At 62.7% G+C, this 53,868-nt stretch carries 41 protein-coding genes; 16 read left to right on the top strand and 25 right to left on the bottom strand.

The window, feature by feature from the left end; genetic code table 11:
• Nucleotides 1-85 precede the first annotated feature (85 nt).
• From AC07OV_RS17765 to AC07OV_RS17725, 9 genes are all read right to left on the bottom strand, one after another.
• Nucleotides 86-1,615 carry a DHA2 family efflux MFS transporter permease subunit gene (locus tag AC07OV_RS17765; protein ID WP_494996445.1) on the bottom strand — a complete coding sequence of 510 codons (1,530 nt, stop codon included), beginning with the start codon at nt 1,613-1,615 and terminating at the stop codon, nt 86-88.
• The gene (locus AC07OV_RS17760; protein WP_494996444.1) at nt 1,615-2,808 is read right to left on the bottom strand and encodes an HlyD family secretion protein; all 1,194 of its coding nucleotides are present in this window, start codon (nt 2,806-2,808) and stop codon (nt 1,615-1,617) included. The genes AC07OV_RS17765 and AC07OV_RS17760 overlap by 1 nt, the downstream gene beginning before the upstream one ends.
• A 15-nt stretch (nt 2,809-2,823) precedes the next feature.
• On the bottom strand, nt 2,824-4,275 hold the full coding sequence (locus AC07OV_RS17755; protein WP_495092675.1) for an efflux transporter outer membrane subunit: 1,452 nt from the start codon (nt 4,273-4,275) through the stop codon (nt 2,824-2,826).
• A complete protein-coding gene (locus tag AC07OV_RS17750) occupies nt 4,272-4,745 on the bottom strand; it encodes a MarR family winged helix-turn-helix transcriptional regulator (RefSeq protein ID WP_176998847.1) in 474 nt (157 codons plus the stop codon). Before AC07OV_RS17750 ends, AC07OV_RS17755 begins: the two co-directional genes overlap by 4 nt.
• A 128-nt stretch (nt 4,746-4,873) precedes the next feature.
• Complete coding sequence (gene fhuB, locus AC07OV_RS17745; RefSeq protein WP_495092674.1) at nt 4,874-6,868, bottom strand: Fe(3+)-hydroxamate ABC transporter permease FhuB; 1,995 nt, start codon at nt 6,866-6,868, stop codon at nt 4,874-4,876.
• A complete protein-coding gene (locus AC07OV_RS17740; protein WP_495092673.1) occupies nt 6,861-7,757 on the bottom strand; it encodes an ABC transporter substrate-binding protein in 897 nt (298 codons plus the stop codon). Before AC07OV_RS17740 ends, fhuB begins: the two co-directional genes overlap by 8 nt.
• A complete protein-coding gene (locus tag AC07OV_RS17735; protein ID WP_495092700.1) occupies nt 7,754-8,521 on the bottom strand; it encodes an ATP-binding cassette domain-containing protein in 768 nt (255 codons plus the stop codon). The genes AC07OV_RS17740 and AC07OV_RS17735 overlap by 4 nt, the downstream gene beginning before the upstream one ends.
• A 25-nt stretch (nt 8,522-8,546) precedes the next feature.
• On the bottom strand, nt 8,547-10,223 hold the full coding sequence (locus tag AC07OV_RS17730; protein WP_495092672.1) for a cyclic peptide export ABC transporter: 1,677 nt from the start codon (nt 10,221-10,223) through the stop codon (nt 8,547-8,549).
• 6 nt (nt 10,224-10,229) lie between these two features.
• The gene (locus AC07OV_RS17725; RefSeq protein ID WP_495092671.1) at nt 10,230-12,386 is read right to left on the bottom strand and encodes a TonB-dependent siderophore receptor; all 2,157 of its coding nucleotides are present in this window, start codon (nt 12,384-12,386) and stop codon (nt 10,230-10,232) included.
• Between the two features lie 90 nt (nt 12,387-12,476).
• On the opposite strand from AC07OV_RS17725, the gene AC07OV_RS17720 reads away from it, so the two are divergent.
• The gene (locus AC07OV_RS17720) at nt 12,477-13,343 is read left to right on the top strand and encodes an AraC family transcriptional regulator (RefSeq protein ID WP_495092670.1); all 867 of its coding nucleotides are present in this window, start codon (nt 12,477-12,479) and stop codon (nt 13,341-13,343) included.
• On the opposite strand, the gene AC07OV_RS17715 is transcribed toward AC07OV_RS17720, so the two are convergent.
• From AC07OV_RS17715 to AC07OV_RS17705, 3 genes are all read right to left on the bottom strand, one after another.
• Nucleotides 13,311-16,982 carry a translocation/assembly module TamB domain-containing protein gene (locus tag AC07OV_RS17715; protein WP_495092669.1) on the bottom strand — a complete coding sequence of 1,224 codons (3,672 nt, stop codon included), beginning with the start codon at nt 16,980-16,982 and terminating at the stop codon, nt 13,311-13,313. The genes AC07OV_RS17720 and AC07OV_RS17715 overlap by 33 nt on opposite strands.
• Nucleotides 16,982-18,709, bottom strand: a complete 1,728-nt coding sequence (locus AC07OV_RS17710) for an autotransporter assembly complex protein TamA (RefSeq protein ID WP_176998856.1) — start codon at nt 18,707-18,709, stop codon at nt 16,982-16,984. Before AC07OV_RS17710 ends, AC07OV_RS17715 begins: the two co-directional genes overlap by 1 nt.
• A gap of 64 nt (nt 18,710-18,773) precedes the next feature.
• Nucleotides 18,774-19,424 carry a GNAT family N-acetyltransferase gene (locus tag AC07OV_RS17705; RefSeq protein ID WP_494996434.1) on the bottom strand — a complete coding sequence of 217 codons (651 nt, stop codon included), beginning with the start codon at nt 19,422-19,424 and terminating at the stop codon, nt 18,774-18,776.
• Nucleotides 19,425-19,593: 169 nt separating this feature from the next.
• On the opposite strand from AC07OV_RS17705, the gene xthA reads away from it, so the two are divergent.
• Entirely contained in the window at nt 19,594-20,406 is an 813-nt protein-coding gene (gene xthA, locus AC07OV_RS17700; RefSeq protein ID WP_176998858.1) for an exodeoxyribonuclease III, read from the top strand.
• A 170-nt stretch (nt 20,407-20,576) separates the two neighbouring features.
• Complete coding sequence (locus AC07OV_RS17695; protein WP_495092668.1) at nt 20,577-21,908, top strand: substrate-binding domain-containing protein; 1,332 nt, start codon at nt 20,577-20,579, stop codon at nt 21,906-21,908.
• 104 nt (nt 21,909-22,012) lie between these two features.
• Here AC07OV_RS17695 and AC07OV_RS17690 read toward each other — a convergent pair whose 3' ends face one another.
• The gene (locus AC07OV_RS17690) at nt 22,013-23,242 is read right to left on the bottom strand and encodes an acyl-CoA dehydrogenase (RefSeq protein WP_028616890.1); all 1,230 of its coding nucleotides are present in this window, start codon (nt 23,240-23,242) and stop codon (nt 22,013-22,015) included.
• Between the two features lie 151 nt (nt 23,243-23,393).
• On the opposite strand from AC07OV_RS17690, the gene AC07OV_RS17685 reads away from it, so the two are divergent.
• The 3 genes from AC07OV_RS17685 to AC07OV_RS17675 all read left to right on the top strand — a co-directional run bounded on the left by AC07OV_RS17685 (nt 23,394) and on the right by AC07OV_RS17675 (nt 25,821).
• Nucleotides 23,394-24,329, top strand: a complete 936-nt coding sequence (locus AC07OV_RS17685) for a LysR family transcriptional regulator (protein WP_176998860.1) — start codon at nt 23,394-23,396, stop codon at nt 24,327-24,329.
• A 183-nt stretch (nt 24,330-24,512) separates the two neighbouring features.
• Complete coding sequence (locus tag AC07OV_RS17680) at nt 24,513-24,905, top strand: MerR family transcriptional regulator (protein WP_176998861.1); 393 nt, start codon at nt 24,513-24,515, stop codon at nt 24,903-24,905.
• A gap of 16 nt (nt 24,906-24,921) precedes the next feature.
• The gene (locus AC07OV_RS17675) at nt 24,922-25,821 is read left to right on the top strand and encodes a hydroxymethylglutaryl-CoA lyase (protein ID WP_495092667.1); all 900 of its coding nucleotides are present in this window, start codon (nt 24,922-24,924) and stop codon (nt 25,819-25,821) included.
• Between the two features lie 549 nt (nt 25,822-26,370).
• Here AC07OV_RS17675 and AC07OV_RS17670 read toward each other — a convergent pair.
• Nucleotides 26,371-31,527 carry an NEL-type E3 ubiquitin ligase domain-containing protein gene (locus AC07OV_RS17670; RefSeq protein ID WP_495092666.1) on the bottom strand — a complete coding sequence of 1,719 codons (5,157 nt, stop codon included), beginning with the start codon at nt 31,525-31,527 and terminating at the stop codon, nt 26,371-26,373.
• Between the two features lie 81 nt (nt 31,528-31,608).
• A complete protein-coding gene (locus AC07OV_RS17665) occupies nt 31,609-33,243 on the bottom strand; it encodes an AMP-binding protein (protein WP_495092665.1) in 1,635 nt (544 codons plus the stop codon).
• A gap of 150 nt (nt 33,244-33,393) precedes the next feature.
• Between AC07OV_RS17665 and AC07OV_RS17660 the strand changes: the two genes are divergently transcribed.
• Genes AC07OV_RS17660 through AC07OV_RS17645 form a run of 4 tightly spaced genes read left to right on the top strand, consistent with a single transcriptional unit; the run spans nt 33,394 to nt 38,920 of the window.
• Nucleotides 33,394-34,557, top strand: a complete 1,164-nt coding sequence (locus AC07OV_RS17660; RefSeq protein ID WP_495092664.1) for an isovaleryl-CoA dehydrogenase — start codon at nt 33,394-33,396, stop codon at nt 34,555-34,557.
• A gap of 11 nt (nt 34,558-34,568) precedes the next feature.
• The gene (locus tag AC07OV_RS17655; RefSeq protein WP_495092663.1) at nt 34,569-36,176 is read left to right on the top strand and encodes a carboxyl transferase domain-containing protein; all 1,608 of its coding nucleotides are present in this window, start codon (nt 34,569-34,571) and stop codon (nt 36,174-36,176) included.
• A gap of 15 nt (nt 36,177-36,191) precedes the next feature.
• Complete coding sequence (locus tag AC07OV_RS17650) at nt 36,192-36,998, top strand: gamma-carboxygeranoyl-CoA hydratase (protein WP_176998867.1); 807 nt, start codon at nt 36,192-36,194, stop codon at nt 36,996-36,998.
• Nucleotides 36,995-38,920, top strand: a complete 1,926-nt coding sequence (locus AC07OV_RS17645; RefSeq protein ID WP_495092662.1) for an acetyl/propionyl/methylcrotonyl-CoA carboxylase subunit alpha — start codon at nt 36,995-36,997, stop codon at nt 38,918-38,920. Before AC07OV_RS17650 ends, AC07OV_RS17645 begins: the two co-directional genes overlap by 4 nt.
• On the opposite strand, the gene AC07OV_RS17640 is transcribed toward AC07OV_RS17645, so the two are convergent.
• Nucleotides 38,917-39,555: a LexA family protein gene (locus AC07OV_RS17640; RefSeq protein ID WP_495092661.1), complete on the bottom strand. Its 639-nt coding sequence runs from the start codon at nt 39,553-39,555 to the stop codon at nt 38,917-38,919. The two genes, AC07OV_RS17645 and AC07OV_RS17640, sit on opposite strands and share 4 nt — an antisense overlap.
• Before the next feature lie 131 nt (nt 39,556-39,686).
• On the opposite strand from AC07OV_RS17640, the gene AC07OV_RS17635 reads away from it, so the two are divergent.
• Both AC07OV_RS17635 and AC07OV_RS17630 read left to right on the top strand, forming a co-directional pair.
• Entirely contained in the window at nt 39,687-40,037 is a 351-nt protein-coding gene (locus AC07OV_RS17635) for a DUF6124 family protein (protein ID WP_176998870.1), read from the top strand.
• Between the two features lie 464 nt (nt 40,038-40,501).
• On the top strand, nt 40,502-41,653 hold the full coding sequence (locus tag AC07OV_RS17630) for a M14 family metallopeptidase (protein WP_494996425.1): 1,152 nt from the start codon (nt 40,502-40,504) through the stop codon (nt 41,651-41,653).
• 92 nt (nt 41,654-41,745) lie between these two features.
• On the opposite strand, the gene AC07OV_RS17625 is transcribed toward AC07OV_RS17630, so the two are convergent.
• A complete protein-coding gene (locus AC07OV_RS17625) occupies nt 41,746-42,285 on the bottom strand; it encodes a cytochrome b (RefSeq protein WP_495092660.1) in 540 nt (179 codons plus the stop codon).
• Nucleotides 42,282-43,364: a catalase family peroxidase gene (locus AC07OV_RS17620; RefSeq protein WP_495092659.1), complete on the bottom strand. Its 1,083-nt coding sequence runs from the start codon at nt 43,362-43,364 to the stop codon at nt 42,282-42,284. The genes AC07OV_RS17625 and AC07OV_RS17620 overlap by 4 nt, the downstream gene beginning before the upstream one ends.
• Nucleotides 43,365-43,532: 168 nt before the next feature.
• Between AC07OV_RS17620 and AC07OV_RS17615 the strand changes: the two genes are divergently transcribed.
• Nucleotides 43,533-44,039 carry a sigma-70 family RNA polymerase sigma factor gene (locus AC07OV_RS17615; protein ID WP_494996422.1) on the top strand — a complete coding sequence of 169 codons (507 nt, stop codon included), beginning with the start codon at nt 43,533-43,535 and terminating at the stop codon, nt 44,037-44,039.
• Nucleotides 44,036-44,785 (top strand): anti-sigma factor family protein, encoded by a 750-nt coding sequence (locus AC07OV_RS17610; RefSeq protein WP_494996421.1) that lies wholly within the window; start codon nt 44,036-44,038, stop codon nt 44,783-44,785. The genes AC07OV_RS17615 and AC07OV_RS17610 overlap by 4 nt, the downstream gene beginning before the upstream one ends.
• Here AC07OV_RS17610 and AC07OV_RS17605 read toward each other — a convergent pair.
• The 7 genes from AC07OV_RS17605 to AC07OV_RS17575 form a co-directional block, all read right to left on the bottom strand.
• Complete coding sequence (locus AC07OV_RS17605; RefSeq protein ID WP_494996420.1) at nt 44,782-45,768, bottom strand: Csu type fimbrial protein; 987 nt, start codon at nt 45,766-45,768, stop codon at nt 44,782-44,784. The genes AC07OV_RS17610 and AC07OV_RS17605 overlap by 4 nt on opposite strands.
• Before the next feature lie 23 nt (nt 45,769-45,791).
• Nucleotides 45,792-48,128 carry a fimbria/pilus outer membrane usher protein gene (locus AC07OV_RS17600; protein ID WP_494996419.1) on the bottom strand — a complete coding sequence of 779 codons (2,337 nt, stop codon included), beginning with the start codon at nt 48,126-48,128 and terminating at the stop codon, nt 45,792-45,794.
• Between the two features lie 100 nt (nt 48,129-48,228).
• Nucleotides 48,229-49,023, bottom strand: a complete 795-nt coding sequence (locus tag AC07OV_RS17595) for a fimbrial biogenesis chaperone (protein ID WP_494996418.1) — start codon at nt 49,021-49,023, stop codon at nt 48,229-48,231.
• A 25-nt stretch (nt 49,024-49,048) separates the two neighbouring features.
• Complete coding sequence (locus AC07OV_RS17590; protein WP_494996417.1) at nt 49,049-49,549, bottom strand: Csu type fimbrial protein; 501 nt, start codon at nt 49,547-49,549, stop codon at nt 49,049-49,051.
• A 4-nt stretch (nt 49,550-49,553) separates the two neighbouring features.
• Complete coding sequence (locus tag AC07OV_RS17585) at nt 49,554-50,096, bottom strand: Csu type fimbrial protein (RefSeq protein WP_178918842.1); 543 nt, start codon at nt 50,094-50,096, stop codon at nt 49,554-49,556.
• Between the two features lie 18 nt (nt 50,097-50,114).
• A complete protein-coding gene (locus AC07OV_RS17580; RefSeq protein WP_259175307.1) occupies nt 50,115-50,657 on the bottom strand; it encodes a Csu type fimbrial protein in 543 nt (180 codons plus the stop codon).
• The gene (locus AC07OV_RS17575; protein WP_494996476.1) at nt 50,651-51,151 is read right to left on the bottom strand and encodes a Csu type fimbrial protein; all 501 of its coding nucleotides are present in this window, start codon (nt 51,149-51,151) and stop codon (nt 50,651-50,653) included. Before AC07OV_RS17575 ends, AC07OV_RS17580 begins: the two co-directional genes overlap by 7 nt.
• A gap of 215 nt (nt 51,152-51,366) precedes the next feature.
• Between AC07OV_RS17575 and zapE the strand changes: the two genes are divergently transcribed.
• Both zapE and AC07OV_RS17565 read left to right on the top strand, forming a co-directional pair.
• Nucleotides 51,367-52,461 carry a cell division protein ZapE gene (gene zapE / locus AC07OV_RS17570; protein ID WP_494996416.1) on the top strand — a complete coding sequence of 365 codons (1,095 nt, stop codon included), beginning with the start codon at nt 51,367-51,369 and terminating at the stop codon, nt 52,459-52,461.
• 39 nt (nt 52,462-52,500) lie between these two features.
• Nucleotides 52,501-53,796: a protein kinase gene (locus tag AC07OV_RS17565; protein WP_495092658.1), complete on the top strand. Its 1,296-nt coding sequence runs from the start codon at nt 52,501-52,503 to the stop codon at nt 53,794-53,796.
• Nucleotides 53,797-53,868 lie beyond the last annotated feature (72 nt).

The raw sequence follows: 53,868 nt of genomic DNA, 5'->3' as shown, positions 1-53,868 counted from the left end.
TTCTCCCCCCCCCCCCCCCCCCCCCCCCCCCCCCCCCCCCCCCCCCCCCCCCGGCTCCTACAGGTTGTGCATAGGGCGGCCAGGATCAGTGGCCCGAAGCCTCTGGCCCAGCCTTCGCACCAAACGGCGGCTTGGCCAGCCACACCAGCAACATCAACCCCATGAACATCCACCCCAGCAACGTGAAGTAATCCACGGTGGACATCATGTACGCCTGGCTGGTGAGGATCTGGTCCAGCTGCGCATACGCCTTGTGCCCTGCCCCGCCCAGCGCCTGCAACGCATCGCGGGTCGCCGAGTCGTAGGTGGTCATGTTTTCGCTCATGTACGCATGGTGCTGGTCCGCCCGGCGAATCCAGATCCAGGTGGTCAGCGATGCCGCAAAGCTGCCGCCCAGGGTCCGCAGGAACGTCGCCAGGCCGGCGCCGTCGGCGATCTGGTGTGGCGGCAAGTCGGACATCAGGATGCTCAGGGTCGGCATGAAGAACAGCGCCACGCCAATGCCCATGAACAGCTGCACCAGGGCGATGTGCTGGAAGTCCACCTCATTGGTGAAGCCCGCCCGCATGAAGCAGCTCAAGCCAATCGCCAGGAACGCCAGGCCCGCCAGCAGGCGCAGGTCGAACTTGTGCGCGTACTTGCCCACGAACGGCGACATCAACACCGGCAAGATACCGATCGGCGCCACCGCCAGGCCCGCCCAGGTGGCGGTGTAGCCCATCTGGGTTTGCAACCATTGCGGCAGGATCAGGTTGATGCCGAAGAAGCCCGCATAGCCCAGGATCAACACAATGGTGCCGATACGGAAGTTACGGTAGGCGAACAAGCGCAGGTTGACCACCGGGTGCTTGTCGGTGAGTTCCCAGATCACGAACACCGCCAGGGCAATCACCGAAATCGCCGCGCCAATGATGATGAAGTTGGACTCGAACCAGTCCAGGTCATTGCCCTTGTCGAGGATGATCTGCAACGCACCCACCCCGACGATCAAGCTGAGCAGGCCCACATAGTCCATCGGCTGGTAGCTGGTTTCCACTGGGCGTTTCTTCAGCTGCGAACGCACCACCATCACCGCAAAGATGCCGATGGGCACGTTGATAAAGAAGATCCACGGCCAGCTGTAGCTGTCGGTGATCCAGCCGCCGAGGATCGGCCCGGCAATCGGCGCTACCACCGTGACCATCGCCAATAACGCCAGGGCCATGCCGCGCCTGGCCGGGGGGTAGACCGCAATCAGCAGCGTCTGGGTCATCGGGTACAGCGGCCCCGCCACCAAGCCTTGCAGCACCCGGAAGGCGATCAGCTCGGGCATGGAGGTGGAAATGCCGCAAAGAAATGAGGCCAGCACAAACAGGATGGTCGCCCACAGGAACAGCTTCACCTCGCCGAAGCGGCGGCTCAGCCAACCGGTGAGCGGCAAGGCAATGGCGTTGCTCACCGCAAACGAGGTGATCACCCAGGTGCCCTGCTCCGAACTCACGCCCAGGTTGCCGGAAATGGTCGGCAACGCCACGTTGGCGATGGTGGTGTCGAGCACCTGCATAAAGGTCGCCAGCGACAGGCCAATAGTGGCCATCAACAGGCTGGGTGGCGTGAAGGAGGCGTTATTGCTCATTAGCGTTGCACAGCCTTGGGAGCAGCGAGGCTGTTGTCATGGATCAGCTGGGTGATCATGGCGTCGGCTTCGGCCAGTTGGCGGTCGTACACGTTGGTGGTGAACGAGGCTTTTTGCGGCGCTTGTTGCGCCAGTACCGGGCCGCTCTGGTCGTGCAGGTCAACGTTGACCACTGTCGACAAGCCTACGCGCAGCGGGTGCTTGGCCAGTTCGTCGGCGTTGATGTGGATGCGCACCGGCACCCGTTGCACGATCTTGATCCAGTTACCGGTGGCGTTCTGCGCAGGCAGCAGGGCAAACGCGCTGCCGGTGCCGGCGCCGAGGCTGTCGACGGTGCCGCTGAACTTCACGTCGCTGCCGTAGATGTCCGACTCGATATCCACTGGCTGGCCAATGCGCATGTTGCGCAGCTGGGTTTCCTTGAAGTTGGCGTCGATCCACAGCTGGTCCAGCGGGATCACGGCCATCAAGGCAGTGCCTGGCTGTACGCGTTGGCCCAGTTGCACGGTGCGTTTGGCCACATAGCCGGTCACCGGCGCGATCAAGGTGCTGCGCGCATTGGTCAGGTAGGCCTGGCGCAACTGGGCAGCGGCGGCTTGTACGTCCGGGTGGGACGAGATCACGGTGTCATCCACCAGCGCGCTGCTGGTCTTGAACTGTTGCTGCACGTTGGCCAGGGCGTTTTGCGCCGAGGTCAGGTCGTCGCGGGCGTGGGACAGTTCTTCCTGGGAAATCGCGCCGCCGGCAGCAAGGTTCTTACGACGGTTGTAGTTGTCCTGAGCCTTTTGCACGTTGGCTTGTTGCGCCAGTACCTGGGCCTTCATGCCGTCGACATTGCTGTACAAGCCGCGCACTTGGCGCACGGTGCGGGCCAGGTTGGCTTGGGCACTTTGCAGGGCGACGGCAGCGTCGTTGGGGTCGAAGTTGATCAGCACCTGGCCTTCGTGCACCAGGTCGCCATCGTCGGCGCCGATGCTGACCACGGTGCCGGTGACAAGCGGGGTGATCTCCACCACGTTGCCGTTCACATACGCGTCATCGGTGCTTTCATTGAAGCGGCCGTAGAGTTCATACCAGCCCCAAACGCCCACGACACCGAGGATGACGATCAGCGCCAGGCCGATCAGCATCACTTTGCGCTTGCGTGGGTTGGTGTCTTTTTCTGTTGCGGCGTTGCTGTCGGCAGTGGCCATGACTAATACCTCAGATTATTCCGTACGCGTTGCTGGGGTGGCTGCTGCCACGTTTGCGGCGTTGTATCCGCCACCCAGGGCCTGCATCAATTGAATCGACAGATCGATCTGCGCAGCGTTCAGGGTCGCCAGCTGACGCTGGGCCTGCAGCAATTGCTGCTCGATGCTGAGCACATCCAGGTAGTTACCGATGCCCGAGCTGTAGCGCTGCACGCCGGTGTCGTAGGACTGCTGGGCAATGTCCGCGGCATGTTGCTGGGCCTGGATCTGCCGGCCGGTTTCGCGTAATTGCACCAGGCTGTTACCGATATCGCCCAGGGCCTGCACCAGGGTTTTGTTGTACTGCGCCACCGCCAGGTCGTAATCGGCGTCGCGGGCATCGAGGTCGGCGCGCAGGCGACCGCCGTCGAAGATCGGCAGCGAGATAGTCGGCGCAATGCTGAAGAAGCGGCTGGCCGAACCGAACATCGCATCCCCCAGCAACGACTCGGCCCCGGCGCTCGCGCTCAGGTTGAGGTTGGGGTAGAAGCGGGTCTTGCTCGCGGCCACGTTCTTGCTCGCGGCCTCTACGCGCCAACGAGCGGCGATCAGGTCGGGACGGCGGCCCAGCAGTTCGGCCGGCAACACCGAAGGCACGGCGACGGCGCTGGGCTTGAGCACGTTGGGGCGGGTCAACTCGCCGCCCCGGTCCGGGCCTTTGCCCAGCAGCACCGCCAGGGCGATCTTGGCGCTCTGCAGTTGTTTTTCCGCGTCGATCAGTTGCGACTCGGAGCTGGCTTCCAGGCTTTCGGTCTGCTGGTACTGGTACTGGCTGTCGATGCCTGAATTCAGGCGACGCTTGCCCAGGTCGAGCATCTGGCGGGTGCGCTTGAGGTCGTCGTTGGCCAGGTCACGCACGATGTGCGCCTGCCCCAGGTCGCTGTAGGCCTTGGCCACGTTGGCAGCCAGGGTCAGGCGTGCGGCCTGTTGGTCGACTTCGGCGGCACGCGCCTGCCCCAACGCAGCTTCCCAGGCGGCGCGTTGGCCACCCCACAGGTCGAAGTTGTAATTGAAGCTGGCGCCGATGTTACGCACGGTAGCGTAGGCATCGCCTTCACCGCGCGGGTCTTGGTCCTTGGCCAGGCGCGAACGGCTGACGCCGGCGCTGGCGTCCAGGGTCGGCATGCGCGCGGCGTCGGCAGCAAAGGCGGCGGCTTCGGCCTGGTGGGCACGGGCGCTGGCCACTTGCATGTCGGGGCTGTTTTGCAGGGCTTCCTGGATCAGGCCGTCGAGTTGTGGGTCGCCGAGGCTTTTCCACCAGTCGGCAGTGGGCCAGGCGGCGGGCGACAGGGTCGCGCCGCTCAGGGATTTACCGGTTTGCAGGGTGTTGGCGTCGAGGCGTTGGCCCTGGGTGTCGAGGCCGCTGAAGTTGGCACAACCGGCCATGCTCATCGCCACCAGCACCAGGCTCAGTGCACGCGTTTTCATTCTTTACCTACCCGCAGCAGGGTGATGGAGTCACCTGCGGCTATCAGAATTTTCTTGAGAATCCGCTCCAGCGCTTCCAGCTCGCCGGGCTCCAGGGAGCCCGCCAACTGGTTCAGGGCGTCGGTGCCGACATGGGGCAAGGTGTCCGCCAATTTCTGGCCTTCGGCCGTCAACACCAGCTGAACCTGGCGACGATCCTGGGCGCTGCGCTGGCGTTCGAGCAGGCCCTTTTGCTCCAGGCGATCGAGCATGCGGGTCATCGAGCCACTGTCCAGCGACAGGTGGCGGCACAGCTCGGCCGGGGTGTCGATGCCATAGAGCGCCATGATCACCAACACCTTGAACTGCGCGGCAGTGATGCCGTACGGCTCCATGTGGGTGTCGATGATGCGGTCTTTGAGCAGTGCGGCGCGGCCGAGCAACAAGCCGAGGTGGCAGTTGTGGAAGTTGTCGGGGGTGAAGTGTTTCATTGGGAAGTCACCTTATTACTGCCTAGGCAGTGAATGTATGACCAGATGTTACTGCTTAGGCAGCGAATGTCAAATGGAATAATTAGCTTGCTTGCTAATTGACCGATAAGCGGTGGCTCACGGCGCAATCAGCGTGCGCCGCGACGCACCATCAACAGCACCAGCCAGGGCCCGCCCACCAAAGTGGCGACCAGCCCAGCAGGCATTTGCTCGGGGAACACCAACTGCCGGCCCAGCCATTCGGCCAGCACCATCAACGTGGCGCCGAACAACGCCGACAGCCACAGTTGCTGCATCGGGCGACGGGCGCCGGCCAGGCGGGCAATGGGAGGTGCCAGCAAGCCAACGAACGACAGCGGGCCCACTAGCAGGGTCGCAGTGGTGGTCAAGACGCCGGCGAACAACAGGATCAACAAGCGTGCTCGGCTGACCGGCACGCCGACACTGGCCGCCGTGCCCTCCCCCAACGAAAACGCCAGCAGCCAGCGGCTGAACAGCGGCACCAGACACAGGCCGATGACAAACACCGCCGCACTGGCCCAGGCCATCGACGCCGGCAGGTAATACAGCGAGCCCATCATCATCTGCAGCATCAACCCGGCGCGCGGGTCACCACTGGCCAGGCTGGCGCTGACCATCGCCTGGGCCCAGGCACTCACCGACACCCCCACCAACAACAGGCGCTGCGCGGTGAACGCTCCCCTGCCAAACCAGAGCAACGCGCCCAGCGCCGTCAGTGCACCGGCCAGGCAGGCAACGAACAGCACCGCAGCCGAAGGCTGTGCCACCAGCAACACCACTGCAATCACCCCCAGCGCACCACCGGAACTCACCCCCAGCAAGTCCGGGCTGGCCATCGGGTTGGCGGTGAGCCGTTGCAGCAAGGTCCCGGCCAATGCCAGTAAACCTCCCGCCGCCGCGGCAGCGACGGTGTGAGGCACCTGCCAGAACAACAGCGCGCTGAGCTGTGACAGGCTGGCGACCTGCCAGCCGTGCAGGCTGCGCGACACTGCCAACGACAGGAACAGGCTGAGCAGCAGCAACCCCAGCGTGCGTCCGAGGGCAAATCGCGCCTCGCCGTGCGTGTTCAAGCGCCAGCCACTCGACGGCCCCTGACGCAAGCGCGGCAGCAGGAACACCAGCAACGGCACGCCCAACAACGACGTGACCGTGCCCGTAGGAATCAAGTGGGCCGCAAACGGGCCGGCACTCGACACCTGCAACACAATCTGGTCAGTGGCCCACAACAGGCCTGCGCCAATGCACGCCGCCCACACCAGGCGCTGGTACAGCGTGCGCGCGCCCAACTGCCGTGCCAGCGCCGGCGCCGCCAACCCGACAAAGCCGATCACCCCCACTTGGGCCACCACCAGGGCCGTCAGCACCACAGCCAGCAACACCGCCAGCAGGCGTGTCGTGCCGACCTTCGCGCCCAGGCTGCGGGCCGTGCTTTCGCCGCTGTCGAGCAGGGCCAAGGGGCGCCGGCTGAACCACACGACGACGCTACACCCCACCAGGCCCAGGGCGAGATGGGCACTGGGCGTCCAGCCGGACTGCTCCAGCGCACCTCCGCCCCAGATCTGCAAACCGCGCAGTAAATCGAAATTGCCCAGGGCAATCGCCAGGCTGATCGCGCCGCAATAGAGGTTGACCACCATGCCCGACAGAATCACCGCCACGGGCGACAACCGCTGCGGCCATGCCAACAGCAACACCACCAGCACGGCCGCGCCGCCACCGGCCAAGGCGACAGCCTCGCGACTCAGGGCCACCTCGCCCGGCCAATACAACGCAGACAGCGACAGCGCCAGGTAGGCCCCCGGAAAAATCCCCAGCGTCATGGGCTCTGCCAACGGGTTGCGCAACACCTGTTGCACCAGCGCACCCGCCAACCCCAGCGCGGCCCCGCACAACAGCGCCATCGCCACCCGGGGCAGCAGTGAGGCATGCAGCAGCACCTGGGGCAGCACGTCAGGGTCCGGGGCAAACCAGGCCTGCCACCCGCCACCGCTGCCCAGCAGGTCCTGCACCTGAATCAAGGCCAACGCGCTCGCCACCGAAAGCAAGACCAACAGCAGCCCCAGGCATCCACGCGGGAACGCCTGGCGCAAAGCGTTAACCATGGGCGGCCTCCGGGTTCTCGATCTGAGCCAATGCCGCACGCAGTGCACCGGCAAAGCGTTGCAACGACACCAGCCCGCCGTAGGGCGCGATCACCGGCAGTTCCGCCACCCGGTGCTGGCGCACACAGGGCAACGCCTGCCAGACCGGGCTGGCCTGCAAGGCTGCTCGTACATCGGCGGTCACCGGCCCCACCAGCAGCAGGTTGGCCAGCGGCGCCGAGGCCAGGCGTTGCAGCGGCACCAGGGCATTGCCCGCACGGTTGCTCGACCAACCGGCAGCCTGCGCACCATTGCTGACGCCGAGCGACTGCATCACCGCATCGAACAGGCTGCCCTGGCCGTACACCCGCAAGAAATGCCCATCGACCGCGTCAGCCACAATCGTCGGCAGCGCCGTCAGCCGTGGCGCGAGGGGTACAGCGAAACAGCGCCGGGCCTCGTCGATCAATGCTTCGGCGCGGGCCGACTCACTCAACGCACGGGCCAGGGTGCGGGTGTCGTCGAGCAATGCCGGGTAGGGTCGCGGGCTGTCCATATAACCGCCCAGGGTCAGCGTCGGGCACAGGCGTTCCAGGGCCGGCTTCAAGTTGGAATGCCCGGGCGTGAGGATCAACAGGTCTGGCTTCAGGTCGCGCAGCACATCGAAGTTGGGCTGGTACAGCAGGCCGACATTGACCACCCCTTGGGCCAGCGGCGGTTCGACAATCGTGCGCCGGTACCAGTCGGGCAGCGCCATGGCGATGGGCGTGTGGCCCAGGGCCAACAGGGTTTCGGTCAGCTCCCAGCTGAGCGAGACGATTCGCCTCGGCTCGTCGGCCGCCGACGCGCGGGCCAGCCAAACAGCAGGTGCGGCGCACACCAAGGCTTGCAGCAGTTGACGACGGTTCATCGTGGGAAACTGACCAGGCGGCCACTCACGGGGTCGCGCAACACCCCCATCGGCGTGCCATAGATCCGTTGCAAATGATCATCCTGCAACACTTCGGCGGCCGGCACCTGCATCAGCAACCGACCCTCGCCCAGGGCAATGACTTCATCGCAGAAGCGCGCCGCCATGTTGATGTCGTGCAGGATGATCACCGCGCCCATGCCACGCTGGGTGCACAGGTTGCGCACCTGTTGCAGCACGGCGACCTGGTGGCCGATGTCCAGCGCCGAAGTGGGTTCGTCGAGCAGCATGCAGCGGCAGTTCTGCGCCACCAGCATGGCGATCCAGGCACGCTGGCGCTCGCCACCCGACAGGCTGTCCACGGTACGCTCGGCGTACTGCGCGACCTCCGTGGCGCACATCGCCTCCTCCACCCACTGACGATCCTGGGCACTGAAGCGACCGAGCGCGCCGTGCCAGGGGTGACGTCCCAACGCCACCAGCTCACGCACCCGCATGCCGTCGACCTCTGGCGGTTGTTGCGCCAGGTAGGCGATCTGCCGTGCAAAGGCCCGTGAAGACCACTGCGGCAATGGCTGGCCAGCCAGCGTCAGCCTACCCGCCGTGGGGATCGACTGGCGCGCCAGCAGCTTGAGCAAGGTCGACTTGCCCGAGCCGTTGTGCCCGACCAGGCCGTACACTCGCCCGCTGTGCAGTTGCAAATCGAGGGGGTGCAGCAAGGTTCGCGCGCCCATGCGCACGCTGACACCCTCCAGGCGAAACAGGACCTCGGCCTGGGCCAGCGGCGGTTCAAACCGGCTCATCAATCGAGTCGCTCCTGTGGCTGTGCGCAACGATCTTGCCCATGTCCAGCTTGATATGGCGGTCGGCCAAGTTGAAATAGCGGTCATCGTGGGTGATCACCAGCACCGCCTTGCCGCGCGCCTTGAGGTCGGGTAGCAGGCGTTTATAAAACACTTCCTTGAATTCCGGATCCTGGTCGGCCGCCCACTCGTCGAACACGTAGAAGGGCCGGTCTTCCAGCAAGGCCACCAACAACGCCAGGCGCTTGCGCTGGCCCTGGGACAGGTCGAGGGTGGTGAAGCCACCATCTTCGATGCTGACCTTGTGCTCCAGTTGCAGCTCGCGCAAGAGCAGGCGCGCCTGCGATTCAAGGTGCGGCGCCAGCACGCCGAGCAGGCTGTCGAACAGGTAGAAATCACTGAACACCGTGGAGAAGCACTGGCGGTAGGCATCGCGGCCCCTGGCATCGACGGGCGAACCATCCAGCAGCAGCGTACCCGCCTCGCTTTCGTACAACCCCACCAGCAATTTGGCCAGGGTGGTCTTGCCACTGCCGTTGCCGCCGATCAGGTAGGTGATTTCGTCGGGGGTGAACACCAGGTCAACCGGACCGAGCTGGAACAGGCTGTTTTCCTTTTCACGAAAGTACTGGTGGGTCATGCCCCGCAATTCAATGCGCTCAAACCCCTGATCAGGCTCGGCCGTGCCGATCGGTTCCAGCGGCAGGTCGCTGTCGAGCCGGGCGATGCGTTCCAGCGCGACACGCGCCGAGCCGATCACCGGGATCGCTCCCAGCAGGCTTTCAATGGGCAGGATGATGTAAAGGAAGGTGATCGCGTAGCCGGAAACCACATGCCCGTCGACGGCAAACACCCGGGCCAGTACGAACAGGGTCAGCCCGATAAACCCGAACAGCACCAGGCTGCCCCAGCTGGATGCGGCGCTAAACAGCACATAACCGAGGGTTCGCTGGCGACGCACCGATTCGATCGGGCGCGCGAGGGTTTCCTCGACAAAGACTTGTCGCCGTCGTCGGTGCAGCTTGAGTTCCTTGGCACCGTCGAACAAGGCACGGAACTGCTGGATCAAGTCGTCCTCTCGCTGGCGCGAGCGCCGCAGCAGGTCGAGGGCGCGACCATTGACAGAGAGGAAACCCAGCGCCCCCAGGGCCACCGCCACCAGCGCGAACACCAGCAACTGCCACGACAGCCAGCCCAGGTACACCAGGCAGCCGAGGATCACGGTGCCTTGGGTCAGCAGCGTCGGCAGGTTGAGGAAAAACACCACCAGGGTGTCCAGGTCACCGGTCAGGATCGCCAGGGGCCGGGCCGACCCGTAGCGCTCAAGATGCGCGTAGGACGCCTGTGCCATGTGCCCGATGGCACGCAAGCGCACCTGCGCCTTGGCGCGTTGACCCAAGTACATGAACAGCGCCTGGGAGAGCAGACGCAACAGCAGCACACCGCCCACCACCCCGGCAAATTGCAGGCCGAGGTGACTGAGCTGGTCATCCCCGGCGCCCAGGGCCTGGTTGATCAGCGCGACCATGGCGGTGGCGCCAAGGCCACCGACCAGGCTGGCTAATGTGGCCAGGAGCAACAGCCCGCGGGCGCCCTGCAGCAGTGACAGCAACAGGGCGAACGGAGTGCCGGGCAACCCGGCAGCAGGTTTGAGTGAAGGCATAAGCGGTCAGAATTTCACGTTCAGCGTCAGAGTGGCATTGCGTGGGTCACCGTACAGGCCGTAGTAGCTGGAGGGCACGCGGGCGTAATAGGTGCGGTCGAGCAGGTTGTTGACGTTCAGCGCCAGGTCGTAGTGCGGGTTGAATTGATAGCCGATCAGGCCGTCGATCACCGCGTAGCCACCTTGGTAGCTGGTGTTGTTGCGCGTGGTACGGCTTTGCGCGCGCACCCCGCCGCCGACACGCCAGTTGTTCAGTGGCTCGGCCTGGAAGCGATAGGTGTTCCACAGTTTGAGCAGGTGCTTGGGTTCCTCGGCGTCCTGGGCCGTGCCAGCGACGGCAGCCTGACCACGCAGTTCACTTTGCAGGTAGGTGTAGCCGGCCTGCACATCCCAGTTCGGCAGGAGCTTGCCGGTCAGCTCGGTCTCGACACCCCGGGTGCGGGCCTGGCCCTGGGCGACCCAGTACGTCGGGTGGGCGTCGTCGGCAATCGGACGGTTCTTGTCGTCGATCTGGAACACCGCCACGGATGCCCCCAGGCGGCCGTCCAGCCAGTCCCCCTTGAGGCCGACCTCGGCCTGTTTGCCGGTGCGCGGCTTGAGCACGCTGCCGTTGAAGGTGCTCTGGAAGGCCTGGGACGGGGTGAAGATGTCCGAATAGCTGGCGTAGGCGGACAGGCCATACCCCAGGTTCTGGACGATGCCGGCATACGGGGTGAATTTATTCTGGGTCGGGTCGTCCACGGTGGGTTGCACGCTGGGCAGCCGGGTTTGGCGCGAACTCTCGTAGTGGTTCTGGCGCCCGCCGATGATCAGCGAAAGATCGTCGGTGGGCTTGAAGGTGACCTGGCCGTAGACACCGACCTGGGAGGTGTCCGAGGTGGTGCCGAAGGTGTAGGGAATATCCACGTTCGGCTGGTTGATGTTGAACACATCCACCACCCCGCCACTGGTGCCTCCGGACACGCTGCGCTGGTGGGTGCTGGCATAGTTGATGCCGACCATCAGCTCGTGGGTGCGGCCAAACAGTTCGAACGGGCCACTGACGTAGGAATCGACACCCAGCCAGCGGTAACGGTCATGCTGGCGCTGCAGCCAGTAATCGGCGGTGTTGTCGAGGTTGACGGGGCCGTCCACATAGCCGTACTTGGAGGCGACGTCGGAGGTGCGGTAGTTGATCGCCGTGCGGTTCTGCCAACCGTTGCCGAACTGATGCACCAGGTCGGCGTAAAGCTCGGTCATGTCGGTGTCGGCATGGCTCCAGTCGGTGCCGTAGAACCCCGAGCGCTTGGCATTGACGAAGCTGCCGTTGGCGTAGGTCGAGAGGCCATAGTCAAAGCCGTCGAGCCTGATTTTCTGGTGGGAGGCGCCGACCGTCAGTTGGGTGTCCGGGTCCAGGTCGAAGGCCAGGGAACCGTAGAGCAGGCCCTGGTCCGAGCCGGTCTTGTCGACGAAGGCGTTTTCATCTTCGCCGGCGAACCCGAAGCGGCCCTTGACGGTGCCGCTGTCGTTCAACGGGCCGGTGACATCCCAGGCCGTTCGGTAACGGTCCCAGGAGCCGGCGGACACCGAGCCGGTAAAGGCAAACTCATCCTGCGGGCGCTTGCGCACCAGGTTGACCGTACCACCCGGATTGCCGAACCCTTGCAGCAAGCCGGCGGGGCCGCGCAGCACTTCGACGCGGTCGTACAGCGCCAGGTCGAATTGCGGCAGGTATTGCAGGCCATTGTTGGCCGGCAGTCCGTCGAACTGCACCTCGGCCGGGTAACCCCGCGACTGGAAATAACTGGTGCCGTCGCCGTAAGTCACGGCGGTGATCCCCGGGGTATTGCGCAGGGCCTCGTCCACGGACGTCATGTGCTGGTCGTCCATGCGCTGGCGGGTGATGGTGGTCACCGAGGCCGGGATGTCCTTGGGCTGCGCGGCCACTTTGCCGACGGTTACCAGTGCCGGCTTATAGCTGTCGCTGCCTTCGGTGCTCGCCGTGTCCTGGACCGGGTCGGCCACGATCTGGGTCTGGGGCAGGATCATCGGCGCCGATTGTGCATGCACCGTTGCCACCCCCAGAGCCAGGGGTGCGAGCAGAACATGCTTGAGGATCAATCGGTTGAAGCGGAACTGGCACAGCGGCGCGTAGGACAAGCGTTCAACGAGGCTTCTGCTCATGGCGTTCAAGGGACCTGACAGGTTGTAAATGCGATTAATTTGCATTAATTTTGCCAGTCCATTTACTTGGCTTCAGGACAACAAATATCGATGAAAGGACAGAATTGGCGCTTTTCTGCCGGCCACGATCATCTCCCCCAAAAAGCGGCCAACAGCTACAAGGAATTTGCTGACGATGACCCTGCGCTGGTGGTGCGTGCGTTCGAGTACGCGTCGGGTGCGCGGCAACAGCCCCACTCCCATCAACGGATCCAGTTGATGTATTCACCCCAGGGGTTGATGCGCGTGTCCACCGAGACCGGCGCCTGGACACTGGCACCGATGCGCGCCTTGTGGATTCCACCGGGCATCACCCATGAAGTGCGCATGGTCGGTGAGATTTCCATGCGCTCGGTGTACCTCGACCCCAGCGCCGTGCCCTGGCACTGGGAAGACTGCTGCGTACTGACAGTAACACCGTTGATGCGCGAATTGATCCTGATGCTGTTCGATGGCGCCATGGCCGATGAACAGCCACGGGCGTTAGCCTCCGCCCTGCTCGTGCAGTTGCTGGCGCGCGCCAAGCCCCAGGCGCACAACCTGCCGATGCCCATGGACCGTCGCTTGCGCCGGGTGTGCGATGCCATTTTGCAGCGCCCGGACAACAACGACACCCTGGAAGCCTGGGGTGAGCGCATCGGTGCCAGTGCCCGCACGCTGGCGCGGCGCATGAAAGAGGAAACCGGCGTGACCTTCCACCAGTGGCGTTTGCAGGTGCGGGTCGATGAAGCGATCTGCCGACTGGCGCAAGGCGTGCCCATCAATGAAATCGCGCTGAACCTGGGTTATCGCAGTGCCAGCGCATTCATCTATATGTTCCGCAGTTTGCTGGGCAGCACACCGGCGCAGTACCTGGACAAGCTACTGGCCGGTGACGCTGCAACATCAGAAATCGCGCTTGTAGAAAATATCCAGTGAACTGGCCACGCCACTGGCCACTTCCAGGTACACCTTCTTGCTCAACAAGTAGCGCAGCGCGATGGTGTTGGCCGGTTCGAACACCCCCACCCCGTAACGCAGGCTGAGTTTCTCGGTGATCTTGCCACTGGCGACCACCGCCGTGGTGGTGCCGCTGCCTTGGGTATCGAGTTCGAAGTCCTGGATGCCGAGGTTCTTGGCGATATCCGAAGTGACCCCGGCGCTGCCCATCAGGCCCAGGCCCAACGCGGCTTGGGCGAGCATGTTGTTGTCCTCACCGGTGGTACTCAACGGACGCCCCAGCACCAGGTAGGACAGTGCCTGTTCCTGGCTCATGGCCGGTTCCGAGAAGATCTGCGTGGTGGGCTGTTCGGCGCTGCCACTGAGGCGGATACCGGCAACGACGTCATCGGTCTTGCGGATCGCCTCGATGTCCAAATAAGGCTGATCCAGCGGCCCGGCAAACAGCAGGCGCGCACGTCGCACGTCGAGCTTCTGGCCGTAGGCGCGATAGCGACCGTCGTTGAGCCACAGCTCGCCACGGGTGTCCATGTTGTCGCCGATATGCACGTGGCCCTGCACCTTGGCCGTCAGGCCGAAGCCCGAAAAGTTGAGCTTGTCTTCGCCCACTGCGACGTCGATATCCATCGCCATGGCCATCGGCGGTTTGCCTTCTTCGGTCTGGCTGCCGACGATCACCGTGTCATCCGAGACCTTGACCGTCGAGGGTGGCAACTCACGCACGGTGATGTCGCCGCGCGGGATCTGCACCTTGCCGGCGATGGCCAGCTTGTCGTCCTTGAGGCTGATCTTCAGGTCCGGCGCCACTTCCAGTACGGCGTAAGGCTCGACGGTTACCGGCAGCTGCGAGCCTTGCAGCGCCAAGTCGACCACCAGGGCCTGGCCCCAACCGATAGTGCCCTTGAGGCTGCCCTGCCCGGCCTTGCCGCTGCGCCACCCGCCGTTGAGTTGCACGCTTTCGCCGGCGATCAGCGCCTGCACGTTCAAGCCTTCGAGGCTGACCGGCAGTTCCGGCCCGGAGATCTCGCCGCCGATCAGGTTCACGTTGCCATTGACCTGCGGCGCCAGCAGGCCACCGGAGATACGCCCGCTGCCGTTGAGCTTGCCGTTGAGTTTTTCCACCATTGGCACAAACGGCCGCGCCACGGCCAGGTCCAGGCCGGTCAGGTTGAAGGTGCCGGTGATCGGCTTGTTCTTGGACAACGGGTTGATCTGCGCCTGCAACAGCAACTCGCCGAGCTTGCCGCCGCGGAAATTCAACTGGGTGTCGATGCGCTTGGGGTTCAGGGTGGTTTCCAGCTTCAGCGTGTCATACGGGAAATCCAGCCACTGGTCCTTGTCCTTGACTCGCAAGGTGCCACCGCTGGCGTCTACCGACACCACACCTTTGGGGCCGCTGTTGGGCAAGTCGAGCTGCACGTCGGCATTCAGCTTGCCCTGCCAGGCGAAGTCCTTGGGCAAGAACGCCGCGAGGCTGTCGATGGGGAACTGCTTGAGGTGATAACGCAGCTTGGGCTCCGGCATCAGGCGCTGGTCTTCACCGCACAGGCTGGCCGGGCCGGACACCCAGCAATGCGCGGCGAAGGTCAGCTTGCCGTCGGCCAAGCGCTCGATCTTCGCCGGCGCTTGCAGCTTCCAGTCCTGGCCACCGGCCTGTACATCGCCACTGGCGAGGCGACCGCGCCAGTTGCCTTTGTCGAGGTTGCCATCCAGCGCCAGGGCCAGCTTGGCCAGCGGGCCGGCCAGGTCGAGTTGGACCTTCTGGCTCTTGATGTCGCCTTGGGCGCTGGCCGTCAGGGTGCCGACCTGGGTGTCGCCGGACTGGATACCGCTACCCTTGAGGTCGAGCTTGGCGCGCTGGGCGTTGTCGAGGGTGGCGTCGAGCGTAAGGGTTTGCAGACGGTTGTCGGCAAACGCCAGTTGCTGGCCCTTGAGGTCGAGCTTGCCTTGCGGGGCTTTCAGGCTGCCGGCCACGTCGAGTCGGCCGTTGATTTGCCCACGCAACTGCGGCCACAACTGGGCCAGGCGCGCCAGCTTGATGTCGATCTGCCCGGCCAGGCGCTGTTGCAGGCTGCCGCTGCCATTGATGCGGTTGTCGCCCAGGCGGATATCCAGGTTGGCCAGGGTCCATTGCTCACCCGCGCCTTCGGCCTTGGCCGCCAGCACCGCGGTCTGCCCGCGCAGGCGACCCTTGAGGTCAAGGTCGGCGTTCAGCTTGAGTTGCTCGTTCTTGAACTCGCCTTTGCTGCGCAACGGTCCGGCCAGGGTGCCGGGCAGCTCCGCGACCCAATACGCCGGGTTGAGGGCCGACAGGTCCAGCGCGGTGTCCCAGGCGATACCATCGGCGAACTGCACATTGAGGTGACCTTCGGCCTTGCCTTGGCCCGCGGTGAGTTTCAGTTCGGGCAGGAAGATTTGCTTGAGGTCGCCGCTGAACGGTGTCACCACATTGAACTTGCCCGCTGGGCCGTCGAGATCGGCCTTGAGGTTGCCCAGGTAGTTGCCGTCTTTATAGGAAATTTCACCATTTAAGGTGCGCAATGCAACCTGCGGTTCGTCGATCAACGGATAGAGGCGATGCCAGGGGAAGTCCAACCAGTCGATCTTGGCATCGGCGCTGAAACCTTGCTGCCAATCCAACTGGGCCGTGAGCTTGAGGCTTTGCTTGTCACCGGCCGTCAGGTCCAGGCCGGCGATCTGCGCGCCCTTGGCGTCGACCTTGCCTTGCAGCAGCAGATCCACCGGGCCTTTTTCGGCGGGCAGCACGGCTTTGCCGAGCAGTTGGTAGCCGCTGTTCAGGTCGCCTTTGGCGGTGAGGTCCAGCCCATTGAGTTGCAAGGTGTCGGGCAAGTCTGCGCTGGCCTTGAAGCCATCGGCGGTGATGTGCACTTGGGCGGGCAGGTTTTCCACCAGGGGTTGCAGTTCACCGGTGAGCTTGGCCGGCAAGTAGCCGCTGCTGTCGGCGTCGAGCTTGAGGGTCTTGAGCAGGTCGCCCTCGACCTTGAGGGCCACCGTCCAGGGTGCGCCGCCCGGCGCATAGGGTAGGCTCAGGTTACCGCTGGCGTTCAGCGGCCAGTTGCCGGTGGGTTGCAGCAGGCCCGCGAGGTCCAGCACCAGGCCGTCACGTTGCAGGTGCACCGAGTCGATCTGCATGCCGGCCGCCGTCCAGTGCGCTGCCAGTTGCAAGCCCTTGAGTTCTTCGCTGCCATTAAACAGCAGGCTACCGACGCGAACGTCGCCCAACTGGATCGCAACCGGCAGCTTCAACTCAGGCAGCTGGATTGGCCCACTGCTTTCTTCGGTACTGGGCGGGAATTGCAGGCTGACCTGCTCAACATCGAGCGTGTTGATGCACAGGGTCATGCGCAACAAGCACCCGGGCGACCAATCGAACGTCGGCGTTGTGAGTTCCACGCGACTGCCGTCCTGCTGCCACACCAGATGGTCAGCGCTCCATTGGCCGCCCAAGCGGCCCTGGAAATTCTCTACGCTCAAACCCGGCACCTGGCCCAGAGCCCAGCGACTGCCCGCTTGGGTGCCGAGCACGCTCCACAGCGCCAACAACACCAACGCCAGGACCGCCAACACGGCCAGCCCCGCTATTTTCAAACCACGCATCACAGCTCAGGCCCCATGGAAAAGTGCAAACGAATGCCGCCCGGATCTTCGAGGGCATGGGCCAGGTCAAGGCGAATCGGGCCGACGGGCGAAACCCAGCGTATACCCACGCCCACACCGGTTTTCAGGCTGGGCATTTCCAGGGTGTTGAAGGAGTTGCCCTGGTCGATAAACGTGGCGATCCGCCATTTATCGGCGATGGAATATTGGTATTCGGCACTCAGGGCCATCATGTAGCGGCCGCCGATGCGATCACCGCGATCGTTCTCCGGTGACAGCGTCTGGTACTCATAACCGCGCACGCTCTGGTCACCACCGGCAAAGAAACGCAGCGACGGCGGCACCGACTTGTAGCCATTGGTGGCGCTGCCGCCGAACTGGGCACGGGCGAGGAAGCGATGGTTGTCCCACAGGGTGGTCAAGCCCTTGATGGTAGCCGTGCCGTAAAGCAGGTTGGTGTCGGAGCCGAGCCCTTCCTTGGCGACCTTGGTGTCGAACATCAGACGATAGCCATTGTGCGGGTCGATGCGGTTGTCGCTGCGCAAGTAGGAATAGGTGACACCGGGCATGACCAGGTTACTGAGGCCCGAGTCATTGCCCAGGCGATATTCTTCGCGCTGGTACTTGAGGGAGATCACCCGGGTCCAGCCACTGGGCAGCTTGCTGTGCCATTCGGGGCCGACGGTGAGCAATTTGCTCAAGGTATCGGTGCCCGCCAGTTCTTCGTTCTGGTAGCCACCGGCGAAACGCAACTTGTCGGTGAGCGGTGGGTCCAGGGGAATGTCGTACCACAGGCCGACGTTCTGGCGCGGCGCCGACAATTCGGCCTCCCAGCCGTAACTGTGGCCCTGGGGGTTGACCCAGTGACGCGTCCAATTGGCTTTGCCGCGTGGGCCGACGTCGGTAGAGAAACCCAGGCCAAGGCCCATGGTGCGCGGCTTGCGGGTTTCCAGTTGCACGGCCACCGGGATCACATCGTTGGTCGCAGCAGCAGGCGCGGCGTCAACGCGCACGCCTTCGAAAAAGCCGCTACCTTGCAGGTTCTGGTTGAGTTCAGCGATCAGTTCGGAGTCATAAGGGGTGCCACTTTTGAACGGCACCATGCGTTGCAGCAGGTCTTCATCAAACGGCGTGTCGCCGGTAAAGCTGACAGCGCCCATGGTGTAGCGCGGGCCGCTGTCGTAAATGAGTTCGATGTCAGCCACGCCCGCCTGGGGGTCGACGGATAACTTCTGGCTGGTGAAGCGCCCGCTGAAAAAGCCGTAGCGCGAGGCCTGGTTCTGGATAAGACGCTTGGCGTCTTCATAGTGGCCGTGGTTGAGCACGGCGCCGGATTTGAGGTCGTCGCTGGCGGGTACGCGAAACCCCTTGAGGTTCGCGGCCTGGCCATCGACCCGAATAGTCACGTTACGCAAATGCACCGGTTCGCCGGGGTCGATGGTGAGGATCAGGCGCGGGTTCTTGCCGCCCTTCACGTCACTCTCGATCTGCGGTTGATAGAAGCCTAGGGCCTGGGCCGCCTTGCGCGCCTGCTCCTCGGCGCCACGGCTGAACCGCAGCAAGGCTTCTTCATCACGATCGCCAACCCCGCCGATGTAGCCTTCGATGTTGGCTTTCAACGCGTCGTTTGAAGGCTTGATGCGCACGTCCAACTCGCTTTGCGCAAAAACGCTGCAGCTTGTGAACAGCAGAATCAAGCCGCTGGTATATCTTCCTGGAAACTTCATAGGCACGGATGCTACACGAGCTAGGGAGTTTCTTTGAATTGGGAATTGTCTGAATAATTCTGTCCTAAGCCGTTTTAGCCTGTAACGACTGGGGGTTGGGATGAAAAAACACGTGCTCAAGCACCGGTCCTACAGCTACTTCACCAATTTCCTGGTAGCCCTGGCGTTTGTAGAACTCCAGGTAGCGCGAGTTGCCGGTATCGAGCACCACGCCTGAGGAATGCGGGTCTTCGGCACACCAGTTGTGCACCGCTTCCAACAACTGCTCGCCGTAGTGCTTGCCCTGGAATTGCGGGTGGATGCCCAACAGCGGCAGTACATGCACCGACTCGCTCGGCAGGCAGGCCAGCACCGCGTGATGGTAGTCGAGGTAACGCCGCGTGCCGCGCACACCGGTGCTCAGCCACATGCGAATCTGCCAGGCCCAGCTTTCGGTGATGCCCAGGCGTCGTTGCGGTGGCGCGATCAGGGCGATGCCGATGAGGCGGTCGTTGACGAACAGGCCGAGGGCGGGCAGCTTCTGGAAAAAATGCTGCTTGACCAACTCGCGCACCGTGGCACGCACCCGCTGTTCATAGCCGGGACGCTCGGCTTCGAAGATGTAGGCAAAGGTCGGCTCATGCCGGTAAGCCTGATACAGCAAGGAGCGCGCTTCACGGGAATAGCCGCTGTTGAGCAGGCGGATTTCGGCAACGGCAGTCGAAGTTTCAGGCATACGGTCAATCTCCCTGGGCGCCACTGAAAAAGATGGCGTTCTTATGGGTACGAACCTGCACGGAACGAGTCGTTCCCAGACATTAGCAGCGCATCTGCCCTACCGCCACGCTGGCTCCCGTCCGACTTGTCGGCTAGCATCGCCCTTTTGCCAGACTGGACTGCCGACCATGAAAATCGTCTCTTTCAATATCAACGGGCTGCGCGCCCGCCCTCATCAGCTGGCGGCGCTGATCGAAAAACACCAACCGGACGTCATCGGCCTGCAGGAAACCAAGGTCCACGACGACCAGTTCCCCCTGGCCGAAGTACAGGCCTTGGGCTATCACGTGTATTACCACGGCCAGAAAGGCCACTACGGCGTGGCCCTGCTCTCGCGCAAAGAAGCCTTGAGCGTGCACAAAGGCTTTGCCAGCGATGAAGAAGACGCCCAGCGTCGGTTTATCTGGGGCACGTTCGCCGATGAAAACGGCCACCCGATTACCATCATGAACGGCTACTTCCCCCAGGGCGAAAGCCGCGACCACCCCACCAAGTTCCCGGCCAAGCAGCGCTTCTACGAAGACCTGCAGCAATTGCTGGAAAGCCAGTTCAGCAATGAGCAGGCGCTGGTGGTGATGGGCGACATCAACATCTCCCCCGAAGACATCGACATCGGCATCGGCGCCGACAATGCCAAGCGCTGGCTCAAGACCGGCAAGTGCAGCTTCCTGCCCGAAGAGCGCGAGTGGATGGCCCGCCTGAAAAACTGGGGCCTGGTGGACAGCTTCCGTCACCTCAACCCGGCGGTGGCCGACCGTTTCAGCTGGTTCGACTACCGCAGCCGTGGTTTCGAGGACGAGCCCAAGCGTGGACTGCGCATTGACGTGATCCTGGCATCCAACGGCCTGGTGTCGCGGGTCAAGGATGCGGGGGTGGATTACGAACTACGCGGGCTGGAAAAACCATCGGACCATGCACCGATCTGGCTTGAACTGAGCTAACAACACCATCCCCCGTAGGAGCCGGCTTGCCGGCGATAGCGGCCGAGCGACTTGTATAAGCCTCAAGGGCCTCATCGCCGGCAAGCCGGCTCCTACAGTTGAGCGTCATATTGTTGCAACCTGCCTGACTTATTCTCGCGGCACTCCCTTTGGCTTGAGAAGGTGCCGGCATGAGGCTGCGCGTTCTGTTCCTGCTGGTGCTGTATCCCCTGTTCGCTGTGTCTGCCCCCCTTCCCGCTCCCGATCAAGGCCCCGCGCTACGCGTGCAGGGCTCCAATACCATCGGCGCAGCACTGGGGCCGGCATTGGTCAAAGGATTGATGGAGCACCAGGGCCTGCAAGGCGTGCACAGCGAACCGGCCGACGGTGCCAATGAACAACGCGTGGTCGGCAAAACCCGCGCGGGCAAGACGGTGACGATCGAGGTAGCCGCCCACGGCTCCAGCACCGGTTTCAGCGCGCTGAAAAAAGCCACGGCGGACCTCGCGGCCTCGTCCCGTCCGATCAAGGACACGGAGCTGGTCGACCTTGAACCCCTCGGCGACCTGAAAAGCCCCGAGGCCGAGCAGGTGATCGCCATCGACGGCTTGGCGATCATTCTGAACCCGCAAAACCCCTTGAACACCCTGAACACCGAGCAACTGGCACAGATCTTCAACGGTGAAATCAGCACCTGGGAAGCTCTGGGCGGCGTCGGCGGGGCCATTCATCTGTATGCGCGGGATGACCAGTCCGGCACCTACGACACCTTCAAGGACCTGGTCCTGCGCCTGCGTGGCAAACCCCTTGCGCCGTCGGCCAAGCGTTTTGAATCCAGCGAGCAATTGTCCGACGCGGTCAGCCAGGATCCTCAGGGCATCGGTTTTATCGGCCTGCCCTACGTGCGCCAGGCCAAGGCGGTGGCGATTGTCGACGGCGACTCGCAACCGATGTTGCCGCTCAACAGCCTGATCGCGACCGAGGATTACCCGCTGTCGCGCCGCTTGTTCTTTTACCTGCCACCGTCGAGCCATAACCCGTGGGCCAAGGCGCTGGTGAACTTCGCCCAGAGCAGCAAGGGCCAGGCGATCGTGGCGGCCAATGGGTTTATCGCGCAGCAGGTGCAGGCCATGGGCGTGGAGCCGCGTGCGTCGATGCCGACGGAATATCAGGCGATCGCCCGTGAGGCCCAGCGCCTGAGTGTGAATTTCCGATTCGAAGAAGGCAGCGCGAGCCTGGACAACAAGGCGCGCCAGGACCTGCAGCGGGTGGTGGCTTACCTGAAAACCCACGGCAAGCTCGACAAGCAGGTCACGCTGGTGGGTTTTGGCGATGCCAAGAACGACCCGCAGCGCGCGGCGTTGCTGTCGAAATTGCGCGGCATGGCGGTGCGTCGTGAGCTGGTGAAGAACGGTGTGGTGCTGCGCGATATCCAGGGCTTTGGCGCGCAGATGCCGGTGGCGGCGAATACGGCGGATGAGGGGCGGATCAAGAATCGGCGGGTGGAGGTGTGGGTCTACTGACCTTGAGGGTTGTATTGTTCAAACCGGCCTCATCGCGGGCAAGCCCGGCTCCCACAGTTGACCGTGTGGGAGCCGGGCTTGCCCGCGATGCAGGCGACGCGGTGTTACTGGCCGCTGCGCATCAGCTCTTTAGGCACATATTTGCCAATCTCAAACTTGCCGATCGCCGCACGGTGCACTTCGTCGGGGCCGTCGGCCAGGCGCAGGGTGCGTTGCATGGCGTACATGTAGGCCAGCGGGAAGTCGTTGGACACCCCGGCGCCGCCATGGATCTGGATCGCGCGGTCGATCACCTTTAACGCCACGTTCGGCGCCACCACCTTGATCTGGGCGATTTCGCTTTTCGCCACCTTGTTACCCACGGTATCCATCATGTACGCCGCTTTCAGGGTGAGTAGGCGGGCCATGTCGATTTCCATGCGCGAGTCAGCGATCTTGTCGATATTGCCGCCCAGGCGTGCCAAGGGCTTGCCGAACGCGGTGCGGCTGACGGAGCGCTTGCACATCAGTTCCAGCGCGCGCTCGGCCATGCCGATGGAACGCATGCAGTGGTGGATACGGCCTGGGCCAAGGCGGCCCTGGGCGATTTCAAAACCGCGGCCTTCACCCAGCAGCACGTTTTCGTAAGGCACGCGCACATTGTCGAACAGCACTTCAGCGTGGCCGTGGGGCGCGTCGTCGTAACCAAACACCGGCAGCGGGCGCACGATCTTCACGCCAGGCGTGTCCACCGGCACCAGGATCATCGAGTGCTGCTGGTGGCGCGGCGCGTCCGGGTTGCTCAGGCCCATGAAGATCAGGATCTTGCAGCGCGGGTCGCAGGCGCCGGAGGTCCACCACTTTTTGCCGTTGATCACCCACTCGTCGCCCTGGCGTTCGGCGCGGGCGGCCATGTTGGTGGCGTCGGAAGAAGCCACGTCCGGCTCGGTCATGGCGAACGCCGAGCGAATCTCGCCGCGCAGCAGCGGCTCCAGCCAGCGTTGTTTCTGTTCTTCATTGGCATAGCGCACCAGCACTTCCATGTTGCCGGTGTCGGGGGCGGAGCAGTTGAACGGCTCCGGGCCCAGCAGCGAACGGCCCATGATCTCGGCCAGCGGTGCGTACTCAAGGTTGGTCAGGCCCGCGCCCAGTTCGGATTCGGGCAGGAACAGGTTCCACAGACCTTCGGCTTTGGCCTTGGCTTTCAGCTCTTCCATGATTGCGGTGGGCTGCCAGCGGTCGCCTTCGCTGACCTGGCGTTCGAACACCGGCTCGGCCGGGTAAACGTAAGCATCCATGAACGCAGTGACGCGTTCACGCAGTTCCTGAACCTTGGGCGAATAGGCGAAATCCATGAGCAGCTCCCTTCTCTGAGAGGTTGTTTAGGTCATGCAATCGATGCTAGAACAGCGCTGATAATTTACCTAGCCTATTCTCGGCGTGTATTAACATTCATCACCGATATATGATCGGCGTATGGACACCTAACAATAAGAGCGCAACGAAATGAATCTGAGCAAGGTCGACCTGAACCTCTTCATCGTCTTTGACGCGATCTACACCGAAGCCAACCTGACCCGCGCCGGGCAGATCGTCGGCATCACCCAGCCGGCGGTGTCCAACGCTCTGGCCCGCCTGCGCGAGACCTTCAACGACCCGCTGTTCGTGCGCACCGCCCAAGGCATGGTGCCCACACCCATGGCGCAGAACATCATCGGCCCGGTGCGCAACGCGTTGTCGTTGCTGCGGGTGTCGGTGCAGGAAAGCCGCATCTTCAACCCGCAGCAGGCGGCCAAGACCTACCGCATCAGCATGACCGACCTGACCGAGGCGGTGATCCTGCCGCTGCTGTTCCAGCGCCTGCGCCGCCTGGCGCCGACGGTGGTGATCGAGAGCTTTTTGTCCAAACGCCGCGAAACCACCAAGGAACTGGCGGCCGGGCGCCTGGACTTTGCCGTGGATGCACCGCTCAACACCGACCCGCAGGTGCGCCACGTCAAGCTGATGGAAGACCGCTACGTGTGCGCCATGCGCAAGGGCCATCCGCTGGCGAGCAAGGACAAACTGACCCTCGATGATTATTTGGGGCTGACCCACATCCATATTTCCAGCCGCCGCAACGGCCTCGGCCATGTCGACCTGGCACTGGGCAAGATGGGCCTGCAACGCAAGATCGCCCTGCGCTCCCAGCATTACTTGATGGCCTCGCAGGTGTTGCAACAGACCGACATGGTGATGACCGTGCCCGAGCGCTTCGCCCGTCGTCATGAACTGCACTGGTTCAACTTGCCGGTCAATGACGTGCCACCGGTGGAAACCCACCTGTACTGGCACGAAAGCACCGACCAGGACCCGGCGAACCGCTGGATGCGCGAGCAGATGATCGAGCTGTGCCAGCAAGTGACGGCCCATGAAAAGAAACTCGATGGCAAACAGGCTTGAAACCCCTCACGCCCCCTGTAGGAGCCGGCTTGCCGGCGAAAATCTCGCTGCCACCGCGCGTAGTCAGGTAGCCAGCGTCATCGTTGACGAGCATCGCCGGCAAGCCGGCTCCTACAGAGGGGTGCTTGACGTTAACGTCAACCAGACACTAGCCTAGCGCTCAAGACCTTCTTGAGCGCCGCCATGAGCACCACCTACAGCATCTCCGACCTCGCCCGCGAGCTCGACATCACCACCCGCGCCATCCGCTTCTACGAAGAACAAGGCCTGCTGAGCCCCGAGCGTCGGGGCCAGGAGCGCATCTATTCGGCGCGGGACAAGGTCAGCCTCAAGCTGATCCTGCGCGGCAAGCGCATCGGTTTCTCGCTGGCCGAGTGCCGCGAGCTGATCGAACTCTACGACCCCACCAGCGGCAACCACATCCAGCTCAACAGCATGCTGGCCAAGATCGCCGAGCGCCGCGAGCAGTTGGAGCAACAGCTGCTGGACATCGAACAGATGAAGCTGGAACTGGACACCGCCGAAGAGCGCTGCACCCAGGCCCTGGCCCACACCATGAGCCAGGTTGGCCATTGATCAGAAGGTAACTGCCATGTCCCTCCCCTCCCATGTGCGCCTGGTTGAAGTCGGCCCGCGCGACGGTTTGCAGAACGAAGCCCAGCCCATCAGCGTGGCCGACAAGGTTCGACTGGTGGACGCCCTCAGCGCGGCGGGCCTGGGTTACATCGAAGTCGGCAGCTTCGTGTCACCCAAGTGGGTGCCACAGATGGCCGGCTCCGCCGAGGTGTTTGCGCAGATCCAGCGCAAGCCCGGGGTGACCTACGGCGCCCTCGCGCCGAACCTGCGGGGGTTTGAAGACGCGCTGGCGGCCGGGGTCAAGGAAGTGGCCGTGTTTGCGGCGGCCTCCGAGGCGTTTTCCCAGCGCAATATCAATTGCTCCATCAGTGAAAGCCTGGAGCGATTCGCGCCGATCATGGCGGCCGCCAAACAACACGGCGTCAGCGTGCGTGGGTATGTGTCCTGTGTGTTGGGTTGCCCTTGCGAAGGCCAAGTCGCACCGCAACAGGTCGCGGCCGTCGCCCGCGAGCTGTACGCCATGGGCTGCTATGAAGTCTCACTGGGCGACACCATCGGCACCGGCACGGCGGGTGCCACACGCAGCTTGTTCGAGATCGTCGGTGCACAGGTGCCCAGGGACAAGCTGGCCGGTCACTTCCATGACACCTACGGCCAGGCCATCGCCAATATCTACGCCAGCCTGCTGGAGGGTATCAACGTGTTCGACAGCTCTATCGCGGGCCTCGGCGGCTGCCCCTACGCCAAGGGTGCCAGCGGTAACGTCGCCACCGAAGACGTGGTGTACCTGCTCAATGGCTTGGGTATCGAGACCGGTATCGACCTGGAGGCCTTGATTGGCGCGGGCCAGGAGATCAGCAACGTGCTGGGCCGGCCTACCGGCTCGCGCGTGGCCAAGGCACGTAACGCCGGTTGAGTAGCTTAGTCGTGACAATGTGTTACCGCCGCCTTACATAACGAGTAACACGGGAACATATTTTGTCGCATTTGCCGTAGGCCAAACCCTACATAAAAATCAACTCATTGATTTTAAAGGAATTTTAAAAGTTGGCACGGCTTCTGCTATCTCTATGGCATAACAAGAATAAAAAGCGCCAAACCTAATAAAAATAAGACGAAACGACTCTGACATAACAAGAACAACACGGCAGAGACGCAGCTAACAGATTTTTTTGGAGAAGATGTGCTTCGCAGGGTACGGCGTGCCGAAACCCGCAACCGGTTAGAGAAGAACAAAACTACCTCAAGGTAGCTACCCACTGGTTGGATCGCGTGCGAAGAAGCAGATCAGCGCTCAAAAAAATACGTTTGCTCTTGACCCCGGATGGGGGTCGCCAAAAACAGCGGTAAAGGGTCACGGCTGCCAAAAACAACAACAGGCCGCCCCTCAATAATAAAAAAAGAGCACGCAACGACAAATTAAAGGGGACCCTCGGGTCCCCTTTGTGCTGTCTGTCCCTTTAATTCAGAGGGCGGTCCCGCTCGTGGCCGCGAAGTTGTTCAGTACCCTGCGCGTCAAGGTTTTCAAGGCTCGCTGCTCCAACAGGTGGCGCTCAGCGCCCAAGCTGTTGAGTTCTCGCTCATAAAATGCGCTTTGCATCGAGCCGTTCACCAGGATTTCATCCCTGCGTTTACCCAACAGTCCCGCCAGGTGGTCCGCTGCCGCACCGTGCCTGGCCTGCCAGTCCTCTCCTGCGTCCGGCTGGCCTTGCAAGTCCGAGAGTTCGAACAAAGCCGCACTTTTCTCATCAATCACGTCAAGCTCAGGAGCCATCAGCGCGCTCAGCGCTTGCGAATAACGGGTACGCAGGTGCGTCTCCCAGAACGTGCGCCCGACAAAAAAATCCTCCTCGAGCACAGAGTTGCGCTCATCCCGGAGTACCTGCCCATACGCTGCATCAAGCGTCGCCTGGGCCACGTTGGCCTGTTGTGGAAACAACATGCCGCGGGATCTGACTGGCAATTCCAGCGAGTCGGCAAGCCGCGTTCGATAAGCCAATACGACTTCAACCTGCTCGGTAAACCCTGGCCCTCTTGCCGCAACATCGCGTAGAGCAATGGCGTCGACCAACGCTAAACGAAACAGCTGCCTGGCGGTGGCGATCAGCGCGCCTTCGGCATTGTCCGTTTCTGCCCGTTCAACGGCCCTCGCCCCCATCAGCTCACTTTCAAGGTTCATGAACTCGACCGAACTGCCATCACCACAGGTCACCCGATCATCGGCAGCGGTGAATAACGCTTCGCGAATAGCCTGGTGTTCACTCGCCGCCGTCAGCATGTCCCACACCCGCTCAGCCAGTACCGGGCGAGTCACCTCGCTGGCGTACTCGGCGCTGCGGGTGATGTCGGCCACCACTGCAAAAAAAGCCGCCGATTCGGGGCTGCCCCGCAGTTCATCCCAAACCTCACCGCGCCGTGCCAGCTCGGTCGCCGACACTCCCTCCAGCCATAAGCCCCGTGCTTCGTCCACGGAGATGTGCTCATCCCACTGCACCGGGTTAAAACGCTGATCCAGCCGGGCGAGCGTTGCCGCCGACAAGGGATTGTCATGCACATTGATACGTTCCAGATGCTGGTACGCGTATTCAGGCAACGTGGTGATCTGGTTTGAATGCAGATCAATGCGGGCCAGATTAGGCAATTGTTCGGCGCCTGCAGGAAATGCAGTTGTGCCGGTGTCTGGTAGATAAAGCTGGTTGAGGTTTCGCAACCTGCGCAAATCCGCCCGCCAGCCCAGGCGACGATTGCCGCCAAGCTTGAGAATCTTCAGGCTCTGCATCCCTTCCAGGCGCAGGCGGCTGTGTTCGGTCAGTTGAATGTCATTACCGCTCAAATTGAGCTTGGTCAGCCCGGCGCCGTCATTGGCGAAGTCCGGCAGTTGCGTCAGGTTGTTGTCACTCATGTTCAGCCAGCGCAAACCGCCGAAGGCATGCAGGAACGGCTGCGAAGCATCCGATAGCGCCATTCGACGCAGAACCAGGTGCCCCACGTGATCCATGTTGGCGTTGAGCGCTGGCAGCTCGCCCACGCTTTCATCCGAAAGATCCAGCACGTAGCCGATCGGTGTCTGGTCCCCTGCCAATGCCTGTGTACCCGTTCTGCGCCAGGCTGCCTTGATGGTCCCCGACACTCTGCGCCTGGCGCTCGCGTAGCCCGCTTCCCCTGCCTGCTGCCAACTGACCAGCGCTTGATCCAGCGCGACAAATTCTTCTTCGAGCTGGTTCAGCTTCGCCAGGAGCACACTGTCACCCACCCCCTCAAGGCCGAGCATCGTCTCGATCTCTTGCATGGATTTTGACGGATAAAGCGACAGTGCTTTCATCCTGCACACCCAGGGACGCTCAGTCGCGCCGCCCAATGGACTGAGCGGATAGCCCACGCGCCCGTCAGCCAGGCGCATGGGTGATTTGAAACCGGGCTTGATCGCTTGCAAGCCAAGTGCTCGCCGGCTTTGCAACTCACTCAGAGGCTGTTCTGCCAGCTGCCTCTTCAACCGTTGCGCAGCCGCGTTGAAGACTGCCCAACCGGTGAATTCGCCACTGCTCGCCATCCAGAGGGCATTGAAAAAGGCATCCTTGTCGCGGCGCCAGTACTCGACCTTTTCCGGGCCGCTGCAGAGCTTCCATTCCGTCAAATCGGTGTGGATAAGACGAAGCTGCCGAGCGCCGCTGACATCGCCCACTCTGTCCAGCAAGGCGCCGTCGTAAGTACCCGACCGGAGCTCGATACACGTCTCATTGAGCAACCCGGGGATAGCGGCCATCTTGTGCAATGCCAGGTGCACGCCGTCCAGTGTGAGCGGGTTGTCGAAGAGAAGGTCAGCCTGCGCCCGCATGACCCGCGCCTTCTGCAGGTACACACGCGCTTCCTCGGCCAAACGTTGTGGTAGACGCGACGCGGACCTCATGCGGGCCAGCTCCTGAGCGTTGGCATGGGCCACCATTTCTTCGGCGGCCAATTTAGGCAAGCCGGGGAAGTCGCGCTGGATCAGTTGAACATTGGCGTCGTTGGAAACATCACCGCCTGCTATTTCACGCTTGACTAGTTTGTCTCTGTTGCTATTAGCCGCGCTCAGCAAACGGTCTCGATACCTCACGAACCTTGCATACGGCCTGCGTAAGTGCTGCCTCAACGGATCGGCGCTTTCATCTTCCCGGGTCTGGGAATGCGCAGCCCAACCATCATCTGATACGTCTCGGGTACGCAGGTAAAGTTCGCCAACTTCTCGCTCTGTCATCAGTTCCTCACCCAGCAACTGACGAATTTCAGGCTCCGTCAATTGCTGGACAAAGGACCGAAACAGCAGCCCACTCTCGAGTTGTTCGTGCGTCAGTTCAACCACTTGAGTGGAACCGTTCGGGACGGCTGAGCGCCATACCGGCTGCCCCCCTGCATCCAGTGCCACCAATACCCGAGACTCGGGCCACAAGCCGCCTTCCATCAAAAACTGCACTTGCATCCGCCAGTCGATCCGGCCAAAAACCACAGGGTCCGGGTGCTTTAGCTGGTCGATAACCCTTTGGTATTTGTTGTCGCATTCAAATCGTCGGAGCATGTCTTTGAACAGCGGCGCGGGCGTGTGATGATCGATGAACACGCTTCGCAACTCTTCATCCGACACACCACTGAACGCCCTGGCCAATTCCAATTGGCTATCGCTCAAGTGATCGACAGAATGCCCAATGCGCCGCAACAAGGTCTTACGATCCCAAGTCAAAGGCTGCTCGAACTCATGCACCCAGGCTCCTTCCCCGTTGTGTTGGATTCGGGGTGCATAACGTGAATCGCCATCGGGATGCAGGAGCCTGAACTCATTGGGTTCGTCGCTGGCCCGGACTTTGTAGTGATTGCCGCCCCCTGCCGACAGGTACAGCTCGCCTTCATGACGATACAGGCCCTGGGTGTTGGGTCGTTGACCGTCAGGCAGCGTTATCCGGTGCAGGTAGTGTGCGGGGTCGAATGCATACAAGCGCTTGCGTCCATCGAATTCCACATGCACCAGGCGCTTGATGAAAGGGGCATCTTTGGCTGCCATCAGCCCAGGCGGCACGGCCAGCCCAGCCAGGTTGAGCGCCACGGCCGAAACGTGTGCCCAGGCGGTTTGGGTTTCGTCTTGTGACCAGGCTTCAATGCCTTCGCCGACCTCGTAAGCCATCTGCACGGCGGCGACGATCAGCATTGCCTCCCCCAGGAAAGGCACCACGAACGAGGCAAGATTGAGAATGTCCAGCGCACGGCTGCCGAATGACCATAGCCAGGCGTTGTAGACGCGCTCATCCACATCCCGGGTAGGTACCACGCTGGTGCGAGCATTTTCCACAGTCAGCTGCATGCGCCTTATCGCGCAGTCCACCCACACATCACGCCATGGCGGCGCGTAGCTGCCGTGCCGATTGATCCGCTCCTTTTGGGTGGGCACAAAGTCCACATCGTCGGCGTGACGGGCGTCCGGGTCCAGAAAGGCCTTGAGCCGCGTGAAGAATGCATCCTGGCTGGCAAGCGGCACAAACTGGCTGAAGAAAGTGCGGTACTCGACCCGGCACAGGCGTGTCGTCAGGTGGTCGGTAAACGCGGCAATATCGTCATATAACTTGAGTGGATACTGGGGGTCACCCGGGATGTAGACAATGCAAGGCCGGGAGACCAATTCGGCGTTTCTGAGGTTCGCCCGCCACACGACCGGACCGATGATCAGGATGTTTTCGATGTCGAAAGCGAATAACCGAAACGGTGAAAACTTGACCTCCTCCCCCGCCCATGTCACCTGTGCCTGGCTTCGCAGAAGATCGATGATCAATTGGTGGCCATCGGGATGGATATCACCCTTCATCAAGGCAATCTCTGCCGCCAACTCCAACTGATGCCGATGGCTGAGGATCAACGTGCTGTACAGCTTGCCGATGCCTGCTTCCGTGCTGGTGATATGTATCCGGCTATTGATGAAGGTTCGCACATACTCGTTGTACGAGCCGCCCAGATCCAGTTCCCGGCAAAGTTGGGCAAACTCGTGGGCCTTGATGCTCAGCTTGACCGACTGGACGTCGCCTGGAGAGGGAAGCCTGACGCGTGACGAGCGAGAAAAGTCGTAACGGGTGACCAGGTGGCAATCCGCGCAAACCGGCTCAGTCGCTTCATCCTGGGTGAAGTTATTTAGCGCCGCTCCCAACAGGCTGTTGCCTTGGTAGGAATAGAATTGCGGGGCCAATGTGCTGGTGCGGCTGGTCGAGACCTCTTGAGGGCCGGCCTCGCATTCTTTCTGCTCCATCTTGCGGGCAAAAAATACCTTTCGAGTGTCCAGGCGCTGGCCGAATTTCTTTTCAATCGCGGCCACCAGCAACGGCTCGGCAAAGGCCGCCGGCCCTTTGAATGGCTTGAACATTTGATCGAGCTCATTCAAGGAACGCCGACTGCGCAGATGGACCGCCCGCAGACGGTCCTTCGCAGCCGTCGAGGCATGGGTGTACCAGTCCGGAATGCGCAGTTGCAATGAGGCCAATTCGGTTTTGCGCTCATCCAGCGCTTCGGTGTACCAGTCTGGGGTGTTGTCCCGTATCACGCGGCCGTGGGGGCTGGGGTCGTCGGCAACCGGGCGCACGGGCGGATCGATAGGGGGGCTGGTCATGGGCATGACCCTCAAGTGGCGAAGTAATGCGCCACTTTAGGGCCCCCCGTTCAGTCCGGAGCAGTAGACATGCACTGCCTCTTAGCGGTCGTTGCGCAACTCCTCGATACTGATCTCGCGCATGCGGAATTTCTGGATCTTGCCCGTTACCGTCATCGGAAACTCCTCCACGAACTTGAAATGCCTGGGAGTCTTGAAGTGCGCGATGCGGCCCTTGCACCAGGTTTGCAATTCCAGTTCATTGGCCACATGGCCGGGGTGGAACTTGACCCAGGCGACGATCTCTTCGCCATAACGCTCATCCGGAATGCCGATGACCTGCACATCCGCCACCGCAGGGTGAGTGAAGAAAAACTCCTCCAGCTCGCGCGGGTACACGTTCTCGCCGCCCCGGATGATCATGTCCTTGTTACGCCCGGCGATGCACACGTAGCCGTGCTCATCCATGGTCGCCAGGTCGCCGGTGTGCATCCAGCCAGCCTCGTCGATGGCCTCACGGGTGCCGTCAGGGTTGTTCCAATAGCCAAGCATCACGCTGTAGCCACGGGTGCACAGCTCACCGATTTCACCGCGGGCAACCGTGTTGCCATCGGCGTCGATGATTTTGTTTTCCAACTGCGGCTGTGTGCGGCCGACGGTGGTGACGCGCCGGTCCACGTCGTCGTTGGCACCGGTCTGCAGGGACACCGGGCTGGTTTCGGTCATGCCGTAGGCGATCTGCACCTCGCCCATGTGCAACTCGCTGATGACCCGACGCATCACCTCGATGGGGCACGTGGCGCCAGCCATGATGCCAGTGCGCAGGGTGGCCAGGTCCAGCTCGCCCCGGCGTGGGTGGTCGAGCATGGCGATGAACATGGTCGGCACGCCGTACAGGCCCGTGGCGCGTTCTTCGGCAACGGCGGTGAGCGTGAGTAACGGGTCGAAGCCGTCATTGGGGTAGATCATGGTGGTGCCGTGGGTGATGCAACCCAGGTTGCCCATCACCATGCCGAAACAGTGATACAGCGGCACCGGGATCACCAGGCGATCCTGCGCGGTCAGGCCCAGGCTTTCACCGACCATGTAGCCGTTGTTGAGGATGTTGTGGTGGCTGAGGGTGGCGCCCTTGGGAAACCCGGTGGTGCCGGAGGTGTACTGAATGTTGACGGGCTGATCGAAGTGCAGGCTGGCCTGGCGTGTGTGCAGTTGCACGGGCGGGACGCCAGCCCCAAGCACCGCCAACTGCGACCAGGGCATGAAGCCTTCAGGCGGGCTGGGGTCCAGGCTGATGATGCCGCGCAGGTCGGGTTTCAGTTCCTGGAGCATGGCGTGGTAGTCGGAGCTCTTGAACGAACCGGCGCACACCAGCCAAGAGCAGCCCGACTGCTTGAGCACGTAGTCCAGCTCACTGCTGCGGTACGCCGGGTTGATGTTGACCAGGATCACCCCGAGCTTGGCGCTGGCGATCTGGCTGATGCACCACTCGGCGCAGTTGGGCGCCCAGATGCCCAGGCGGTCGCCGGCCTGCATGCCCAGGGCCAGGAAGGCGCGGGCGTGCAGCTCAACGGCGTCGGCCAGTTGCCGCCAGGTATAACGACGCTGTTGATGGCGCACCACCAGGGCCTCGCCCTCGGGGAATTGCGCAACGGTGCGATCGAACGCCTGGCCAATCGTCATGGCCAGCAAGGTCTTGTCCTGAGAGCCACGGCTGTAGCTCTGATTCGGTTGATCCATAACGACCCCTGTTGTCTTTTTTGTAGGTTGACGTAAACGTAAACTACGATTGACAGCGCCGTAACGCAAGCTTACGTTAACGTAAAGGTGAGCGCCCGCCCCTGGCGCGCCACCCACACAAAAACAACGCTCACATTAAGGTGCCTGTCCATGAGTTACCCGTCCCTGAACTTCGCCCTCGGTGAAACCATCGACATGCTGCGCGAACAGGTGCAGCACTTCGTAGCCAAGGAAATCGCACCTCGCGCGGCACAGATCGACAGCGACAACCTGTTCCCCGCCGACCTGTGGCGCAAGTTCGGTGACATGGGCCTGTTGGGCATCACCGTGCCGGAAGAGTACGGCGGCGCGGGCCTGGGTTACCTGGCCCACGTGGTGGCCATGGAAGAGATCAGCCGGGGGTCGGCCTCGGTGGCGTTGTCCTACGGCGCCCACTCCAACCTGTGCGTGAACCAGATCAACCGCAACGGCAATCACGCACAAAAACTCAAGTACCTGCCTCAATTGATCAGCGGCGAACACGTCGGCGCCCTGGCCATGAGCGAGCCGAATGCTGGCTCCGACGTAGTGTCGATGAAACTGCGCGCCGACAAACGCGGCGACCATTACGTGCTCAACGGCAGCAAGACCTGGATCACCAACGGCCCCGACGCCAGCACCTACGTGATCTACGCCAAGACCGACCTGGAGAAAGGCGCCCACGGCATCACCGCGTTCATCGTCGAGCGCGATTGGAAGGGTTTCAGCCGCAGCAACAAGTTCGACAAGCTGGGCATGCGCGGCTCCAACACCTGCGAGCTGTTCTTCGATGACGTGGAAGTGCCCGAAGAAAACATCCTCGGCACCCTCAACGGCGGCGTGAAAGTGTTGATGAGCGGCCTGGACTACGAACGCGTGGTGCTCTCCGGTGGCCCCACCGGGATCATGCAGGCGTGCATGGACCTGATCGTGCCCTATATCCACGACCGCAAGCAGTTCGGCCAGAGCATCGGCGAATTCCAGCTGATCCAGGGCAAGGTCGCCGACATGTACACCCAGCTCAACGCCAGCCGCGCCTACCTCTACGCCGTGGCCCAGGCGTGCGAGCGCGGTGAAACCACGCGCAAGGACGCCGCCGGGGTGATCCTCTACAGCGCCGAACGCGCCACGCAAATGGCCCTTGATGCGATCCAGATTCTCGGCGGCAACGGCTACATCAACGAGTTTCCCGCCGGCCGCCTGCTGCGCGACGCCAAGCTGTACGAAATCGGCGCCGGCACCAGTGAGATTCGCCGGATGCTGATCGGCCGCGAACTCTTCAACGAAACCCGCTGAAGGAGCGCGCCATGGCCACCTTGCACACCCAGCTCAACCCGCGTTCGGCGGAGTTCGCCACCAACAGCGCCGCCATGCGCCAGCAGGTCGACGCCCTGCACACCCTGCTCGCCCACGTGCAGCAAGGGGGCGGCGCCAAGGCCCAGGAGCGGCACACCTCACGGGGCAAACTGCTGCCGCGTGAACGCATCAATCGCCTGCTGGACCCGGGCTCGCCATTTCTGGAACTCAGCCAACTGGCCGCCCATCAGGTGTATGGCGAAGACGTACCGGCAGCCGGGGTGATTGCCGGGATCGGTCGCGTGGAAGGCGTGGAATGCATGATCGTCGCCAACGACGCCACGGTGAAAGGCGGCTCCTATTACCCGCTCACCGTGAAAAAGCACCTGCGTGCCCAGACCATCGCCGAACAGAACCGCTTGCCGTGCATCTACCTGGTGGACTCCGGCGGCGCCAACCTGCCACGCCAGGACGAAGTGTTCCCGGACCGTGAGCACTTCGGGCGGATCTTCTTCAACCAGGCCAACATGAGCGCCCAGGGCATCCCGCAGATCGCGGTGGTCATGGGTTCCTGCACCGCCGGTGGCGCCTATGTGCCAGCCATGGCGGATGAAGCGATCATGGTGCGCCAGCAAGCCACCATTTTCCTCGCCGGGCCACCGCTGGTGAAGGCGGCCACAGGTGAAGTGGTCAGCGCCGAAGACCTCGGTGGTGCCGATGTGCATTGCAAGATCTCCGGCGTGGCCGACCACTATGCCGACAGCGACGAACACGCCCTGGCCCTGGCGCGACGCAGTGTGGCCAACCTCAACTGGCGCAAACAGGGCCAGTTGCTGCAACGCACGCCGGTGGCGCCGCTGTACAACAGCGAAGAGTTGTACGGGGTGATCCCGGCCGATGCCAAGCAGCCGTTCGACGTGCGCGAAGTGATCGCGCGGCTGGTGGACGGTTCGGTGTTTGATGAATTCAAGGCGCTGTTCGGCACCACCTTGGTGTGTGGCTTTGCGCACCTGCACGGCTACCCGATTGCGATCCTCGCCAACAACGGGATCCTGTTTGCCGAGGCCGCGCAGAAAGGCGCGCACTTTATCGAGCTGGCCTGCCAGCGTGGCATTCCCCTGCTGTTCCTGCAGAACATCACTGGCTTCATGGTCGGCCAGAAGTACGAGGCCGGCGGCATCGCCAAGCATGGCGCCAAGCTGGTCACCGCCGTGGCCTGCGCCAAGGTGCCGAAGTTCACCGTCATCATCGGCGGCAGCTTTGGGGCCGGTAACTACGGCATGTGCGGCCGCGCCTATGACCCGCGTTTTTTGTGGATGTGGCCGAACGCGCGCATTGGCGTGATGGGCGCCGAACAGGCCGCTGGCGTACTGGTGCAGGTCAAGCGTGAACAGGCTGAACGGGCTGGCAGCGAATTCAGCGCCGAAGAAGAAGCGGCGATCAAGCAGCCGATCCTCGACCAATACGAGACCCAGGGCCACCCCTACTACTCCAGTGCCCGCCTGTGGGACGACGGCGTGATCGACCCGCTGCAGACCCGTGACGTGCTGGCCCTGGCCCTGTCCGCTTCGCTGAATGCCCCCATCGAGCCGAGCCGCTTCGGCGTGTTCCGCATGTAAATGGAGCTGTACCCCATGAGCGATTTCAACACCCTCGAACTGATCACCGACAGCCGTGGCTTTGCCACCCTGTGGCTCAGTCGTGAAGCAAAGAACAACGCGTTCAACGCCGAGATGATCCGCGAACTGATCATCGCCCTCGACCGAGTGCAAGGCGATCCGTCCCTGCGCTTTCTGCTGCTGCGCGGACGCGGCAAGCATTTCAGCGCCGGAGCCGACCTGGCCTGGATGCAGCAATCGGCCGAGCTGGATTACCACACCAACCTGGATGATGCCCGCGAACTGGCGGAGCTGATGTACAACCTGGCCAAGTTGAAGATCCCCACGCTGGCGGTGGTTCAAGGCGCGGCCTACGGCGGTGCGCTGGGCCTGATCAGTTGCTGCGACATGGCGATTGGCGCCGATGACGCGCAGTTCTGTCTGTCAGAAGTGCGCATCGGCCTGGCACCGGCGGTGATCAGCCCGTTCGTGGTGCAGGCCATCGGCGAACGTGCGGCGCGGCGGTATGCCCTGACCGCCGAACGTTTCGACGGCCAGCGCGCCCGGGAAATCGGCTTGTTGGCCGACAGCTACCCCGCCAGCGAACTGGACCTGCAGGTGCAGCTGTGGGTCGCCAACCTGCTGCAGAACAGCCCGGCCGCCATGCGTGCCAGCAAGGATTTGCTGCGTGAAGTCGGTAATGGCGCCCTGACACCGGCCCTGCGCCGCTATTGCGAAAACGCCATTGCGCGGATTCGCGTCAGCACCGAGGGCCAGGAAGGCTTGCGCGCATTCCTGCAAAAACGCCCGCCCAGCTGGCAAGCACAGGAGCCGCGCTCATGAGCACACTGACCACCCTGCTGGTGGCCAACCGTGGCGAGATTGCCTGCCGCGTGATGCGCACTGCCAAGGCCATGGGCCTGACCACCGTGGCCGTGCACAGCGCCACTGACCGCGACGCGCGACATAGCCGTGAGGCGGACATTCGCGTGGACCTGGGCGGCAGCAAAGCCACCGACAGCTACCTGCAAATCGACAAGCTGATCACTGCCGCACAGGCCAGTGGCGCCCAGGCGATCCACCCGGGTTACGGTTTCTTGTCGGAAAACGCCGGCTTCGCCCGTGCCATTGAAGCAGCGGGCCTGATCTTCCTCGGCCCGCCTGCCTCGGCCATCGATGCCATGGGCAGCAAATCTGCCGCCAAGGCGCTGATGGAAACCGCCGGCGTGCCGCTGGTGCCCGGCTATCACGGTGAGGCGCAGGACCTTGAAACCTTCCGCGCCGCCTGCGAGCGCATCGGCTACCCGGTGCTGCTCAAAGCCACGGCCGGTGGCGGCGGCAAGGGCATGAAGGTGGTCGAGGAGGTCAGCCAACTGGCCGAAGCCCTGGCCTCTGCCCAGCGTGAGGCGCTGTCGTCCTTCGGCAACGGGCAAATGCTGGTGGAGAAATACCTGATCAAGCCGCGTCATGTGGAGATTCAGGTGTTTGCCGATCAGCACGGGCATTGCCTCTACCTCAACGAGCGCGACTGTTCGATTCAGCGTCGCCATCAAAAGGTCGTGGAAGAAGCACCGGCGCCAGGCCTGAGCGTCGAGCAGCGCAAAGCCATGGGTGAAGCCGCCGTGCGCGCTGCCCAGGCCATCGGCTATGTGGGCGCCGGTACCGTGGAATTTTTGCTGGATGCCCGTGGCGAATTCTTCTTCATGGAGATGAACACACGCTTGCAAGTGGAACACCCGGTGACCGAGGCGATCACCGGCCTGGACCTGGTGGCCTGGCAAATCCGTGTCGCACAGGGCGAGGCGCTGCCAATCACCCAGGAGCAGGTGCCGCTGATCGGCCATGCGATTGAAGTGCGCTTGTACGCTGAAGACCCGGCGAATGATTTCCTGCCGGCCACCGGGCACCTGGCGCTGTACCGCGAATCTGCCCCAGGCCCTGGGCGACGTGTGGACAGCGGCGTTGCACAAGGGGACGACGTGTCGCCGTTCTACGACCCGATGCTCGGCAAGTTGATCGCCTGGGGCGAGGACCGTGAGCAAGCACGCCTGCGGTTATTGAGCATGCTCGATGAGTTTGCCGTGGGCGGCCTGAAGACCAACCTGGGTTTTCTGCGCCGGATCATCGGCCACCCGGCCTTTGCGAGCGCCGAACTGGATACCGGGTTCATTCCGCGCTATCAGGACCAATTGTTGCCGACCGCCGGCGCCCTGAGCGATGAGTTCTGGCAGGCGGCGGGCGCGGCTTATATGCAGAGCTTGCCGGCCGGTGATGGGCCTTGGGCGGACACCCGCGGGTTCCGGGCGGGGCTGCCTGCGGAGGTTTCGCTGCATTTGAGCTGCAATGGACAGGATCGGTTGGTGACGTTGCAGGGGGATGCCTTCAGGTTGCACGGCGAGCAGTTGTCGAGCGAGCACCAAGGCGTGCGTCGCAACCTTCTGGCCGTACGCAGCGAGGGCGGCGTGTTCCTGCGCTGGGACGGCGAGATGCACGCCATCAGCCTGTTCGACCCGATTGCGGCGGTCGAGGCCAACCAGTCTCACCAGGGCGGCCTCACGGCGCCCATGAACGGCAGCATCGTGCGCGTGTTGGTTGAAGTCGGCCAAAGCGTGGAAGCCGGCGCGCAACTGGTGGTGCTGGAGGCGATGAAGATGGAGCACAGCATTCGCGCGCCTGAGGCCGGGATGGTCAAGGCACTGTTCTGCCAGGAGGGTGAAATGGTGGCCGAAGGCAGCGCGCTGGTGGAGCTGGAAACGGCGGGCTAGAACTTCGCCTTGGCTTGCACGACAACGCCGAGGATGCGGCAGTCGTCAGTGAGCAGTTGTTTGGGGTAAGTGGGATTGAGCGGCGTCAGGTAGAGCTGGCCGCTCTCTTCCATCAACTGGCGGAAGGTGGCGTGAGTGCTGTTGGCCCATTGTGCGACCACCAGCCTGCCGGGTTCGGCTTCTATGGCCGGGTCTACCAGGATCATCATGCCAGCGCCGACGCTCAAGCCGCTGGGGGCCGCCATGGCGTCGCTGGTTACCGGCAGCCAGAACGCCTCGCCTTCGCACCGATAATCTGTCAGTTCGAATCGTTGGGCGTCATAGCGCGCGGGTTCTTCGCGGATTTCGCACAGGCCCCTCCAGTCGCTGACCGGGTAACGGAAATACGGCGTGTAGGGTTTTATCGGTGGCGGATCCTGTTCAGCGCCCCGCTCGCGAATCTCAAGCACCACTTCCAGCTCATCAAGCCCCAATGCTTGCAACAGCCGGTTCATGTCTTCCAGGCTCGGCACGCGACGTTTGTTGAGCCAGTGGCCCACACCGCCCTGGGACATGCCCAGGCGTTCGGCCAGTTGGTCCTGCGTGACCTTGCGGTCTTTCATGTTGGCCTTGACCAACGCTATCCAGTTATCCATGGGGCCTGACAATACGTCGCGTATTTTTCAGGGCAATAAACAGTTTGTAGTAATCCATAAAACGACATAAATACGATACGTACTATCATCGATCATATGGTTTTCGACACCCCCACAGAGTACCGACCCTTATGACGACAAGCCCGTACCTCCTGCCTGAAACCGCTGAAAACGATGAGTTGCACGACATGTGCAGCAGCAGCGCCGCCCAACGTGCGCTGGACTATTACTTGAAAGAGGATGTGTCGGCCCCCGTGCCGGACGGCGCCCTGTTTGCCATCAAGCCCGGCATCAGCCAGGAGGAAGCGTTGGTGCACGCTTCTGACCTGTTGCGCAGTGCGGCGGCCACGGCCTATGAGTCTGCGAGCAGCCATCATGGCAATCAACGCGACCTGGCATTTTCAGTGGTGTATTTGATCGATATGGCGAAGGCGATGGTGGAGCGGTCGTTGCAGGCGCAGCAGGCATCGGCAAACGTGTAACGGGCGCGAAAGAAAAATATTTCTATCCCTCGGATAAAAACATTTGACTTGCAAATGATAATGATTATTATTGGACGCAGCTGGTCGCGAGATCAGTCGATAGACCAAGGGACCTTAGGTCGGACTCTTGGAATATCTCCTCATCAGGCTAATCACGGTTTTTGACCCGGCTCTTTGGCCGGGTCTTTTTTTTGCCAGTTTCCCTGGCGTGGCTTCAGGCTAATGAAGACTGTGTGTTGCTTGATGGCGCGCATGGTAGCAAAAGACCATCGCCAAAAGAAAGCCGAACGAGCGCTCTAGCCCGGATCTTTAAGAAATAGCGCTTGAGAATCAATCTCATAGATTCTAAGCTGCTGGCGCGTCAAGGATGACGCCCCCTCCCCATGCAACAATTTTGCATCAAGATTTTGCCCGACTCCTGTGTAAGATATCTGCCACAACACAGCTAATCAGGCGACCCGACCATGACCGTGGCCTTGACCTCCATCAAGATCAGCACCGACTTCGACAGCGGCAACATCCAGGTCCTGGATGCCAGCGACGCCTATCAGTTGCTGCTGGCGATCAACCCCGACACCCGTAGCCCACATTTCCAATGGTTCCACTTCAAGGCCGAAGGCATGCATGTGGGCCACACCCACACCTTCCGCCTAAGCAATGCGGGCCAGTCTTCGTATAAGCATGCGTGGAGCGGCTACAACGCAGTGGCGTCCTACGACCATATCAACTGGTTCCGTGTGCCCACGCGTTTTGATGGCGAGATCCTGCACATCAGCCTGGAAACCCGCGAAAAGCACGCCTGGTTCGCCTACTTCGAACCCTATAGCCGCGAGCGCCATGACTGGCTGATCGAGCAGGCCCTGAACGGTGCCGGCACCCAGCTGCTGGCCACCGGCAAGAGTGCCGAAGGCCGTGACATCCAGTTGCTGCGCCGGGGCAAAGGTGGCGAAGGTCGCCGCAACGTGTGGATCATTGCCCAGCAACACCCTGGCGAACACATGGCCGAATGGTTCATGGAAGGCATCATCGAGCGCCTGCAACAGGACGGTGACGCCGAGCTGAAAAAGCTCCTGTCCGTGGCCGACCTGTACCTGATCCCCAACATGAACCCCGACGGCGCCTTCCACGGCCACCTGCGCACCAACGCCATGGGCCAGGACCTCAACCGTGCCTGGCAGAGCGCCAGCCAGGAAATCAGCCCGGAAGTGCTGTTCGCCCAGCAGCAAATGGATAAGTACGGCGTGGACCTGTTCCTCGACATCCACGGAGACGAAGAAATCCCCTACGTCTTCACCGCAGGCTGCGAGGGCAACCCGGGCTACACCCCGCGTATCGAAGGCCTTGAAAAACATTTCCGCAGCCACTTGAGCGCCCTCACCCGCGACTTCCAGACCGCCCACGGCTACACCCGCGACCTGCCGGGCGAAGCCAACATGACCCTGGCCTGCAACGCCGTTGGCGAGAAGTACGACTGCCTGTCCCTGACCCTGGAAATGCCGTTCAAGGACAACGACGACGCGCCCAACCCGAAAACCGGCTGGTCCGGTGAGCGCTCCAAGCAGTTGGGCAAGGACGTATTGAGCACGGTCGCCGACATCGTGACCATCCTGCGCTAACCCTTTGTAGGAGCCGGCTTGCCGGCAATGAGGCCCTTGATAACAGCAAGAATTTCAAGGACGCCATCGCCGGCAAGCCGGCTCCTACACGGTCAGCGTTTGCTGCCGGTCATGCTTTGCAACACACCGTCGCGTCGGATCAGCCCATGGAACAACGCTGCCGCCAGGTGCAACAGCACCGTCAAGAACAGCAGGTAAGCCAGAAAGCCATGGGCCTTGCGCAACACCGCAAACAACGGCGCATTGGCACCCACCAAGGCTGGCAACTGCACCGAGCTGCTGAGCATCACCGGGTCGCCCGCCGCTGAGATCATCGCCCAGCCCAGCACCGGCAACACCAGCATCAAGGCGTACAGCACGATATGGGACGCCTTGGCTGCCAACACTTGCCACAGGGGCAAGTCGGCCGGCAACGGCGGCTGACGCGTTGAAAAGCGCACCACCAGCCGCACGATCACCAACGCCAGGATCGCGATCCCCAGCGGTTTGTGCAGGTGGATCAGCCATTCATGGCGCTCCGACACTGATGCCACCATGCCCGCGCCGATAAACAGCATCGCGATGATCATCAACGCCATCAGCCAGTGCAGCAAGCGCGCCAGAGGGGCGAAAAACCGCGGTTGAACATTCATGGCTTCGACTCCTGAGGGGCACTGTGCAAGGGGCTGACTTCACCGGCACGACGCAAGTACGAACTGGCATACGCAGCCGAGCGTGCCGCCAGCAGCGGGTCGTTGGAAGCCTCGATACCACTGGGTAGAACCAGCGGATCGAAGTTGATATCACGGCAATCGCCGTCCGCTTGCGGTTGACTGCCCTGCAACACCAGGGTGCCGGCGTTCAACACCTTGTGTTCACCGCTCCAGGCCTTGCTGGCATCGTCCAGTGGGTCGCCAGGGTTGGCCAACGTCATGTTCAACTGCCAGCGCAACGGCCCCAAGGCCAGGCGCTGCACCAGGTCTTTTTCGAGGAAGTCGCTGCCTGCCGGAGCAACGTCGCCCGGCGCGTCCTGGCTTTGTGGCACTACGCCCCACCGCACTGCCTGGCGCTTGCCATCGGCACTCACCAGGAAAAACGCGTTGATCCCGTTATAGGTTTCCGTCGCGTAGCTGGCGGACGGCTTGGCCGTCTTGACCCACGCCAAAAACGGCGCGGTTTCAGGGTGCGCGGCAAAGAACGCCGGCATGTTCGCCGGGTTCGGCTTGCCAGTGGCCGGGTCGGGTGCGCCGGCCTGGAGCATCTGGTAGAACGCCTGCGGCGTGCCCACCGGGAACACCGGCATGCTGTTCATCCCGGTGCGCCACTGCTGACCGTTGGCCTGGCTGAACTGCAACGCAAAACTGCGGATTGGCACGCTGCTGTCCGGTGCGTAAGGGTTACCGCTGGGCAGGGCAAGCCGACCGATCACCGGGGTCTTGGCCTCGCTGAACACCTGGGCGCTGGAGTAGGCACGCGCCTCTGGGCTGCTCTCGAAGTAACCCGCCACGCACAGACCCTTGGCATGGTTGCGACGGAAGCCCGGGTGGATGCCGTTATTGGTTTCCAGGGCATTGACCAGGGTCTTGGGCCGCAGGCGCTGTGGGTCGAGTGTGCCGTTGACGTAGGCAAATGCCCCGGCAACGACCGCAACCACGGCACCGATACCGATGAGCCGTGCGATCAGGCTCGCCGTGCTCAACGGGGGACGCGGCGGTGATGAGTGATCTACCATGAAGAAACTCCAGGGCCAAAGGCCTTAGGGGTGGAACATAAGGTCGGAGCATTAAGACGAACGCCGATCTGCTCTATTCCCTGGCCCTGGATTTATTTTGGGGAGCGGGGAATAACCTTCAACGCCGGACGTCTCTCTAGTCCCAGCGTAGTGATCAGCCAGCCGACCATGCATGAACTCGACGAACAGTTACGTGAACTCATCCCCAGGTTGCGGCGCTTTGCCGTGTCCCTGACCCGTAACGCCAGCAGCGCCGACGACCTGGTGCAATCGACCCTGGAACGGGCGATCATCCGCTGGGCCGACAAACGCCTCGAAGGCGACCTGCGCGCCTGGCTGTTCTCGATCCTCTACCGCCAGTTCCTCGATGCGCACCGTCGCAGCCGACGCTATGCGCGCATGCTCGAATTCTTCACCGGCCGCGATGATGCGCAACCGTCAGTCGAACGCACGGTGATGGCCCAATCGACCCTGCAAGCCTTCGACCAACTCAACACCGAACAGCGCGCCTTGCTGCTGTGGGTGTCGGTCGAAGGCTTGAGCTACAAGGAGGTCGCCGAGATCCTCGACGTGCCCGTCGGCACCGTGATGTCGCGCCTGTCCCGGGCGCGCCAAGCCTTGCGTCAACTCAGTGATGGCGAAATAGCCAGCCCTTCCCTGCGGATACTCAAATGATCAGCCTGCCCCCCAGCGAACGCGATTTGCATGCCTACGTCGATCACCAACTGCTGGAGAGTGATCGCCGTGTGCTCGAAACCTACCTGGCCGCCCACCCCGACGTTGCCGCCCAGGTCCAGGCCTGGCAACAGGATGCGCAATTACTGCGCGCCTCATTGAGTGGTACTTTGCAGCAACCGGCCAACCCCAAGCTGGACCCCGCGCTGATTCGCCAGCGCATCCGGCATCAGTCCCGTCGCCACCTGGCAACGGCCGCCGTGTTGCTGATAGCCGTCAGCCTTGGCGGCGTTGGCGGCTGGCATGCCCGCGAGGTCACTCAACCGCCGATGTTGCCGATGGCCGATGCGATGCAAGCGTTCCGCCTGTTTGCCCAGGACGGCATTCTGCCCGCCGACTACAACACTCAGGGCAACAGCAATATGCAGGCCTGGCTCGACCGCTATTTCAACCAGGCCCATCGTTTGCCCGACCTCAGCGCCTCCGGTTTCACACCGGTCAGCGGGCGCCTGCTGACCACCGAATCCGGGGCGGCGGCGATGGTGGTGTATGAAAACCGTGAAGGCCACAAGATCAGTTTCTACATTCGCCCACCGGGCCCGGAGAACAACTTCCTGCCCCGGGGCAGCCGCAGCGCCGACGGTTTGCAGGCCGAATACTGGTCCGGCGCCGGCTATAACTATGCGATGGTCAGCCCCAACGATGAACCGACCGCGCGGCTGATCAAGCAGACGATCAAGTTCTAGAACCCCACGTCGAGCACCACGTTGTCGAGGTAGGTACCGCCCGGCGGCGTGGCCTGGTCGGTGTAGATCTTGGCGTTGTAGTTGAACACCTGGCTACCGGTGCCCAGGCCGTTGCCGGGGTTGACCTCGGCGGTGGAGCTGTCTCGCCGTGCAGCGCCGACACTGCCCCAGCGCGTGGTGCCGGCGCTCTTGAAGATGTCGTAAGCCAGGTAGTTGCTGCCCGAAATCATCCGCCGACGCCCGCCCACGCTGACCGCGTTCTGGCCATCGCTCAAACCCACACTGTAGGCACTGCCCTTGGTGCAGGAGATGCTGATGGTCTGGCCGGTGACCGGGGTAAAGGCGCTTATCACCGGTGCACTGCCAAAGCTGATGTTGGGCGCGGTGATCTGGCAGTCGTTGGTGACGGTCATGCTCACCGTCAGCGTGCGGGTCTGGGGCGTAAGGTTTCTGTCACGCAGCACACACAAGGACCCTACCCCCAGGCCGATGCAGTAATCCCAGCTCCAGGCCAGGTTCAGCACTTCGGTGTAGACCCCCGCCGCCACGTTGCTGCCCGTGATGCTGCCGAAGTACAGCGGCATGGTCTTGTTGCCCGGGCCGCTCAACAGCCCGGCAGCGGTAGCCAGGCCATTGGGGCCGAAGTCGAACTGGCTGTTACGATTGATCGGAAAGTTGGTGGTGTTGTTGCCGTAGACCGTATAGCCGATCACATCACCGGTGGGGCCGACCAGGCCGCCCGTCAGCGAGCTGATGGTCAGGTAGAAGTGATCGTTGGTGCCCAACGCGATCAGCGACGACCCGCAGCTCAAGCCGGCGTTCTGGGTCGAACTGCCTTGCGAGGCCGTGCGCACGTTGATCGAACTGACCGAGCCAAAGCTGGCCGGTGTCGTCGCCACCACCGAACACAGTGCCATCGCCTGCCCCGACACCCCAAGGCTGGCGCTCGCCAACACGCTGTAAAGCCATCCCTTGCCCCTCACCCGCTCGCTCCTTGCTCAGTCGCTCATTGGCACACCAACGGCCCGATCAGGGGCACGTCCGGTTGTTGCACATCCATCTCAAAGGTCGCCTGGCAGGTACGCCCGCCCACCATCGTGACCTGCAAAGTGTTGTGGGCCGCCAGGTTTTCCAGGTAGACCAGCCCCTCCCAGCCCACCACCGCCTGGGTGTTGCTTTGCTCGTGCACCACCAGGCTGCCCAAGGGCAATTCCTGGTGCTGGCCGTCTACCAGGGTGATGCTCGCGGCGATCACCCGACGCAGCGGAAACTCCAGCAGGTAACCGCTACCCCGGCGCACCGACACCCGCTGCTCCACGTTCGGGCTCTGGATATTCGGTGGCAGGTTGAGCGGATCAATCTCATATTTGGCACGGTAGTAAGCGCTGCTCCAGGGCACCAGCAGGTGCCCGTTACGGTCGGTCTGGCCCACCAACTGATTCTCGTAGCGCACCGGAATCCCGGCGAAACCCTGGGTGCTCACCACCACAAAGGCATCGTTGATACGATTGGCGGCGAAGGTATCGCCGCCCATCCACACCAACGAACCGCTGGCATCCGCCCAGCGCGTCTCGGCATCGCTGCTGCCGTAGACACCGGCCTGCAACTGCACCGACTGCAAGCGCCAGGTCAGGTCGGCCTGGCGGTAAGTCGGCCCGTCGCCCTGGGCGTAGCCGAGGTTGTAACCCACCCCGCCATCGCTGGGCACCGAGCTGCTGTAGTTGATGCGCTGGCGACTGGCACCGTCCTTGCTGCGTTCGCTGCTCAGGGCCAGGCTGCCATTGAGGTCGAACGGGATCACCAGTTGTGCCTGCACGGCCCAGTTGCTGTCGCCGACCTCACGGTTGGCCGACAGGTAAAAACTGGTATTGCGCCACAGCGGCTTGCTCCAGCTCAGGTTGAGCAGGCGTGTGCGCGAATCGTCCGCGGCCTGCACGTCGAAATAGCCCACGCCCAGGCTGCCGAAACGCTCCAGGTTGAGGCTGAGCGTAACCTGTTCGCTGCGCTTGCTGAGGCTCGCGTAAGGGGTGTCCACCAAGGTCAGGTCAGCGTATTCGTTGTGCCGCTCCACGCGCTGGTACGACAGGCTGTAGCGCGTGCTGTTGTACTGATAACCCAGGCTCAGTTGCTGGCCATTGCGACCGTCGAACTGGCTCTGGCTGAGGGCTGTATTGAGGATGCCGAAGTTGCCCAGACGCAGATTGCCGCCCAGGCCACCGAGGGTCAGGTCACTTGACGCTTCGGCGTGGCTTTCCAGGGTCAGGTTGTCGGAGTAGCCATAGCGAAAGGTGCCACTGGCCACGCCCGGCCCATAGGCAAAATCCCGTACGGTGTAATCGCGGCGCAAGGTCCCGGCCGCCACAGAGAAATCCGTCAGCCCCTTTTGCAGCAAAGTACTGGTGACATAGAACGGCACCGTGGTCGACACTTGGCGCCCCAAGGCGTCCGTAGTCACCACCACCGCCTCGCCGGCACCGTTGATGAAGGGCACGTTAGTGAGGGTGTACGGCCCCGGCTGCAACAAGGCGCTCTCGGATTTGTAGCCATTGATAAACAGGTCCACCGACGAGGGCACCGCCGCCTCGCCGGCAAACTGCGGCAACGGATACGTCACCAGGTCCGGTCGCACCGCGAAATCCCGCGAGAACTGCACCCCACCCAGACGTACCGAACTGCTCCAGGGCAGCGACCCGCTGATCACGTCGCCAGCCTCGTAAGTGAGCATCCGTTCGTCATCGGAGAAACGCCACGTCGTGTCATAACGGCGATAGCCGTTGTTGAGGGTGCTGTTGCTCACATTGCCCGACAGAGTCTGACGGTATTGCCCGGTGTTGGACAAAGTGCCCCACGTGTCGAACAGCCGTACTTCGTTCCAGCCGGCCAGGTAGCTGCCACCTTCGTCGGTGTCGTTGAAGTACAGGTCATAGTTGAGCAAGGCACCGAAGCTGCTCATGGCCTGAGTGCGCGGGTAGGTATTGCGGTTGCCGATGAACTGTTCCTGCAACCACGACGGCGGCACATCCAGCAACAGGCGCTGGCCGTTGCTGTCGTAGTCGCTGTGCAGGCCGGGCAGCTTGTCCAGGGCGATACTGCCGGTGGGATCACCGGGCAGTTTCATGCCGACGTCCTGCAACGCGCTGGCGGGCACATACAGCTCGCCCGCCCGTTGATCGACCGCGATGACGCGGCCGGTGTCCATCTGGTTGACCACCAGTTCCAGAAACAGCTGTGCATCGGCGACAGCCTCCATACTGCTCGGGGGCGGCGGCAGGTCACCAGCCACCCCCGGAAGCGCCAACATCGCGCCCCACAGCCCGCTCACCACTGCCACCGACGGCCACATACAACGAGCCCGACCACGACTCACACATGGCGTTGTGTCCTTCAATGGACATCTCCATCCTGTTGAACCCGGGGTTTACCCCGTCCCGCTGCCTACTCCGTTATCGCGCCGGCGCCAGCGCTTCCACCTGCGCCGCGCCATTGATCCGCACTTGCAACGGCTGGTCGGCTGACACCGCCTCCGGCACCGGCCAGCGCATCGTCGCGCCCGGCAGCACATAGCCCAGCAGGCCGTCCGCCACAGGTCGTGTCTGACCGCCTTGTTTGAACGACGCGTCGGTGAGTCGCGCATGCACGGCGCCCTGGTTGCGTACCTCGATGTAACTGCGCCCGGCAACCGAGACCTTGCGCCAGCTCAAATCCGGTTTGCCGGCGCCCTTGGGATCGCGCTGGCGGGTGGCGTCCTCCTTGCTCCACAGACCCGCGCCGTACGCAAACAACGGCACCGAGTAGCGCATCTGGAAGCGAATCGCCGCCGCCGTGTTCTTGCCTTCCGGTGGGGTCGGCACCTGCAAGGGCGAAGGGATTTCATCGATGATGATGCGGTAGGCCAGCTCTTGCCCGGGTGGCACTTCACGGGTGCGCGTCAGGCGCACCAGCTGTTTCTGCCCCGGCTCGATCTTCGCCACGGGCGGGCTGCCGATGACGTCGCGCTGGTTCTGGTATTGCTCGTCGAAGCCGTTCTGGCTCCAGGCGAATACACGAATCTGCAAGTTGGCCGTCTCGGTGCCACGGTTTTCCAGCCACAACGCACTGGCCTGCTGGTCGGCCTCCAGCACCGGATCGATCGGCCAGATCAGCACCGAACTGGCCGCCTGCACCGCCACCACATTGCTCAATGCCCCCGCCAACACAGCAAAACCCGCGGCCCACAACCGCCGGGAAGGTGAACGCATAAAACCACTCCTCATACCCATAGCCCTACCACGACAATTGCACCTGCAACGTGTCGCTGTACGTCCCCCCAGGCTGATTGCCCGGTAACTGCACCCGCCCGTAGATAGGCAGGCTGATGTTGTTTGCATCGCTGTAGGTCACGTTGACGCTCTGACTGATCCCCAGGCCCTGACTGAACGCTGCATCCTGAAACAACTGATACGCCACCCGTGCAGTGCCGGTATTGAGCTGCAAATTGCGCCCGGTGTTGCTGTGCAGGCCGCCGTTGACGCTCATGCTCAGCGTCACCCCCGGCGTGCATTGCAGGGTCACACCACCGATCAGGGCGGCGCTCACCGTACTGGTGGACAGCGCCGAATAACTGCCATAGGTCAGCGCCCCATAGTTGGAGCCGCCCCCCACCACCAGGCAGCCGGGGGTGACAGTGGCGCTCACCTGGAAGCTCTGGCTGGTCACCGCCGACAACGGCAGTGGCACCACCAGCCCACACGCCAGCAACGCCCTCACCCACCCAGACCGGATCATGACGCTAGAACGTCAGTTCCACGGCCACGGTGTCGGTGTAGGTGCCCGCCGGCAACCCCGCCTTGCCCACCGCACGACCGTAGAGATTCACGGTTTGCGCCACGCCGGTGCTGGTGGCGAGGGCGATCACGCCATCGATGGCCAGCAGCGAGGAATGCCCGCTGTCGGTGTAGAAGTCATAGGGCACAAAGTTGCCGAGACCATCGGCCAGCGCCCGAGTGCCGCCGGCGGAGGCATTGTCATGGGCCCCCGCACGCACTTTGATAGTCGGCGCAGTCCCCGCCGAGCACAGCACCGACAACGCTCCGCCCGTACCGGTACCGCCCAGCAACTGGGCGTCGGCGTTGGTGAACAGGCTGTTGGTAGTACCGAAGTTGAGGCTACCGAAGTTCAACCCGCTGGCCGCGCCGGACCCGTTGACCTGGCAACTGGCAATCAGCGTCAGGCTGGAGGTGATCTGGCCGGTCACGGTGGTGGCCGCATTGAGGCTGGAGGCCATCGCCAGGCCCAGCGCACAAACGCCTAATCGCGATACGAGTACATGCATGATATCCATCCTCATGGTTTACCAATCCAGAGTCACCGTCAGGGTGTCTGTGTAGATGCCGGCCGGTAAGGCCCTGGTATTCGCCACCACCGAGCCGAATACCGGAATTGGTATCTGCGCGCCCCGGGTCACGACGAAATTACGCTGCTGGCCGATGTTGTAGGTGCTGTGCCCCAACGGATCGGCCGAAAGTCGATACGGTATGGTCTGGGTGCCGTTGCTCAGACGCCGTGTGGTGCCGTCACCGTGGGCGCCGCCGTCGATGGTCACGGTAAAGCTGCTGACCACCGACGGGTTGCATGACACTGACAGCGGCGCCTTGTCGCCGTCGGTGACGCCCGCCGCCAAGGTGTTGTTCCAGGTCGGCCCCTGGCTGCCGAAGTCCAGGAGCGCTGTGCCACCTGTAGGACTCACCGGCGCACTTTCAACGCTGCTGACCTGGCAACTGGCAGTGATCACCAGGCGCGCATGAATCTGCCCGCTGGCGACCGCCGCCCAGGCGTCATCGGCGAGCAGCAACAAGCCGCCGAACGCCGCCAGGGCCAGGCTGCGACTCACCATGTGACGGTCACCTTGAGCAGGTCGCTGTAGCGACCGACGGCGGGAATTTCCTTGAGCGGCTCGATGCGGCCGTACAACGGCAGGTCAACGCTGCCGGTGTCCGGCACGCGACCGCTAAGTGGTTCATTCACCGGCAATGGAATGCGCCGCGCGGCGTCGGCGTAGAGTCGGTAGGGAATGGGTTTGGTGGACGGTGCCGAGGCGGCGAGGTAACGCACATCGCCTATGCCGCCATGCAGGCCGCCGTCGACGCGCACTTGGTAAGGGGTGTCGGGGTTGCATTCCAGCCGCGGCTGGCGCTGGCTAATCAGGGCCGCACTCAGGGGGCCGGCCGGGTCATCCAGACGCGGGCCGCTGCCAAAATCCAGTACGCCAAGCTGCTCGATGCCAGCGCTGCGGGTGGTGCCCACCAGCTGGCAGCCCCGCTGCACGTCGATCCGCACCTCCACCTGGAGTTGCGCACCGTAACCCGTGCTGCAGAACATCGCGCCCATGACTGCCAATACCGCTCGTCCCTTCACTGCCCCAAATCCTTATACAGGGGTGACTGCTGTGTATGAGGTTAGTCACTCAGGGGGAAACTGCCAGTCTGGGCGGGTTCAGCGCTGCGCCATGCCTTTTCGAGATAGCTGGCAGCGCCCTTCTCTATTGGTCAAATCGTGGCGGGCACCCTAAAGTGGGCGACCCTCGAAATACAGAGTGACCTGCATTGGCCGTGCTTTCCCTAATCCGGCGCCTGCTCGGCAAACCCACCGAAGCCTTGGGCACATCGCCGATCCCGGCGTTCTTCCAGGCCAAGGCCGAGCAACAGGGCTACACCCTCAGCGACGGCCAGACCCGGGCAATTGCCGCCCTGGCCCGCGAAACCGGGCACCTGCTCGCTGGCCAGCCTACCCGCAGCCTGTACCTGCACGGCCCGGTGGGGCGTGGCAAAAGCTGGCTGCTGGACGGTTTTTTCCAGGCCCTGCCGATTGCCGAGAAACAGCGCGTGCACTTCCACGCTTTCTTCGCCCAATTGCACCGGGGCATGTTCAAGCACCAGGCCGATGAAGATGCCTTGGGCGTCACCCTGGATGAGCTGCTGGCGGGCTGTCGCGTACTGTGTTTCGACGAGTTCCATGTCCACGACATCGGCGACGCGATGCTCATCAGCCGCTTATTCAAGGCGTTGTTCCAGCGCGGCATACTGGTATTGGTGACATCCAACTACGCGCCCGAAGGGTTGTTGCCCAACCCGCTGTATCACCAGCGGTTCAAGCCAGTGATCGACCTGATCGCCGCGCGCATGGAAGTGTTGGAGGTCAGCTCGCCGCAAGACTTTCGCAGCCTGCCCCAGGCCCACGCGCAGCAGCGCTTCACCAGCGGCCACTACGTATGGCCCGGCAGCGTCGAGCAGCGTGAGGCCCTCGGACTGCCCGCTGCCGATTGCCCGCCACAACCCTTGCCCGTCGGCACCCGCCAGCTGACCTGCCGCAGCCGCCAGGGGCGCACCATCGCCTTTACCTTCAATGACCTGTGCGAGCAGCTCACCGCCGTGATGGATTACCTGCTGCTGTGCCAGGACGTTGACCACTGGATCATCGACGGGCTGCCGCAACTGGCTGACAGCCCGATCGCCGTGCAGCAGCGCTTCATCAACCTGGTCGACGTGCTCTACGACCAGGACAAGCGCCTGACCCTGATCGGCCGACAGCCCCTGGCGGAATCGCTGGAAGGCCAGGCCATCGACCTGGCTCGCACCGCCAGCCGCCTGGGCCAATTGCAATCGGTGAGCCCGCAACACTCGCCCGACCCGGTATCATGAGCGCCATTTACACCCTCTTGCCGAGTGATCGCGCCGTTCATGAATACCCTCGCCCAACTCAAGGCCAGCCAACTGGCCGGCATCAAACGCCTGGACCTGTCCTGCGGGCTGACTGAATTCCCGCCGGAGATCTTCGAACTGGCCGACTCGCTGGAAATCCTCAACCTTACGGGCAACGCCCTGAGCCGCCTGCCCGACGACCTGCACCGCCTCACGCACCTGCGCGTGCTGTTCTGCTCGGACAACGCCTTTACCGAACTGCCGGAGTGCCTGGGCCAGTGCGCCAACTTGAGCATGATCGGCTTCAAGGCCAACGGGATCGCTCACGTGCCCGCCGCTGCGTTGCCGCCGTTGTTGCGCTGGCTGATCCTCACCGATAACCACATCAGCGAACTGCCTGACGAACTGGGCGAGCGGCCCTTGCTGCAAAAACTGATGCTGGCCGGCAACCGGCTGACGGCGCTGCCCCGGAGCCTGGTCAACTGCAAGAACCTGGAACTGCTGCGCATCGCCTCCAACCGCTTTACCCAGTTGCCACAGTGGCTATTGACCCTGCCAAGCCTGACCTGGCTGGCCTACGCGGGCAACCCGGTGGAGATGGCGGTGGACGTGTCGGCCGACGACGCGACGCCGGATATCGCCTGGTCAGAACTGGAACTGGCCGAGGTGCTGGGTGAAGGGGCTTCGGGCGTTATCCGCAAAGCGCTGTGGAAGCCTGCCGCCAAGCCGGTCGCGGTCAAGCTGTACAAAGGCACGATCACCAGCGATGGCTCGCCCCTGCACGAAATGCAGGCCTGCATCGCGGCCGGGCTGCACCCGAACCTGATCAAGGTCGAAGGCCGTGTGGTCGGCCATCCGGACGACGGGGCTGCACTGGTCATGGACCTGATCGACCCAAGCTACCGCAACCTCGCGGCCCTGCCGAGCCTGGCGTCGTGCACCCGCGACATTTATGAGCCGGGTACTCGCTTTAGTCTCGAAGTAGCGCTGCGCATGGCGCGGGGGATTGCTTCGGTGGCGGCCCATCTGCACCGGCATGGCATCACCCACGGCGATCTCTACGGCCATAACATCCTGTGGAATGAAGCCGGTGATTGCCTGCTGGGGGATTTTGGCGCGGCGTCGTTCCATGCCACGGCGGATACCGAGGAAACCCGCGCATTGCAGCGGATCGAGGTCAGGGCGTTCGGGGTGTTGCTGGGGGAACTGTTGGAGCGGGTAGAGACGGGGACGGTTGATCAAGCGTTGATCGCGTTGCAGCAACGTTGCTGCCAGCCCGATGTGCTCGCACGACCAGCCTTCAGCGAAATCGAAACGACGCTGCAAACCGTGTAGGAGCACGGGGGGGGGGGGGGGGGGGGGGGGGGGGGGGGGGGGGGGGGGGGGGGGGGGGGGGGGGGGGGGGGG

The sequence above is a fragment of the Pseudomonas sp. GW821-FHT09A09 genome (assembly GCF_059418405.1).
Note: the sequence above shows the minus strand (reverse complement) of the source record. Positions and strands in the feature narration are given on the sequence as shown.

Excerpts from the sequence above, each read along its gene's own strand:
- AC07OV_RS17630 (WP_494996425.1), top strand. The coding sequence starts at position 40,502 with ATGACCGTGGCCTTGACCTCCATCAAGATCAGCACCGACTTCGACAGC.
- AC07OV_RS17685 (WP_176998860.1), top strand. The coding sequence starts at position 23,394 with ATGAATCTGAGCAAGGTCGACCTGAACCTCTTCATCGTCTTTGACGCG.
- AC07OV_RS17610 (WP_494996421.1), top strand. The coding sequence starts at position 44,036 with ATGATCAGCCTGCCCCCCAGCGAACGCGATTTGCATGCCTACGTCGAT.
- AC07OV_RS17710 (WP_176998856.1), bottom strand. The coding sequence starts at position 18,709 with ATGAAGTTTCCAGGAAGATATACCAGCGGCTTGATTCTGCTGTTCACA.
- xthA (WP_176998858.1), top strand. The coding sequence starts at position 19,594 with ATGAAAATCGTCTCTTTCAATATCAACGGGCTGCGCGCCCGCCCTCAT.
- AC07OV_RS17725 (WP_495092671.1), bottom strand. The coding sequence starts at position 12,386 with ATGAGCAGAAGCCTCGTTGAACGCTTGTCCTACGCGCCGCTGTGCCAG.
- AC07OV_RS17635 (WP_176998870.1), top strand. The coding sequence starts at position 39,687 with ATGACGACAAGCCCGTACCTCCTGCCTGAAACCGCTGAAAACGATGAG.
- AC07OV_RS17660 (WP_495092664.1), top strand. The coding sequence starts at position 33,394 with ATGAGTTACCCGTCCCTGAACTTCGCCCTCGGTGAAACCATCGACATG.
- AC07OV_RS17645 (WP_495092662.1), top strand. The coding sequence starts at position 36,995 with ATGAGCACACTGACCACCCTGCTGGTGGCCAACCGTGGCGAGATTGCC.
- AC07OV_RS17675 (WP_495092667.1), top strand. The coding sequence starts at position 24,922 with ATGTCCCTCCCCTCCCATGTGCGCCTGGTTGAAGTCGGCCCGCGCGAC.
- AC07OV_RS17720 (WP_495092670.1), top strand. The coding sequence starts at position 12,477 with ATGAAAGGACAGAATTGGCGCTTTTCTGCCGGCCACGATCATCTCCCC.
- AC07OV_RS17695 (WP_495092668.1), top strand. The coding sequence starts at position 20,577 with ATGAGGCTGCGCGTTCTGTTCCTGCTGGTGCTGTATCCCCTGTTCGCT.
- AC07OV_RS17615 (WP_494996422.1), top strand. The coding sequence starts at position 43,533 with ATGCATGAACTCGACGAACAGTTACGTGAACTCATCCCCAGGTTGCGG.
- AC07OV_RS17665 (WP_495092665.1), bottom strand. The coding sequence starts at position 33,243 with ATGGATCAACCGAATCAGAGCTACAGCCGTGGCTCTCAGGACAAGACC.
- AC07OV_RS17625 (WP_495092660.1), bottom strand. The coding sequence starts at position 42,285 with ATGAATGTTCAACCGCGGTTTTTCGCCCCTCTGGCGCGCTTGCTGCAC.
- AC07OV_RS17730 (WP_495092672.1), bottom strand. The coding sequence starts at position 10,223 with ATGCCTTCACTCAAACCTGCTGCCGGGTTGCCCGGCACTCCGTTCGCC.
- AC07OV_RS17580 (WP_259175307.1), bottom strand. The coding sequence starts at position 50,657 with ATGGTGAGTCGCAGCCTGGCCCTGGCGGCGTTCGGCGGCTTGTTGCTG.
- AC07OV_RS17715 (WP_495092669.1), bottom strand. The coding sequence starts at position 16,982 with ATGCGTGGTTTGAAAATAGCGGGGCTGGCCGTGTTGGCGGTCCTGGCG.
- AC07OV_RS17655 (WP_495092663.1), top strand. The coding sequence starts at position 34,569 with ATGGCCACCTTGCACACCCAGCTCAACCCGCGTTCGGCGGAGTTCGCC.
- fhuB (WP_495092674.1), bottom strand. The coding sequence starts at position 6,868 with ATGGTTAACGCTTTGCGCCAGGCGTTCCCGCGTGGATGCCTGGGGCTG.
- AC07OV_RS17765 (WP_494996445.1), bottom strand. The coding sequence starts at position 1,615 with ATGAGCAATAACGCCTCCTTCACGCCACCCAGCCTGTTGATGGCCACT.
- AC07OV_RS17740 (WP_495092673.1), bottom strand. The coding sequence starts at position 7,757 with ATGAACCGTCGTCAACTGCTGCAAGCCTTGGTGTGCGCCGCACCTGCT.
- AC07OV_RS17565 (WP_495092658.1), top strand. The coding sequence starts at position 52,501 with ATGAATACCCTCGCCCAACTCAAGGCCAGCCAACTGGCCGGCATCAAA.
- AC07OV_RS17575 (WP_494996476.1), bottom strand. The coding sequence starts at position 51,151 with ATGGGCGCGATGTTCTGCAGCACGGGTTACGGTGCGCAACTCCAGGTG.
- AC07OV_RS17595 (WP_494996418.1), bottom strand. The coding sequence starts at position 49,023 with ATGCGTTCACCTTCCCGGCGGTTGTGGGCCGCGGGTTTTGCTGTGTTG.
- AC07OV_RS17640 (WP_495092661.1), bottom strand. The coding sequence starts at position 39,555 with ATGGATAACTGGATAGCGTTGGTCAAGGCCAACATGAAAGACCGCAAG.
- AC07OV_RS17590 (WP_494996417.1), bottom strand. The coding sequence starts at position 49,549 with ATGATCCGGTCTGGGTGGGTGAGGGCGTTGCTGGCGTGTGGGCTGGTG.
- AC07OV_RS17620 (WP_495092659.1), bottom strand. The coding sequence starts at position 43,364 with ATGGTAGATCACTCATCACCGCCGCGTCCCCCGTTGAGCACGGCGAGC.
- AC07OV_RS17670 (WP_495092666.1), bottom strand. The coding sequence starts at position 31,527 with ATGACCAGCCCCCCTATCGATCCGCCCGTGCGCCCGGTTGCCGACGAC.
- AC07OV_RS17600 (WP_494996419.1), bottom strand. The coding sequence starts at position 48,128 with ATGTGGCCGTCGGTGGCAGTGGTGAGCGGGCTGTGGGGCGCGATGTTG.
- AC07OV_RS17760 (WP_494996444.1), bottom strand. The coding sequence starts at position 2,808 with ATGGCCACTGCCGACAGCAACGCCGCAACAGAAAAAGACACCAACCCA.
- AC07OV_RS17585 (WP_178918842.1), bottom strand. The coding sequence starts at position 50,096 with ATGCATGTACTCGTATCGCGATTAGGCGTTTGTGCGCTGGGCCTGGCG.
- AC07OV_RS17750 (WP_176998847.1), bottom strand. The coding sequence starts at position 4,745 with ATGAAACACTTCACCCCCGACAACTTCCACAACTGCCACCTCGGCTTG.
- AC07OV_RS17680 (WP_176998861.1), top strand. The coding sequence starts at position 24,513 with ATGAGCACCACCTACAGCATCTCCGACCTCGCCCGCGAGCTCGACATC.
- AC07OV_RS17705 (WP_494996434.1), bottom strand. The coding sequence starts at position 19,424 with ATGCCTGAAACTTCGACTGCCGTTGCCGAAATCCGCCTGCTCAACAGC.
- AC07OV_RS17690 (WP_028616890.1), bottom strand. The coding sequence starts at position 23,242 with ATGGATTTCGCCTATTCGCCCAAGGTTCAGGAACTGCGTGAACGCGTC.
- AC07OV_RS17755 (WP_495092675.1), bottom strand. The coding sequence starts at position 4,275 with ATGAAAACGCGTGCACTGAGCCTGGTGCTGGTGGCGATGAGCATGGCC.
- AC07OV_RS17650 (WP_176998867.1), top strand. The coding sequence starts at position 36,192 with ATGAGCGATTTCAACACCCTCGAACTGATCACCGACAGCCGTGGCTTT.